The sequence below is a fragment of the Lacticaseibacillus sp. 53-4 genome, from assembly GCF_016861805.1.
Lineage (GTDB): Bacteria > Bacillota > Bacilli > Lactobacillales > Lactobacillaceae > Lacticaseibacillus.
In genome coordinates this window covers 1-55,480 of the sequence record NZ_BOLT01000001.1, presented here as the reverse complement: position 1 = coordinate 55,480, position 55,480 = coordinate 1, and the positions used below count along the sequence as shown (strand labels likewise).

The following is a 55,480-nucleotide window of genomic DNA, read 5'->3' as shown; positions in this document are numbered from 1 at the left end:
CAGTCCTCACCGTCGATGGAGACGTTCTTTGATATTTTGAATGTGCTGGGCCAGACGCCGGCGCAGTTTTTCACCGAGGATCAAAACCAGCAGCTAGTTTACGCCGTGGCGGATCAAACCGAATACGTGGATGAAGAACGCGGCTATCAGCTGCGCTGGCTGGTGCCGGAATCCAACGAGAATGAAATGGAGCCGGTTCACATCACCTTCGAGGCTGGCGGTGAATTTAAGACTTTCGAACCGTCACCGGCGGAGACCTTCATCTATGTCGTGTCAGGGCGCGTGAAGCTGGAGCTCGGCAGTGCCACCTACCTGGCCAAGCGTGGGGAGACGATTTATTTTCACGCGACGCAGCAGCATCGCATTGTGAATGCCGCCCGCGGTAAAAGTGTGATTTTGCTGGTGGCAACGGCGTCTTACTTATAGGGGGAGTGAAAATTGAGCAAAACGATCATCGAATTGAAGCATGTCAGCAAGGTTTATGGGGACACGACCGTACTAAAGGACATCAACATTGAAATCGAGCAGGGCAAGTTTTACACGCTGCTTGGCCCCAGCGGCTCTGGCAAGACGACAATTTTGCGCGCCATTGCGGGCTTTCTTGACCCGACCTCTGGCGACGTGCTCTTTGACGGCAAGCGCATCAACGACATTCCCGCCAATGAGCGCAAGGTCAACACTGTCTTCCAGGACTACGCGTTGTTTCCGCACCTGAACGTTTTTGAAAATGTTGCGTTCGGGCTGCGCATTCAAAAGCACACGAAGGGTGAAATCAAAACCCGAGTGGAGGATGCGCTGAAGATGGTGCGCCTGGAGGGCCTGGCCGACCGTGAAATCGCTGAGCTTTCAGGCGGGCAGCAGCAGCGCGTTGCCATCGCGCGGGCAATTGTGCTGGAGCCTGAGGTGCTGCTCTTGGACGAGCCGCTGTCGGCCCTTGACGCTAAGCTGCGCAAGGACATGCAGTACGAACTGCGCGAACTGCAGCAGCGCCTCGGCATTACCTTCCTGTTTGTCACCCATGATCAGGAAGAGGCGCTGGCCCTGTCCGACGAGATTTTTGTGATGAACGATGGTGAGGTCCAGCAATCCGGTACGCCGGTCGATATCTATGATGAGCCGGTCAACCATTTCGTCGCGGATTTCATCGGCGAATCAAACATTGTGTCGGGCCACATGGTCCAGGATTACCTGGTCGAGTTTAACGGCAAGCAGTTCGAGTGTGCCGATGCGGGGATGCGGGCGAATGAATCGGTTGAGGTCGTGCTGCGGCCTGAGGATCTGGACATCACTGCGGTTGGCGCTGGCAAGGTGACCGTTGACGTCGACACCCAGCTGTTCCGCGGCGACTATTACGAAATTGTGGCTTACGACGACGCGAAGAACGAATGGCTGATTCACTCGACGAACCCGGCCAAGGATGGCGATCGTGTCGATTTGACTTTTGATCCGGAAGACATCCATGTCATGCGGCTGAACGAATCCGAAGAGGACTTTGACGCGCGGCTGGAAAGCTACGAAGGCGAATAGGAGGCCGGCGATGAAAAAATCAACGCAAAACCTGGCCTTTTACGTGCCGTACATCCTCTGGATCGTCCTGTTCGTGATTGCGCCGATGGTGCTGATCGTCTACCAATCCTTCTTCAACATTGAAGGTCAGTTCACCCTGAGCAATTACGCCACCTATTTTCAGTCCGGGACATACATCATGATGACCATCAACTCGGTCTGGTACGCTTTTTTGATCACGGCCGTGACGCTTTTGATCTCGTACCCGGCGGCGTACCTGTTGCATTACGCCAAGCACAAGGAACTGTGGCTGCTGCTGATCATCTTGCCGACCTGGATCAATCTGCTGCTGAAGGCCTACGCCTTTATCGGCATCTTCAGTCAGGACGGCGGGATCAACACGTTCCTGCGGATGATGGGGCTGGGGCCGCACCAGTTCCTGTTCACCGACTTTTCGTTCATTTTCGTGGCCAGCTACATCGAGATTCCGTTTATGATCCTGCCGATTTTCAACGGCATTGAGGAGCTCAACGAGGGGCTGGTCAATGCCAGCCGCGACCTTGGTGCCAAGTGGTGGCAGTCGTTTACCCGCGTGATTTTGCCTTTGACCATGAGCGGGGTCAAGGCTGGTGTGCAGGCGGTGTTCATTCCCAGCTTGAGCCTCTTCATGCTGACACGTCTGATTGGCGGCAACCGGGTCATCACCTTGGGGACGGCAATCGAGGAGCACTTCCTGACGACGATGAATTGGGGGATGGGCTCAACCATCGGCGTTGTGCTCATTGTCGCCATGGTCATCATCATGTTCCTGACCGGTGAGCGGAAGAAGAAGGGAGGACGGCAAGCATGAAAAAGTGGAAATGGTCGAATCTCTACCTGATTTTTGTGTTTATCATGTTGTACGTGCCCATCGCTTACCTGATCATCTACAGCTTCTCCAAAGGGGACACCATGAGCAACTTCCGCGGTTTCACTTGGGCGCATTACAGCGAGCTGTTCGCGGATACCCGCATGATTCAGATCGTGGTCGATACCCTGATGCTGGCGCTGCTGTCCAGCTTGATCGCGACCATCGTGGGAACGCTGGGGGCGCTGGCCATTAGCCGCACCACCAAGCCTGTGTTGAAAAATTCAATCCTGTCTTTGAACAACATCCTGATGGTGTCTCCTGATGTCATTATCGGTGCCAGTTTTCTGATTTTCTTCACGGCGCTTCACGTGCCGCTCGGGTTCTTGTCCGTGCTGCTGAGTCACATCGCGTTTTCAATTCCGATCGTGGTGCTGATGGTGCTGCCGCGGCTGTCTGAAATGAGCCCCTCACTGCTGGACGCGGCGCGGGATCTGGGCTCGACAAACACGCAGACGCTGACGCGGGTCATCATGCCGTTCATCACGCCGGGGATCCTGTCTGGGTTCTTCATGGCCTTCACCTACTCCCTGGACGATTTTGCCGTGACCTTCTTTGTCACCGGCAACGGGTTTGAGACCCTGTCTGTCGAGATATACGCCCGCGCGCGGCAGGGGATCAGCCTGGAGATCAACGCACTGTCCGGCGTGATGTTTATTTTCTCGCTGGTGCTGGTGGTCGGGTACTACTTCATCCAGCGCGGCAGTGCGTCCCACAAGGCCAAGTTGAAAGCAAAGGGGGCGGCGCTCAATGAAACGACTCATTAGTATGGCCGCGGTCATTTTGGCCGCCGTCATCGGGCTTGCCGTCTGGAGCAACTCCCTGCAAAAAGCGCAGGGGGCGACCGGCGACAACACGCTGAATCTGGCCAACTGGGGGGATTACATCGACCCTGCGCTGGTCAAAAAGTTTGAAAAAGAGTCCGGTTACCATGTCAACCTGGAGACTTTTGATTCCAACGAAGCCATGTACACCAAAATTCAGCAGGGCGGGACGTCCTATGATCTGACCGTCCCTTCTGAATACATGGTCGAAAAAATGGCCCGGGCGAAGATGCTGGTGCCGCTGGATAAAAGCAAGCTACACGGGCTGAACAATTACGGCTCGCTGTACATGAATCGCTCGTTTGATCCCGGCAACAAGTACTCACTGCCCTATTTCTGGGGCACGCTGGGGATCATCTACAATGACAAATACGTTTCTGCCGATGAGGTCCAGCATTGGAATGACCTGTGGTCCCCGAAATTTAAGGACAACATCATGCTGATCGATTCAGCGCGTGACATTATGGGCTTTTCGCTGCGGTCGATGGGCAAGTCGATGAACACTACCGACCCCAACACGCTGGCTTTGGCCAAGGCCAAGCTGGATCAAATGTCACCGAATGTGAAGGCCGTGGTCGCCGATGAAATTAAGATGTACATGGCGGCCGATGAATCCGAGCTGGCGGTCGACTGGTCCGGTGAGGCGGCGGATATGATGGCCAACAACTCGCACCTTCACTACATCGTGCCGAGTGAAGGGTCTAACCTCTGGTTTGATAACTTGGTGATTCCTAAGACGGCCAAGCATTACAAGGCAATTTACGCCTTCCTCAACTTCATCACCGACCCGAAGAACGCGGCCCAAAATGCCGAGTACGTCGGTTATTCGACCCCGAATACCGCGGCCTTGAGGCTGCTGCCAAAGTCAGTGCGCAACGACAAGCAGTTCTACCCGGACCCGACCGTGATCAAACGGTCTGAAGTATACAAGGACCTGGATCCTAAGACGGTTGGTCTCTACAACGATTTGTACTTGGAATTTAAGATGTACCGAAAATAGGCGAACAGACTAACAAAACACGAGCAGGAAATCGCATCAAAGCGAACTTCCGGCTCGTGTTTTGTTGTTGTTGGCGGTTGAGAAGTAGCTTACGATTTGCTCACTTAGCGACCTCAAACTGCTTATAATCCGCTGTCTGAGAGTGGGCCACGATGGTTTTATCCCCGTACAGTGCCACGTAAATGCCGCGGTCGCGAATGTGATTGGTGAGGCGCTTTTGCTTAGCCAGTGCGGCCAAGGCCATTTCTTGCGCGTGACCAGCGAGTTCTTTGCGCGATTCTGCGACGAGGGCGGAAACTTTGAAGTTATCCGCCTGGGCAACGATCTCTTGCTCACGGGTCAGAGTCACGCTTTTCAGATACAAGGACCAGTCGTACGAGTGGTCCGGTGTGCCGGTTTGAACCGCGTGACCGCTGGCGTCGAGCGTGCCTCGTGATTGACCCTGGAACAACTTCAACTGTTCGGCGAGGGTCATGTTCACCGCAGCCAGAGTCTTCGCATCCGTGGGTAGGCCGGCTGTGCGGTGGCGCGCCGGATGAGTGCTGGTTGTTTGCTCAGTGTTCTTTGAGGAAGAGGCGCTTTGCTTGGGGTCAGCTCGGCGGTTTGCAAATTGACCCGGCAAGTTGGGCATAATGAGGCCAATCGCGACTAGAAACAACCCAGCCGCTACAGTGAATCGAGAGAGCCACCGGCCCCGGCGCGCAAGAAAAAAGCCAATCGAGACCAAAATGATGATCAAGCCGCTCACGATAAGCGGCAGTCTAATGGCTGACATGGTTTTTCCCCCTTTTCCAGCGCTCAAACGGCACTGGTATCAGTGGTTAATGGCATGCCTTATATTAGCACGTGCTCAATTGATCTGGAAGCTTTTACTCATTCGTCGTTGAAAATTCGGGCAGGCGGTCGTTTTTTGCGGAATGTATGCACAGACCAACGAAAGCGGGTTGGCCATTAACAGAACGGAGGAATGAATCATGCTTAATCACGTGTCTTTGACCGGTCACTTGGTGCGAGAAGTTGAGCTGAAGAAAACTTCCAGTGGCCTGACTTTTGGCTTGTTTACGCTGGCAGTCGCCCGCGGCACAAGAGATGAACAAGGCAATCGGGCCGCCGATTTTATTCGCGCCATCGCCTGGGACAAACGGGCGGAACTCATGGCCAACTATCTGCATAAGGGTGCCTTGCTGGGCATTGAGGGCCGACTGCAGTCCTTCTCGCACGAAAGCGGGGAGGGGCAGCGCCGAACGGAATTGGAAGTGGTCGTCCAAAACCTGATTTTTCTTGAATCTCGCAAGGTCTACGAATTTAGGCAGAGTCAAAAGGCCCAGGCGTCCGGTGCAAGCACCGGGGCCGTGAGCTTCACGCAAGCCGATCCGTTTGATCCAGCCAAACCCGACGTCACAGTTCCGCAGGAGGATCTGCCTTTTTAAAGTGGGACAAGAAAAGCGCCTTTAACAGGCGCTTTTCTGGCGAAAATTACTTCTGATTGTGCAGTGCGGCGTTTTTTCGTTGAACGCCTTTGAGCGCGGTATCGTACAGTAAGGCGACGTCCTCCGGCGATTTATCGCGCAGGTCTTGCTGGCGGAGCCACTCCAATGCAATTGCCTCATCGCGGCAGGTGGGGAAAAACTGGGTCGGGTGTTCTAATGGCATACTCTCATCTCCTGAGGACATTATGCCACAAGCGTCGGTAAAGCGCCCAGGATTAATCGTCTTGCGGGTGTCAGCTGGCTTGTGCAATCCTGGTTTCTCCCTTATACTGAACGCCAAACCGAGTTTAGTGGAGGACGGCGCCGCATCATTAGGTAGGGCGCAGTAAAGGAGACGGTCGCATGTACAAAGCAGCATTGGTTCTTGAAGGCGGGGCGCTGCGGGGGCAGTATACAGCCGGGGTGCTTGACACCTTTTTGACGCATGAGATTCGTTTTGAGCTGGTGGTCGGGGTCTCGGCCGGCGCACTGTGTGGGACGAACTACCTGTCCGAGCAGATTGGCCGGACCAACGCGATCAACACCAAGTATCGCACCGACAAAAACTACATCTCGGTCAGCCGAGCCTTGCACCGCCAGGACATCATCAATCTGGATTACCTTTTTGCTGAGCACGGTGGGGAGTGGGAGGACTTCGACGACCGGACTTACCGCACTTCCCCCAGCGAGTTTGTCGTGGTGGCGACGTCGATCGAGCAGGGCCACGCCGTGTACTTCCGTCATCCGCAAGGGCGAGACATGGTGGCGGATCTCAAAGCCAGCGCCGCAATGCCGTTCATTTCGGCCGCGGCCTTTACCAGCGCTGGTCCGTGTCTAGACGGCGGCATTGCGGATTCGATCCCGTTTGAGTACGCGCAGCAGCGCGGCTACGACAAGGTCGTGGTGATTCGGACCCGGGAGCGTGCCTATCGCAAGTCGCCAACCAGTGCGGTCCTGCGGCGGGCGTATCACCGCAGCTTTGCGGCGCACCCAACGTTTGTGCAAACCGCGATCGGCCGCCCGGAGATGTACAATCGGCAAGCTGAGGCCTTGGAAGCTCAGGAGAAAACCGGGCAAGTATTTGTGATTGCCCCCAAGCAGCCGGTGACAGTGGGTCGGTTGGAGCACGATGTCAACAAGCTGGCCGCGCTTTATCAAACTGGTGTGAGTGAGGCGGCTGCCGCCTTGCCAGCCATGCGGGACTACTTAGAGCTTGCCTGATGGGCGGTTTGAGATGACCGCTTGTGCTAGTCGCACCGCTTTTATATACTGAAGAAAAGCCAAGGAGGGGTGCGCATGCTGGAATACGATGAGATCACCAGCCAGTTTGAGAAAGACCAGAAAATCAACTTTGACAAAATTCTTCAGCAAGTGATTGCAGGCTGGCAGCAGCATAATCGCCGGCCGCGGCTGTTGATGCATTCGTGCTGCGCCCCTTGCTCGACATACACGTTGGAATACTTGACCCAGTATGCAGACGTCACCATCTACTATTACAATCCCAACATTCATCCACGGATGGAGTACGAACGCCGCAAACTGGTGCAGGAGCAGTTTATCGCGGACTTTAACCAGCGGACGGGCAACGCCGTGAATTTCATCAGCGCAGATTATCGGCCCAGCGACTGGCTGGCCCACACCAAAGCACTGAAGGATGAACCGGAAGGCGGCGCCCGCTGCAAAGTTTGCTACAATTTCCGGCTTAATGCCGTGGCGCAAAAGGCCCAGGAGCTTGATTTCGACTATTTTGGCAGTACCTTAACCATCAGTCCAAGCAAGAACGCGCAGTGGATCAATGAGGGCGGCCTTGAGATCCAGCACATTTACAATGTGGCTTATCTGCCCAGTGATTTTAAAAAGCGCGGTGGGTATGCTCGGTCGGTTCAGATGTGTCGAGAGTACAACGTCTATCGTCAGTGCTACTGTGGCTGCTTGTTCGCCGCAAAAGCGCAGGGCGTTGACCTCAAGGCGGTCAACCGCGACGCTACCGCCTACGTGGCTCAGCATGAGAATGATGATTTTGCGCAAATTCAATTTCGGCTTCACCGCCAAGCTGAGTAGCTCGCACTTGTTGCGGGCTTTTTGATTGCGGTCAGTTGTTTTTGACGAGGCACCGGCTTAAACTGAAGCCAGATGGATTCGATTCAGTCTGGAGGAGGCGAGTACCATGGCAAAAGAAGTGACACCGGTAGCAGCCGGCATTGGGGTTGACTACCTGCTGAGCTTTGATCAGCCGCAGCCTGATCGTGAGGTGCGACTGGCGTTGAACCCAGTTGTTGCGTACTTACGCCCTTATCAAGGGGGTTATCGCTTCAGCTCAAATATGGGCCCGACTAGCCTCCGAGTGCGCTTGAAGCATGCGCTAGGCCTCGATCCTAAGGCATTTACGCTTCAATCAACCAGCGCGGCTTTTGACCAGCTGCTGTGATGGGTTCCTGGTCTTCTCATGGGGTACGAAAAAATCAGCCACTTTCTCGAATAGAGAAGGTGGCTTTTTGATGATCGCACAAAAAATCCGCCCAGTTTGATGACTCAAACTGAGCGGATTCATTAGTTAAGCGACTGCTTGGGCGGCTTTCCCGAGCCGGCGCCGGTCGATCCATTTGCGTAGCTGTTCGATCAAGAAGATTGGAATTGGAATGGCGAAGAGGAAGAGCCAGTCGGCACCTTGAAGTACGGTGGTGTTGAAGAGTTCTTGAACCCCTGGCGTCATGGTCAGGAAAGCGAACAGGATGACTTCAAACACGATCCCATACCAGACCCGGCGGTTGGAGAACAGGCCCACTTGCATGACCGAAGCGGTCTTAGTCCGGCAGTTAAGCGCGTTGGCAATCTGGGAGAAGACAATCGCGCCGAGCACCATGGTGGTTGCCCGTGAGTAAACCTGACCGGAGGCTGCTAAGGCAATGCTTGGCCAGCCGTTTTGGACGTTGACGAAGAAGTAAGCAAACGTCGAAACGACTGAACTGATCAGACCATACCAGAGGAACGCTTTCCAGACGACGGATTTGTTCATCAGGTGCGCATTCTTAGCGCGCGGCGGCTGCTGCATGATCCCAGGTTCAGCGCGTTCAGAACCCAGACCCAACGCAGGCAGCATGTCGGTCCCAAGGTCAACGGTCAGAATCTGCATGACGGTCATTGGCAGTGGAATCAAGCCGCCAGAGAACAGGAACAAGGCTGATGGCACCGCTTCTGGCACGTTCGAGGTGAGAATGTAGGTCAGGAACTTTTGCAGGTTGGAGTAAACGGTCCGACCTTCTTCAATCGCCGCAACGATTGAAGCAAAGTTATCATCGGTGAGGATCATGTCTGCGGCATCCTTAGCAACATCCGTGCCAGTGACCCCCATGGCGACGCCGATATCGGCCTTCTTCAGCGCCGGGGCATCGTTGACCCCGTCACCGGTGGAAGCGACGATTTCGCCGTTCTTCTGCAGCGTGGATACAATCTTGTACTTCTGTTCAGGGGCGACCCGGGCGAAGATGATTTCACCCTTCAGGGCATCCTGCAGGTCGGCTTCACTCATGGCTTCAAGCTCGGTACCAGTAACGACCCGGGCCTTGTCTGAGGTCAACCCGATTTTAACCGCGATCGACTTGGCGGTCAGGGAAGAGTCCCCGGTGACCATGATGATCTTGATGTTGGCTTCGTGGCACTTCTTGACCGCGTCGTAAATTTCTGGACGCGGCGGGTCAGCCATCACAGTTAACCCGACGAAGGTCAAGTGGTTTTCAGCTTCTTCAATCGTCATCGCGTCCAGCTGCTTTTCTTGGTCTGCTTCAGCCGGTATTTCCCGGTAGGCAGCCGCCAGGGAGCGCAGGCCCAACTTTGCGTACTTAGTGTTGGCAACGTCGATGGCGCGACGGTCGTCTTCGGTGATTGGCCGGACTTTGCCGTCGACTTGAATCGTGTCGCACTGGTGAACAATGTCAGACAGGGAGCCCTTGACGCAAATGGCCAAGGTCGAGTCATTGATCTGATGCACCGTGCTCATCCGCTTGCGGTCGGAATCAAATGGAAATTCTTTGAGCCGCGGTGTTTCTTTGGTGGCAGCCGCCAGGTCGAAGCCAGCTTTTTGAGCCAAGATGACCAAAGCAGCTTCGGTTGGGGTACCCAAAATTTTGGGCTTCCCGTTTTCCTTGTCCTGCTGGACTTGGGTGTCGTTGTTCAAGGAAGAAACGCGCACCAGCAGGCCAAGCTCTGGTTCCTTCATCGGGTCGACTTTTTGTCCGTCTAATTCGATGTGACCATTGTTCACATAGCCCTGACCCGTAACTTTGTATTCCTTGCTGCGAGTCCAGACGTGATTGACAGTCATTTGGTTTTGCGTCAGCGTCCCGGTCTTATCCGAGCAGATGACGGTGGTCTCGCCAAGGGTCTCAACGGAGTTCAAATCCTTGACCAGCGCGTGTTTCTTGGCCATGCGCGTGACGCCTTGGGCCAGACTCAAGGAGACGGTCGGAAGCAAACCTTCAGGAATGAAGGCGACGATCATGCCCAGCGCAAAGATGAAGGCCTTGGCGACGGGGTAGTGGACGAAGAAAATTGAGGCAACGAAAAATGCGACGCCGATCCCGATGGCAATGATAGAAATCTGTCGGGTCAGGTGATCCAGCTCAATGGCCAACGGGCTCTTGGCCTTTTCCTGCTGCTGGGTCAGTGCCGCGATTTTACCAAATTCGGTGTGCATCCCAGTGGCGATTGCGACCGCTTTACCAGTACCGGCACCAATGGTGGTCCCAGCATAAATCAGGTTACTTTCGGCAAACTGACCTTCGCCTGGGTCGTACTTCACAAACTTGGATTCTGGCACAGATTCGCCAGTCAGGGCGCTTTGGTCGACTTGCATAGAAGTTGCTTCGATCAACCGGGCATCAACTGGAATCGCGTTACCGGCTTGAAGCATAAAGACGTCACCTGGCACCAGCTCGGTCGCGTTTTTCTGCTCCAACTTACCATCGCGGTAAACCTGGGTGAATGTTGGCAGCATGGCCATCAACGAATCAGTGGCCTTTTTCGCCTGAAATTGTTGCCAGTAGCTGAACAGGCCGTTGATGATGTCAACCAACCAGATCGCGATCCCCAGTTCAAGTGTCCCGGAAAAGATCGCCACAAACCCCGAGACCCACAGAAGAATCGCCATCAAACTGGTGAAGTTCTTGATGAATGCTTTGAAGCGTGATTCTCCCTGAGCTTTGGTGATCGTATTATCCCCGTACTGGGTGAGCCGCTTTTTTGCTTCGGCCTCACTAAGCCCAGTGGCGGTGGTGTTGAGGTCCTTCAAGACCTCATCGGGTGAATCAGTCGCGTACTGCGCTTTTTTTTCTGTTGCAGACATAATCTATCTAACCTCCACGTTTCGGCAAGCGCCGAAAAAATGGCCCGGCTGGGCCGGGCACCCCAAACTTTACGGACCATAAAGCCGCATGGTTCATAGGGACATTCTAACGCTTTGCGCGAAATTGAACACCCATTTTTGCGCTTTGTTCAAGCGGGTTAAACGCATGCACGCAAAACGCCAGCCGACTCGCGCTGGCGGGCCAAACTGGCGTACTGACAAAATGAGAAAACGATTAATTTGCATGGATCAAATCGCGGAGTTCACCGATCAGCTCGTTGGGATGGCGAGTAGCGCGCGCCACGGTTTTGATATTCAGCAGGTCCATGGCGGTCAGGTTATGAGAGATAGAATTCTTGCCGTAGGAGCCCGTCCCTAGCGTCAGCGACGGGGTCAAGTGGTTGAACAAACCGCCAATTCCGCCCAAGGACGCAGGCGAGTTGACCAGAATCCGGCACGCTGGCATGCGTTCACCAAACGCGGCGATCACTTTTTCGTCGGTGGTGTGAAGCGCCGCGGTGTGGCCGAGGCCGCCATAGTTAAGCAGGCCTTGGCACAGGTTGAAGGCGCTGGCCTGGTCATTGGCGATGTACAGGCCGAGCACCGGGCACAGCTTCTCCCCAGACAGCGGGAAGTTCTGGCCAATCCCATCAAGTTTGGCAATCAGCAATTTGGTGCCTTTCGGGACTGTAATGCCGGCCAGCCGCGCGATTTTCTCAGCACTTTGACCGGCAATCGGGCCGCGTACAGTGTGTCTTTGCGGATCGATGACGGTCCGGCTGAGCTGCGCGATTTCACTTTCCGGCACAAAGTAGGCACCGCGCTGGCTGAACGCCTTGCGAACAGCCGGGTAAATGGCCCGATCGACAACGATGCTGTTTTCTGAGGCGCAGACCATCGAGTTGTCAAAAGACTTACTTAATAGGATATCGTTGACCGCTGAAGCGATGTCCGCGGTCTTTTCTATATAGGCAGGGGCGTTGCCCGGGCCGACGCCCAGGGCGGGCTTACCAGTCGAATAGGCGGCCTTGACGAGGCTCGGCCCGCCGGTCGCCAGCACCAGCGCGACGCCTTGATGATTCATGAGGGCACTAGACGCCTCGATGCTGGGGTGGTGAGTGCATTGAATGAGGCCGGCTGGGGCCCCGGCCTTGACCGCGGCGGCTTCGAGGATTTTGACCGTGGCAGCGCCGCACTGCTGGGCCTGTGGGTGCAGGCCGAAGATGATGGCATTGCGAGTTTTAAGTGCGAGAATTGCTTTAAAAATAACCGTGGATGTCGGGTTGGTCACAGGGGTGACGCCGGCCAAAATGCCGAGTGGTTCTGCGTATTTAGTCAGTCCGTTGACGCGGTCTTCCTCAATCATGCCGACGGTTTTCACATCTTTGATCGAATTCCAGATGTATTGGCTCGCGTAGATGTTTTTGATGGCCTTGTCTTCGGCATTGCCGCGGCCAGTTTCCTTCCAAGCGAGAAATGCCAAGTCCTTGGCGTGCGCACGGGCGGCGGCTGTCACCGCCTGGGTGATGTTGTCGACTTGTTCCTGGGTGAATCGAGAGTAGGTGTTGAACGCGAGCTGAGCCGTGCTGACCAAGGTGTTGACTTCGGTGCTTGGGTCCGCCTGACGTTCAGCGTGTTTCATTGCAGCAACTTTTGCCATGATGATCGACCTTTCCGTGTCTGATTACCTTCATCCTAACGTCTTGAAAACAAATGTAAACACGCTGAAAACATGGTATAACAGGTGATGAGCGACGTTTCAAACGAGCCTTGGCCAGTGCGCTGATGACGCTCAGGGCACACTGTCTGTTCATGATTTCACTAGAGGTTCCCATTTTTTGCAACCGAATACATATTTTCTGAACTGGTACAGAAAAATATTTTGCCGAAACAGGCGCGCAAAAGGTCTGAAAGAACGATGGGGCCGCCGTGGTATAATAAGTCGATAATAAAGATGGAGGACAGGCTATGCAGGATTTTCTCAGTAATATACTGCGCTGGTCGACGGTGACCAATCTGATCGACATTCTTGTCGTTTGGTATGTGGTCTATCGCCTGATCATGCTGGTTCGTGGGACCAAGGCCGTCCAGCTGCTCAAGGGCGTGTTCGTGATCGTGGCAATCAAGGTCGTGTCCCTGATCCTGCAGCTGCACACCGTCGGCTACATGGTCGACATGATCATCACCTGGTCGGTACCCGCAATGGTCATCATTTTTCAACCAGAAATTCGGCGCGGGCTGGAGCACTTGGGCCGCGGCTCGGTTCTGCCATGGACGCGCACTGACGAGCATCAGCAGGAAGAGCGACTGGTCAAGGAGCTGGACAAGGCCATTCAATACATGAGCAAGCGGCGGATTGGCGCGTTGATCACGATTCAGCAAAACACTGGCCTCGAGGATTACATTGAAACGGGGATTCCCATTGATGCGGATGTATCGGGGGAACTGCTGATCAATATTTTCATTCCCAACACGCCGCTACACGACGGGGCGGTGATCATTCGCGATAACCGCATCGCCGTCGCCGCCGCCTACCTGCCGCTTTCGGAAAGCAGCCTAATCCCCAAGGAATTAGGGACTCGGCACCGGGCCGCAGTCGGGATCAGCGAAGTGACCGACGCGCTGACGGTTGTCATCTCCGAGGAAACAGGCGGGGTGACCGTCACGACCAACAACCATTTGATCCGCGATTTGACGCGGACGGATTACCTGAAGCTGTTCAAGGCTCAGCTGATTCCACAAGACACCGAGAAGCAGAATCGGTTCCAGACGTTCTTCTCTGATTTGAAACGCAAGGGAGGGACCAAGCGATGAAATTTGACTTTAGCAAACTCTGGGACAGCAAGTGGTTCTACCGGGTCCTCGCCTTAGTGCTCGCCATCGCGCTTTTCGGTTACGTCAATGCGGAGCAAATCAATCGGGCGCAGAATAATGGCAACAATGGCGCCGCAGTCACGGCGACGACCAAACGCACGCTGCGAGTGCCCTTGGAGTTGAAGGCGGACACCGACAAGTATTTCATCACCGGTTATCCGCAGCGGGTGACGGTGGATCTGGAAGGCAGCACCAGTTTGGTTACCATGACTGCCAACACGTTGAATTTCCGCGTTGTCGCGGATCTGACCGGCCTTGGCGTGGGCACCCACACCGTCCGGCTCAAGGAGCAGGGGTTAAACAAAGACCTCACTTATGCCATCAAACCGCAGACCATTAAAGTGACGATTCAGGATCGGCGCACGCGCAAGATGCCGATTCAAGTCAAGTACAATGCAGATAGTCTGGCGCCTGGCTACAGTGCGGATACGGCCCAGTTGAGTTCGGAAACGGCTGAGGTCACTGGCGGTAAAGGCGAAATCAACCGGGTATACCAAGTGGTCGCGAACCTTGTGATGACGCGCAACACCAAAGCTGACGTCGATCAAGAAGTCCTGCTTCAGGCGCTGGATGAGGACGGCAACACATTGAACGTGGTCCTTTCTCCAGCGACAGTTCACGTTCACCTGCCAGTCAGTCTGCCGAGCAAGAAGGTCGCGGTGGTCTTGAAGCAAACCGGGACGGTGCCCCATGGCACCAGCTTCACGTTGAATACTGACACCACGACTGCCACGATTTATGGCACACGCGCGGCACTGAAAAAAATTGACACGCTGACCGTGCCGATCGACATCTCAAAAATTAACAAGAGCACCTCACTGACGGTTCGCCTGAGCACGGCGGCCACTGGTATTGTTTCCAGCGCTCCGCGGACCATCAAGGTTCAGGTGACCCTGATGACGGATCCCACTGCCGGCGGTACCGGCGCAAGCGAGTCGAGCAGCAGTAGTGACTCGTCCAGCGTCTCGAGCGCATCGAGCAGTTCTGTGGAAAAATAAATCAACCATAAAAAATTCAGAAATGAGGCATTTGGCATGACGAAGTATTTTGGCACTGACGGGGTTCGAGGTATCGCAAATCAGGAGCTGAGTCCGGAGCTCGCGTTTCGGCTGGGGCGCTGCGGCGGGTACGTACTGACTGAGCACGCGAAGGACACGGCAAAAAAGCCCTTGGTGCTGGTCGCTCGCGATACCCGTGCATCTGGTGAAATGCTGGCCGAATCCTTAATCTCCGGCCTGCTGTCAGTAGGCATTGAGGTGCTGTCACTAGGCGTCATCACGACGCCTGCAGTGGCGTATCTGATCAAGGTGCAAAGCGCCGACGCCGGCATTCAGATTTCCGCCAGTCACAACCCGGCAGAAGACAATGGCATCAAATTCTTCGGCCCGGATGGCTACAAGCTGTCAGATGAAACCGAAGATGAGATCGAAGCCTTGCTGGATGCCCCGGAGGATACCTTGCCGCGCCCGGCGGCCGAGGGTCTAGGCCACGTCAATGACTATCCTGAAGGCGCACTCAAGTATACGCAGTTTCTCGAGCAGACCTTGTCAGATGATTTGACCGGGATTCACGTCATACTGGATGCGGCGAACGGGGCCACGAGCGCTTTGGTGGCGCGTCTGTTTGCTGATCTGGACACGGAGTTTGACACCATGGCGACTCATCCTGACGGCATCAATATCAATAAGGGCGTTGGCTCGACGCATCCGGAAGCACTGGCCAAGTTTGTGGTCGAAAAAGGGGCCCAAGTCGGGCTGGCTTTCGATGGTGATGGTGATCGGTGCATTGCGGTGGATGAAAATGGCCAGATCGTTGACGGCGACAAGATCATGTTCATTTTGGGCAGCTACATGAAGGCCCAGGGTCGGCTTAAGCAGGACACGGTCGTGACCACGGTCATGTCCAACCTGGGGATGTACAAAGCGCTTGAAGCAAACGGCATGAAGTCGGTTCAGACCGCAGTTGGCGACCGGCATGTGTCCGAGGAGATGCGGGCGCACGGGTACAACATTGGCGGCGAGCAAAGCGGCCACGTGATCTTGTTCGATTACCACAACACCGGGGATGGCATGCTCACCGGCATTCAGCTGCTGAATGTGATGAAGAAAACGGGCAAGCCGCTGTCCGAACTGGCTGCGCCGGTGCACACTTACCCGCAAAAGCTGGTCAACGTTAAAGTTTCGGACAAGAATAACTGGCAACAGTACCCTGCGATCCAGGCCGCAATTGATACGGTCGAAAAAGAGATGGCCGGCGACGGCCGCGTGCTGGTTCGGCCAAGTGGGACCGAACCGCTGCTCCGGGTGATGGCAGAAGCTAAAACTACAGACCTGGTCAATCAGTATGTCGATCAGATTGTCGCCGTCGTCAAAAGCGAAATGGGCGGCGAAGCGTAAAGTATTTAATCAGGCCCTTGGCTCAGTGATTACCGAGCCAAGGGTCTTTTTTTGAGGTTATTTGCTATACCAATCTTATTAATAATCCCTATACCACCAGACGTTTTTGTTGACAGTATCCAGACACAGCACTATATTTGGACATAAATCATATGAACCAATATTCAGAAAATGGTTTATACCAATAAAATGAAACGGATGTGGGATTATGTGCGGAATTGTCGGTGTCGTTGGTAAGGAAAATGCCCCGGAGGTCTTGCTCAAGGGCCTGGAAAAGCTGGAGTACCGCGGGTATGACTCGGCCGGTCTCTACGTGAACGACGGTCAAGGCCACGATCACCTCGTCAAGCGGGTGGGGCGGATTAGCCAACTGGTGGCCGCCGTCGGGCCCGAGGTGCAGGGGACCATGGGCATTGGCCATACGCGTTGGGCGACAAACGGCAAGCCGACGATTGAAAACGCGCACCCGCACGTCTCAAACGATGAGCGGTTCTACCTGGTGCACAATGGCGTGATCACGAACGCTGCGGCCTTGCGGGCCAAGTATCTCGGCGACGTGCCCTTCGCCGGTCAGACGGACACCGAGGTGGTGGTCCAGCTGGTGGCCTTTTTTGCCCGCGAAGGACTGAGTGCCAAGGCCGCCTTTGCCAAAACACTGAGCCTGCTTGAAGGCTCCTATGCGTTCTGCCTCGCAGATCGCACGGATGCCGATCACCTGTATGTGGCCAAGAACAAGAGTCCACTGCTGGTTGGCAAGGGGCAAGGCTTCAATGTCGTCGCCTCAGATGCCTTGGCGATGCTTCAGGAAACCGATCAGTTCATCGAGCTCAATGATGGTGAACTCGTCACGCTCACTGCCGATGACATCGCGATTGAAAATGCGGCCGGCGAGCGTCTGGACCGGGCGCCAATCACCGTCAGCATCGACGCGGCTGACGCGGAGAAGGGCACTTTCCCGTTTTACATGCTCAAGGAAGTTTCCGAGCAGCCGGCCGTGATGCGGCGCTTGATTAGCCGGTACGTCGACCAAGCCGGCGCCCCGCAGTTCGATCAGGCGATGCTCAAGGCGCTAGCCTCAGCAGATCGGCTTTACATTGTCGCGGCCGGCACCAGCTATCATGCCGGGCTGGTGGGGCAAAGCCTGTTTGAGCAGCTCGCCAAGGTGCCAACGGAGGCTTACCTTGCCTCTGAGTTTGGCTATCACCAGCCGCTGCTGTCAGCCAAACCGATGTTCATTTTTCTCACGCAAAGCGGCGAGACCGCGGATATTCGGCAGGTGCTGGTGAATGTCAAGCAGGCAGGCTACCCGTCATTGACCTTAACCAATGTGATCACCTCAACTCTGGCGCGTGAGGCAGACTATGCCGTTGAGTTGGCGGCCGGGCCGGAAATCGCCGTTGCCTCGACCAAGGCGTACACGGCACAAGTGGCCGTTGAGGCGCTGCTGGCCAAGGCGTTGGGCATGGTGAAACAGGTCCCAGCAGCGGCCGCGTTCGACGTCGCCCACCAGCTCAGCCTGGCCGCGACCGGCCAGCAGGCGCTGATCGACCAGCAGGAGCAGCTTCATCTGCTAGCCACAGACATGTTCGGTAACACCCGCAACGCCTTTTTCATTGGGCGTGGCACCGATTACTTTGTGAGCCTGGAAGCGGCGCTGAAACTGAAGGAAATCTCTTACGTGCAGGCTGAAGGGTTTGCGGCAGGGGAGCTGAAGCACGGCACGATTGCCTTGATCGAGCAAGAGACGCCGGTGGTCGCCTTCATCACCGATCCGGTGACGGCGGCTCGCACGCGCAGCAACGCCGAGGAGGTTGAAGCGCGCGGCGCCAAGGTGCTACGGATTGCTTCCGCCAGCTTGGCCGAACCGGGCGATCAGGTGATCGTCGATGACCTCGATCCGCTGCTGACACCGCTTCTGACCATCATTCCCGGGCAGCTGCTGGCCTACTTTACCAGCCTGGACCGCGGTTATGACGTCGACCGGCCGCGCAATCTGGCCAAGTCGGTGACCGTCGAATAATCAACCAAAAAGTCCCCATCATCAGCCTGCGCAAGTGCGCAAGCAGGTGATGGGGACCTTTTTTCTGCCATTCATGTGGTGTTAGCCGATGAAGTTGTGGCTCTGCAGGGCGGTTTCGGAGTAGTCATCCGCCGGGCCGTAGCCGTGGCTCAGGAGGTCGTTGATGTACAGCCGATTGTAGATGAATGAGAACACTAGGCCGACCAGCGCCCCACCAAAGCCGAGCGTCGGCACGCCCAAGATGATCGTGATGGCCAGAAGAATGAAGAACCATTTCCAGTCGCCGCGAATCAGCGGGACGAACAGCCCAAAGAAGAACATTGTCCACGAAAAGCCGATTTTGGCCTGCTTGATCTGCCGCGTGGCCGGATTTATCAGATTGATTTTCATATGATTGCCCCACCCCCAAGTTTGATGACATGATGTCTGCGCTAATTATAGCGAACTGTGGCGGCTATAGATAGAAAAGATGGCGGCGTCAATTTTGTTGGTGCTTGGCGGCCGCGAGCACTGGCCGTCAGCCGCGTTTTGATGTGATAAACTGATGGCAGCGGAGGGATGTCGATGGTCAAAAAATACAACTGGCTGTGGCTCGATCTGGTCGTGATGATTGGTTTGTTCATCAGTTCCAGTATGCCGTATCACGCTCAGAGCCTCGTGCCCGAGCTGAACACACTGCTGCCGGCGCATTCAGGCTGGGCGTTTTTGAATCACATCGATTTTTACTGGGCGGCGCAGCACGTTTCGATTCAGGCCATGGGATTGTCTGGACTGGTTGAGTTTTTCCTGCGTAAGCTGGCCCATTTTGGGAGCTTTTTTCTCTTTGGCCTGGCGGCTTTTCTGGGGCTGCGAGACTGGGTCAAGCCGCGGTGGCTGAGACTGGTGTTGACCCTGTTCAGCAGTACTGGGGTCGCGGCCTTTGATGAGTTTCACCAGATGCTGACGGCCGACCGCACGCCGCTGTTTCAGGACGTGATGCTGGATACAGTCGGGGCGCTGCTCGGAATCCTGGTCGCACTGCTGGTTGCCAGTCGGCGCCGTCAGCACAAGAAGCGCGCCGCGACGCGTTGAATAGCCCCTGTTTTTTTGCTATACTCAATAGCGTTTATGTCCATACTAATTTTTCGAAAAGAGGGTTTAAGATGTCAGGACATTCCAAGTGGCACAACATCCAGGGCCGGAAGAACGCTCAGGATGCCAAGCGCGGTAAAATTTTCCAAAAAATCTCCCGTGAGCTTTTCATGGCAGCAAAGCAAGGTGGTTCTGACCCAGACAACAACCCGTCGCTGCGGTTGGTCATGGATAAAGCCCGGGCTGCCAACATGCCCAAGGACAATATCAAGCGCGCGTTAGATAAAGCCGAGGGTGGCGACACCACTCAGTATGATGAAGTCCAATACGAAGGTTACGGCCCGGCTGGCATCGGTGTGTTGGTCGAAGCGCTGACTGATAACAAGAACCGCACCAGCTCCGATGTGCGCGTGGCGATTACCCGTCACGGCGGCACCATGGCTGGCGCCGGCGCGGTTTCATATATGTTTAATCGTAAAGGCTACTTTGTGATCGATCGCGAAGGGCTGGACGTTGATGAGGATCAAATGCTCGAGGCTGTTCTTGAAGCCGGAGCGGAAGATTTGCAGACTTCAGACGACGAGTTTGAAATTTACACCGACCCTAAAGATTTCGCCGCTGTGCGCGATGCGCTTGAGTCCCAAGGCTTCCATTTCACGACTTCCGAGCTGACGATGGTTCCGGAAAACACGGTGCCGATTCCAGAGGACAAGCTTGAGACCTTCCAGAACATGATTGATGCGCTGGAAGATAACGACGACGTGCAAAACGTCTACACCTCGGCCAAGTGGCCCGATGAAGATCCCGCCAACTAAGGCAATTTGAGTCAAATGCGATTCATGCACCCCTCAACTTCTGAGGGGTGTTTTTGTGTCCCTAGCGAAATCTTTTGGCGAGGTGAGAAAGATGGAGGCTGGACTGCTTGAGATATTTGAAAAGGCGCGCGCCGCACTGGCCAGTGATGTTTATTTTCTGCCCAAACCCACTGGCGTGACTGTGCTGATCCGAACGGCAACCGGCTGGGGCGAGGCTACGGTTCGGACGCTTGGGGAAGGGGCCAGCTGGATCAGGGCGTTGAAGTATGACGCCGGGATGAACGTTGCCGAAACCAGAAGACCGCAGCTCGGGGCGCTGCCGTTGGCGCAGCTTGGCATCACGCTGCGACTCAGTACAGTGGGCGACTACACGAATCAGGAGGCACTCGTCGCACGGCTGATCTACGGCGTACCAGGCCTAGACGAATGGACCGCCCCGATTGTCGAAGACTTGGTCGATCGGTTGAATCAGCAGCGGATGCTTGCGCTGTGTGGCCCGACCGGCAGCGGCAAGACGACGCTCCTGTATCAGGTGGCGACGGCGCTGGGGCAGGCGCGCATGGTGATGACGATCGAGGACCCGGTGGAAATCGCCGCCCCGGCGTTTTTGCAGCTGCAGGTGAATCCCGAGGCGGGAATGAGCTACGCCAGTTTACTGAAGGCAGCGCTGCGGAAGCGGCCCGATGTGCTGGTGATCGGCGAGATCCGGGATTTTGAAACGGCGCAGGCGGCGTGTGAGGCCGCAATTTCCGGGCATGTGGTGCTGACGACGGTGCACGCGAAGCAGGCGGCGCAGGTGCCGCTGCGGTTGACTGCGCTTGGGGTGGCCAGGCCGCTGGTGCAGGCGGCGCTGCGCATGAGCGCGGATGTGCACCTGGAAAGCGACCCAGTGGTCCACCCGGTGGTTTCGGTGCTGGTGCACGAGGAGGCAGCAAATGACTAAGCGGCGGTTAGCCTTGGCCACTCAACTGGCCGTTTGTGAACAACTCAGTCAGGAATTGTCCGCTGGGTTTTCACTGCGCCAGGCCCTGACATTGATCACATTGACCTTCAAGGAGCAAGCCGCATTGTGGCGGCTGCTGGACGAGCGACTCGCGGCGGGCAACGGTCTGGGCGAAAGCCTAGCCGAGCTTCACTTTCATCCTCAAATTATCGCGCAGCTAAGGCTGGCGGAGCACCACGGCCACCTGGCAAGCGCGCTTCACGATGCCGCGGCACTGGTGCGGGTGCAGACGACTAGCCGCCACAAACTCAGACAGCTCATGGTGTATCCGGTGCTTTTACTTGGTCTGCTGGGAGTCATCCAGACAGTGTTGTTGGTGGGGGTCTTGCCAATGCTGGGCGGCACTCACGCGAGCTTCGTCCGCACGGAGCTGATTGGCGGCGGTGTGCTGGCCATGCTGTTGGGCGGTGGGTTCGTTGCTCTTCGCCGGCTGACCCCGGTCGGGCGCGCCGGCCTGTTTCAGCGCGTGCCGGTCATTCGAGTGCTGGCAATCGAATACTATCAGTATCAATTTGTCAGCGGTCTGGCGCAGTATCTAGGGGCCGGTCTGCCGTTGGTCAGTTACTTTGAGGCGCTTAGTGAGGACGCGGCCAATCCCTTGGTCCCGGTAGGCTTGATGGTGCAAGCCCGCTTGACTGCAGGGGAGTCGATCGAGTCAGCACTGAATCATCGCCTGATTTTTCCCCCGGCGCGGGAACTGCTGCTGATGGGTCAGCCGCAAGCTCTCGTGGAGGCGGGGATGGCGCTGTTTGCCCAGCAGCTGTTGGCGCGATTTGAAGAGCGCATTGAGCGCTGGCTGGCGATGGTGCAACCGGTGATGTTTATTTTGATCGGACTGCAAATCGTCATGATGTATCGAGAATTATTGCTACCGCTTTACGACAATTTAGGAGGATTGCCATGAAGAAACGCAAGGCGTTTACCTTGATCGAGGTGCTGGCAGCATTGGCGCTGATTATTGTGCTGACGTTGACGTTAGTGGTCACGATCCAAGGACAGGTTGAACAGGCGAAGGTGCGTCAAAGCCGGGCAATGGTCGAAACCGTCAACGCGCAAATCACGATTGCGTACGAGCAGCCTGACAGCGACAAAACCGAGTTTCGGAGTGTTGAAGCTTTGGTGCAGGCCGGAATCATTACTAGGGCTCAAAGCAGTCAGCTGGGAGACGTGGCCAATTACTCGGCGGACTCGCCACCAGGATTTAAGCTCAAATGAGACGCGCATTTACAATGGTTGAGGTGCTGCTGGCACTAAGCATTTTCATCATGATGAGTGCCGGCGTGATGGTGGTCGGTCGCGGCCTGGTGATCCGCGAGCGCGAGGAGCAGTTTTTGGCTCAGGTCGTCGACGGGTGGGACCAACTCCGCCAGCACGTCAGACAGGGCGACGGGCAAGGATGGATGACCATTACGACTCAGCGCGTGAGGTTTCAGGAGCAAGGCGCACTCGGTGCAGGTGATTATTTCATTGCGCTGCCAGATTCGCTGTCGCTGTCCCCCATTGGGGTGTTAACAGCCAGCGGACTCAAGACTTCCAAGGTGCAGTACAAATTTTTTGCGAGTGGGGCCGTCGACAGTGGCACCATCGTATTTCGCCGAGGCAATGGCAAGTATGTGAGGCTGGTGGTCATGATGCAGTGGGGGGTGATGGTACGCAAGAACGAATGAGAAAGGCGAGTGTGTTGGCGGAGCACCTGGGCGCGCTGATCGTCACCGCCATTTTGGTGAGCTGGTTGACCCTGCTGGCCCATCAGTATCAGGTGCAGGTGATGCCAGTGCGGCAGGCAGTGGCGGTTCGCTATGCCGCTCGCACCGCGCTGGCGGCCCATCCCGGTACTGGTGAAACGACGGTGTGGTTTGGAAAAGAGACCTACGCGGTCGCAATCAAGGCCGATGGGGTGGAGGTGCGGCAAACGGATGGACAAAAATTCTGGTTTCCATTCAGCGATGACGCTCGCTGAGGTGCTGGTGGCCTTGGCGCTGATGAGTGGCTTGCTGCTGATCTGGCGGCCGGTACTGGGTGCGGTGCGTCAGCTGCCCAATCTAAATCAAGAGGTGGCCATGCTGCAAATGGCGAACACGCTCACCCCGTACATGGCCAAAAGGGCTGAATTCAAAACTGTCATGCCGACTTCTTTATACTATAACGTGCCGGACCGCGACCCAACTCCCGTGACCGGTGGCGTTCAATATCAGCACCTCAAACTAGAGGTTCGGCGCACCGCTTCTGGATCCTACCTTCAAGGGTCAGGGACCGAGAGTGGCCCCGGCACCACACCGCTGATTTATGGGGTGGCCAAGATTCGGTTGACTGACATTGGTCCGGGCAGCGTGCGTTATGAGTTGTTTATGCTCAGCGGCGCCCGCCTGACAGGAGTGCTCAATGATAAAACGACGCGCTAGTGCACTACTGAGTGCTATCATGCTGCTGCTTTTGGTGACGCTTGTCAGCACTGCCGCGTTGCGGCAGTTTGCCAGCTGGCGAGTCACCTATACCCGGCAGCTGCAGCTCGAAGAGCAAGCGTTCACTGCAGCATACGAAAAATGGAAGCGGACCCAATCCCCGGAATCCGGGGGTGAAGTTGTGCAGCCCTGAACATTATCAGCTTGAATAAGCCCCCCTGCATCGGTAGAATGGTTTTGTACGATTATAAGGGGGCAACAGCGTGGCCAACGAGCACATGGAAACACTGTATCAGGCACTGGATCAAGCAACCAGCCTGCTGCATAAGCAGGTCAAGACTAGTTACTTTGAGGCGGCAACAGAGGCGGGTGAGGACCTGCTTGCCGGCACGATCACCGTTCAAGACGGCGTGCCGGATCAGGGGACCGTCAGCAAGCTGACCGCCATTTTTGATCCTCTGGATCTGACCACTTTTACCGCCGAGGAATGCCGGCAGGCGTTGCAGCTGGTCCTGGTCAAAGCCATTCAAATCGATGCTATCGAACCGAATAAGCAAGTGACGCCGGATGCGATGGCCGAGCTGGCAACCTTTATTGCCAGTGTCTTCCTGCAGCCGGTTCCTGAGGCGCTCACCGTTGCCGATTTGGCGGTGGGGACGGGGAACTTGCTGTTTGCAGTGATGAATCAGCTGAAAACAGCCCTGAATGTTAAGGTCAAAGGCGTGGGTGTCGATAACGACGAGACGCTGCTGGCGTTTGCGGGAATGAGCAGCCAGATGCAACACCAAGATGTTGAGCTGCTGCACGAGGACGCACTGGGGCCGCTTGCGACCCACGATGCGGCGCTTGTCGTGTCCGACCTGCCAGTGGGCTTTTACCCGCTTGATGAGCGAGCTAAGCAATTTGCCACTGCGGCCAAAAGCGGGCACTCGTATGCGCACCACCTGTTGATCGAGCAGAGCCTGCGGGCGCTGAAAGCTGGCGGCCTCGGGCTATTTTTCGTACCGAGCACGGTGTTCCAGTCGAGTGAGGCAGAAGGCTTGACGGCCTGGCTGACGGCCAGTGCCCACTTTCAAGGCTTGCTCAACTTGCCGCAGTCGCTGTTTGCCAAGGCTTCGGCGCAAAAGTCGCTGTTGATCCTGCAAAAGCCAGGAGCCGGAACTAAGCAGGCCAAGCAAGTGCTGATCGGGTCGTTCCCTGAGCTTACCGATCGGGATGCATTCAGTAAATTCATCGACTCAGTGCACAGCTGGGCCGCTCAAAATCTAGCGTAGGAGAGATGTTCAAATGCCAAAAATTTTAGCCATTAATGCCGGTAGCTCAACTCTGAAGTGGAAACTGTTCAACATGCCTGAAGAAAAAGTCATCGCCGAGGGCATGGTCGACCGCATGGGGCTGCCGAATTCCGAATTTAAGGTCAAGTACGGCGACGGCCAGAAGTACGTGGTCAACCAGGACATTCCCACCGCGGACATGGCCGTGGATATGCTGCTCAAGGCGCTGCTGGACCTGAAAATCATCAGCGACTACCAGGAGATCCAGGGCGTCGGCCACCGCATTGTCGCGGGGGGCGAACGCTTCAAGGAGTCGGAGAAGCTCGACGAGAAGTCTTTGAAGGAAGTTGAAGCCCTTTCCGAATACGCGCCGCTCCATAATCCAGCGGAAGCAGAAGGGGTGCGCGCCTTTATGAAGCTGCTGCCCGGCGTGCCGGAAGTTGGCGTGTTTGATACCTCTTTCCACACGACGATGCCAAAGATGAATTACCTGTACTCCATTAAGCCGGAATACTACGAAAAATTCGGCGCCCGCAAGTACGGCGCGCACGGCACCAGTCACCGCTACGTGTCCCACCGCGCTGCTGAACTCTTGGGCAAGCCGCTGGAAGACCTGCGAATGGTCACCATGCACTTGGGCTCCGGCGTGTCGATCACGGCGGAAAAAGACGGCAAGTCCTTTGATACCTCGATGGGCTTCACGCCACTGGCTGGGGTGACCATGAGTACCCGCAGCGGCGACATCGACGCCTCACTGGTGGCGTTTTTGATGCAAAAACTCAACATCACCGATCCCGAAAAGATGATCGATATCTTGAACAAGGAGTCGGGAATCTACGCGCTGTCAGGTCTGTCCCCGGATATGCGTGAGCTTGAAAAGACCCGCGATACCCGCCCGGCTTCGCAGCTGGCCATCGACATCTTTGCTAACCGAATCATCAAGTACGTCGCCGGTTACATCGCCGAAATGGGCGGTGTTGATGCCCTGGTCTTTACCGCTGGCATGGGCGAAGGCGACATCGTGATGCGCAAGCGGATCATCGATGGGCTTGCTGTCTTTGGCGCCAAGATCGACGACGAGCGCAACAACGTCATGGCTAAGGAACGCCTGATTTCCAGTGACGATTCCAAGGTTAAGGTGCTGTTGGTGCCAACCAACGAAGAGCTGATGATTGCCCGCGACGTGGTGCGCCTCGGCAAGTAGACAAAGCGGCCCCTGTGGCCGTTTTTTTGAATGGGGGAGCCCAATGACGATTTTTAGTTATGTCTATCTCGCGGTGTTTGTGATCGCCGCCGCGGTGCTGGTCTACGTGCGGACGCAGCTGGTGTTCACGGCCCGGCCCAACCGCTTTTTCCAGTGGTTTTACTGGGCGGCCGCGGTGATGATCGGTATTTTCACGGTGCTGACTAGTCGCACGCCAGCCGACTACATCAGCGGCTTCTTCATCACCGGGATGTTGGGACTGTTCGGCTTTTGGCGCAATGGCGTGACCGCCGATTCCCTGATCACGCGAATTGGGGCGGTCCGCGGGCTGAATACGCTGACGGCGCTTCATCTCACGGTGCTGCCGACGGGGTTGACCGAGGTGGCGCCAATGGTCGGCAGCGTGACGATTGCCAAGCTGCGTTTGTCGCAGTCCCCGGCAGTCCTCAAGGCATTTTTGGATAAAAGAATGGATCCCGCGCGGGTCATCATTGATGAGTGAGATAATTTCATCAAATAATTAAGAAAATGAATACAGCCGCGGTCTCATCGCGTTGAGGCCGCGGCTTTTGTGTGAAACCGGCATGCTTGACTTTGAATGGCGGTAAATCGGCTATTACAATGGAACTACTATGTCGGAGGGAAGTTCATGCAAGCCAAACCAGAACAAGAGCTATCACGCAGTTTAAAAGGGCGCCACGTTCAGCTGATCGCGATCGGGGGCACCATCGGGACGGGCCTGTTTCTTGGAGCGGGCCAGTCGATTCACGTCGCCGGGCCTTCGATCCTTTTGGCGTATCTGATTGCCGGGCTCGTGTGCTTCCTGATGATGCGTGCGATGGGCGAGCTATTGATGTCCGATCTGTCGCAGCATTCGTTCGTCGACTTCATCAAGCGTTACCTTGGCGCGCGCGCGGGGTTTGTTGTGGGGTGGACTTACTGGATCTGCTGGCTGGCGATCGCGATGGCAGAAGTCACGGCGATTGGGCTGTACATTCGGTTCTGGTTCCCGAGCTTGCCGCAGTGGTTGCCGGGGCTAATCGCGCTGGTAATCTTGCTGCTAATGAACCTGATTTCGGTTGGCGTATTCGGTGAAACCGAGTTTTGGTTTGCCCTGATCAAAGTGGGGGCCATCATCGGGCTGATTATTATCGGCTGCTGGATGATCGCGACCCATTATCCGACTGCCAGCGGGCACGCTGCTGTGTCCAATTTGGTCAATTACGGCGGCTTTTTCCCCAAAGGCGTGCGCGGGTTTTTAGCGTCGTTTCAGATGGTGACGTTTAGTTTTGCGGGCATCGAAATGGTCGGCATGACCGCTGGGGAGACGGCCAACCCGAAAAAGGTGATTCCTGAGGCCATCAATGAGTTGCCGGTGCGGGTGATCCTGTTTTATCTGGGTGCGCTGGCGGTGATCATGTGTATCTATCCGTGGTCTGCGGTGTCACCGGACTCGAGCCCCTTTGTTCAGGTGTTCAGTAATGTGGGCATCAGGGCCGCCGCTGACATCATTAACTTCGTGGTTCTCACGGCCGCGGCGTCGGCCTGCAACTCCAGCCTCTTCACCACCGGGCGGATGCTGTTCTCGCTGACCATTGGCACCAAAAACCGAGTCCTAAAGCCGTTTGGACGGTTGTCCCGGCGGCAGGTGCCGGCCAATGCGATCCTGGGCTCGGCGGCTTTGATCGCCATCGCAGTGCTGCTCAATGTTTTCCTCCCCAGTGCCGTGTTCACGCTGATTTCAAGTGTCGCAACGACCAGTTTCCTGTTCGTGTGGGGGATGATCATCCTGGCGCACATCCGTTATCGCCGGCAAAATCCGCACGCGCAAGGATATGTGGCGCCGTTTTATCCGGTAGGCGATTATTTGGTCTTGCTGTTCTTTATCGCAGTTGCTATTATCATGCTTATGTCTAAAACGACTGCGATTCCGGCGCTGCTTGCCGCGGCCTGGGTGATGCTCGTCACCTTTGGCCGGGTCTGGCACGACCGGCACGAACAGAAAGGATCATTGCATGGCTGACCATAACACTCAAGACGAACTTGCCCGCAACCTCTCCGCTCGGCACATCCAGCTGATGGCCATCGGCGGCACAATCGGCACCGGCCTTTTCCTGGGGGCGGGCCAATCCATTCACGTCGCCGGTCCGGCGCTTATTTTTTCCTACCTGCTGGCCGGCGTGATGTGTTTTTTCCTGCTTCGAGCGCTGGGGGAACTGCTGCTGGCCGATTCCGGTGACCGGTCGTTTCTCGATCTCATTCGGCATCACCTGGGGCCTCGAGCCGCTTTCGTCACCGGCTGGACTTATTGGTTTTGCTGGGTCGCGATCGCGATGGCGCAGGTCACGGCGATTGGGGTCTACATCCGCTTCTGGTGGCCAAGCCTACCGCAGTGGCTGCCGGCGCTGGTTGCACTGGTGCTGCTGCTGGCAGTCAACTTGAGCGCGGTGGGGTCGTTTGGCGAGTTCGAGTTTTGGTTTTCGATGATCAAAGTCGTCGCGATTGGGGCCTTGATTGTCATTGGCGCATTCATGATTTTTGGCCACGCGCCAACCACTGCAGGCGCAGCAAGTCTTGCCAACTTGACCAGCCACGGTGGCCTTTTTCCCAAAGGGCTGTGGGGCTTCATGCTGTCCTTTCAAATGGTGGCTTTCTCCTTCACCAGCATCGAGCAGGTGGGGCTAACGGCCGCCGAGACCCATGATCCGAAGCACACACTGCCGCGGGTGCTCAATTCGCTGCCTGTGTTGGTCATTGTGCTGTACGTCGGTGCGTTGATTGTCCTAATGAGTATATTTCCGTGGTCAAAAGTTGCGGCAAACGGCAGCCCGTTTGTGCAAGTGTTCAATAGTCTGCACATTCCCGCCGCGGCCAGCATTGTCAACTTCGTGGTGCTGACAGCCGCTGGTTCGGCCTGCATGGCGGCAATATACAGTGCCGGGCGTTTGTTGTTTGAACTCAGCATCACCCGACCACGGCTGCATGCACTGGCCAAACTGTCAAGGCGCCAGGTCCCGGTGCGCAGTTTGCTGGTCAGCAGTGGGGTCATCGCCGTCGCAGTGGCACTGAACGCCGTGCTGCCGGCCTCTGTGTTCACCCTTGTCACAAGCGTTGCCACAGTCTGTTTCCTGTTTGTTTGGATGATGATCATTATCGCCCATTTGCGGCATAAGAAACGTCACCCCGAACGCGGGCTGTTCTCGGCGCCGCTGTTCCCACTTGGTGATTGGTATGTCCTGGCCTTTTTAGGCTTTGTCTTCGTGGTGATGTTTTTCAGCCGGGACACTGCCATCGCCACTGCCGCGGCCCTGGCCTTGCTGCTGGCGCTCTCAGTGCTGGCCCAGTTGCAGCATCCAAAGAAGTCGTGAGTAAGTAAGTGAAAACGCACCGTTAGCGCGGGTGATAAGCAAATTTGCTTATCGGCGAGCTTGCCGGTGCGTTTTTGTTCGCGGTCAACTAGTCGTGATTGACTAACTGACACCAAGGCAGTAGAATATTCCTGATTATTCATAACTTATATGCAAAAGTCATTCTCATGGCAGGAGGTAGCAGGCATGAATTATGGTTATGCACGGGTCACATCAGCAGCTCAGACAGTTGGTCAGCAGGTTGCGCAGCTCAAAAAATATGGCGTTGATCAGGTTTTCAAAGAAAAATACACCAACAAGCGCGTGAATCGGCACCGCCTCAATTCATTGCTGAACCAGGTGCGGCAGGGTGACACGATCACGGTGACGAGACTGAGTCGGCTGACTGCCAGCCCGAGCGAGGCACTGAATCTGATTAAGACGTTGCGGGAAAAAGGCGTTGCCCTCAACGTCCTTAATTTAGGTGTGATCGACGACACAATCGTTGGGCGGCTGACTGTTAGAATTTTGGCGGCAGTCGTGGAGATGGAAAACACCGGCATTGTTGAGCGCACCCAGGCGGGCAAGGATTTTGCTAAGGCGCACAACCCCGACTATCGTGAGGGCCGCAAGCCGGCACTCACACCAGAGCAAACGCGCAAGATGCTCCAACTGATCGACGAAGCCGGCAAGTCGCAGGCTGAGGTCGCCAAGCTGCTCGGTGTTTCGCAGTCGACGATCTCGCGAGCCTATCGAACTGAAAAGCTAACGATTCAGGCGTATGCGGAAGATGGCGGTATCAGTGCAGCCAGCGCCTATGACCGCCTGGGTGAAGGCGGTCGGGCAATTGTTGCACAAGCTCAGGCGGATGGTAGTTGGCCTGTTGAAGACCCGATTTATGATCAAAAGCCGGCGGGGGTTGACGACGTGACAGCCGCCGAAAGGGCCAAGATGGCCGCCCAGATTGAAAAGTATTTTGGTGACCCGGCTAAGGGCGGCGAGTCCACTCCCAAATAGTGGCTAAAATACGAAGCTGGAGAATTAGCTTGGGTTTGACAGTTTCCGGCCATTGACTCGGCAGGTTTTTGTTCAGAAACTAGTCGTTGCTATCATAAAATCTTCATAATTTAATAGCGGGTATTTCGTACCCGTGCGAGATACTGTCTGTGTACTGAATGTGCACCTGGAATTCTAAACAATGCAATTCTGACTCAAACAAAAACGCCATAAACCCGTTCTCACGGTATTTATGGCGTTTAATACAAACCAATACTCACTAACAATGGAGACGAGGGGAATCGAACCCCTGTCCATCAGCCTTCCTACCAACAGCTCTACACTCATAGTGCGCCTACTTCGGATTTCGCATTGCGCGAGCGCCGACGCGCAGGGCTAACGGCACAATGCTAACCTGATTATCTCTTGGCCGCGCCTTCAGGTGGGAAGGCGACCCGTAGCACTATTGATTGAGACCCAGATCCGGCGCTAGTGCGACACCGGGAGGATCACGCTAAAGACTGTTGTTAGGCAGCCAGAGCGTAAGATGATTCATTATTGTTTGCAGTTAAAACTGTGTTCCGTTGATGACGGAGCCGAGCCTCCGGAGTGCACCACTGGCGAAACGACCAATGTCGAGACCATTACGTCCCCATAACTCGCAAACTACATCCTATCACGCTGTTAAAACCTTTGTCAAAGAACTGTGCAGCGTGCTACGCTGGAATTATAATGAGATAGTGAACGACTAATTAGAAGAGGCTGTTAAATGAAAATCTTGATGATCGAAGATAATGAAAGTGTTGCCCAGATGATGGACATGTTTTTTAAAAAGGAGCAGTGGGAGGTCGACAATGCCTACGATGGCGAGTCCGGTCTGGCCATGTTTAAGGCGGCGCCGGACTCCTTCGACATCATTACGCTGGACTTAAACCTGCCGAAAATGGACGGCATGGAGGTGGCCCAGGAGATTCGGAAGCTGTCCAAAACCGTACCGCTGATCATGCTGACGGCGCGGGACTCCGAAAGCGATCAGGTGCTTGGCCTGGAGTTGGGCGCGGATGACTACGTGACCAAGCCGTTTTCGCCAATCACGCTGGTGGCGCGCATCAAGGCGCTGCATCGCCGGGCAGAGACCGTCGAGCCGGCCGCGGCAGAGCAGCAAAGCGAAGGCGACTTTGACGTGGTCACGGATCACTTCAAGCTGAGCACGAAAACGCGTGAGGCCTTCCTGGACGGCAAGGAGATTGACGGCCTAACCCCTAAGGAATTTGACCTGCTCCACACCTTGGCGGCGAACCCGAAGCAAGTCTTTTCTCGTGAGCAGCTGCTGCAGCTGGTTTGGGACTATGAGTATTACGGTGACGAGCGGACCGTGGATGCGCACATCAAAAAGCTGCGCCAGAAAATCGAAAAGGCCGGGCCGCAAATCATCCAGACGGTCTGGGGAGTCGGGTATAAGTTTGACGATTCCGGGTTGGACCAGTGAAACTGCTCTATCAACAGATGCTGGCGTTTTTCGGCGTTCTGATCGTCGCAATGGCGATTATTTCGGTGATGTTCATTCGCTCGACCTCAAGCACGGTGTGGCAGAACAGCTTTGATCAGCTGGAGGAATACACCGACGTGCTCAAGGATCACGCGGTGGATCCGAACACCTACTTGATCAACACGGAATTTATCGCCCACTCCGAGGAGATTCTGAAGAAGCAGAATGTCCACTTCATGATCTATGATGCCACTAATACTGTGCGCTATCCGCAAACAGCTGAGGGTCAGGCCACCGCGATCGCGGGTAAGTACTGGAAGCAGCTGGAAAATGGCGACGCCGTGGCGCTGCCGGAGCTCACCACGAACCCGCGCAACGGCAAACAGCAGAGCATGACCATTTACTACAAGCCAGTCTTTTTGTCTGGCAAGCTGCTGTTTGTGATCGCAGCCTTCGCGCCGGTCGATAACATCCAAAGCTCGCTGCGCCGAACTGAGTATAATTTGTTCATCGCCTTTTTGCTGTCGCTTTTGGTCGCCATTGTCCTCAGCTATGTGTTGGCGCGGTACCAGGTCAACCGGATCAACCGGTTGCGGCAGGTCACGCACCAAGTCGCGGAAGGCAATTACGATGTCGATGTCAAGATCAACAGTCGCACGCATGATGAGGTTGCCGGTCTAGCCGACGACTTTCAAGACATGGTCGGCTCGCTTCGTGACAGTCAGGCGGAGATCCACCGCCAAGAGGAGCGCCGCCGCCAGTTCATGGCTGATGCCGCGCATGAGATGCGCACCCCGCTGACGACCATCAACGGCCTGCTGGAAGGGCTGGCCTACGATGCGATTCCTGAGGAAAGTAAGGGCGAGTCCATTCAGCTGATGCGCAATGAAACCAACCGGCTGATTCGCCTGGTCAACGAAAATCTGGACTACGAGAAGATCCGGACTAACCAGATTTTGCTGAAGAAACAGACGTTTAACGCGACCGAAGCGTTGGGCGAGATCAAGGTCCAGCTCAAGCAGAAGGCGGAAGACGCCAAGGATAAACTCGTGCTCAAGGCCAGTCCGGACGTTCAGGTCTACGCGGACCGTGACCGGTTTGTTCAGGTGATGGTCAACATCATCCAAAATGCGATTCAGTTCACTCAAAACGGGACGATCACGGTCACGGCCAAAACAGGGTACCATCAAACCGAATTGAGCGTTGCCGATACCGGCATCGGGATGACTGAAGACCAGGTTAAAAACATCTGGGAACGTTACTACAAAGCCGACCCATCCCGGAAGAACACAAAGTACGGCGAATCCGGGTTGGGGCTCGCCATCGTGCACCAACTGGTCACGCTGCACGGCGGCACAATCGATGTGCAGTCCAAGCAGGGTGAGGGGACGACCTTCACCGTTGCTTTCCCGGACCAGGAGACTGCGCCGAAGCAGGCGCCCATTACGCATACGAAATAAACAGACACCCAAGCGCACTTCAGTTGGCTTGGGTGTTTTCGTGGTTTAGGCCGGACTTTCTGTGCGCAACTGTTCACCACACGTGATACAATAGGGCTATTTGATAGGGAATCGAGGATTTACTGTGGAAAAATACTATATCGTCGATAGTTCAATTTTGCCTGACGTGGTTGAGAAGGTCATCGCGGCCCGGACGATGATTGAAAACGGTCAGGTCCGCCAGGTTTCAGAAGCGGTCAAGCAGGTGGGCATCTCCCGGGGGACTTATTACAAGTACAAGGATTATGTGTTCCTGCCTGACGCCGGTCTGGCTCAGCGCAAGGCCGTGATTTCGCTGATGCTTCACCATGATCGCGGGATCCTGTCTGAGGTCTTGACGACGCTGTCCAACGCCGATGCGTCGATTATCACCATTAACCAGAACATTCCGATTCACGACTGGGCCAGCGTCGTGATTTCTTTCGATATCAGTAACCTGACCGGCACGGTTGACAGTCTGCTCGCCGCCTTGAAAAAGTCGCGCGGAGTGACCGATGTGACTCTGATCTCAGTGGAGTAGCGCCAAATCGTTAGATTAAACTTGCAAGTGAATTTAATGAGGTATATTCTAATTTGCAAGTACAAACGTGGGTTATGGGAGTGACCTGCGTTGTCTGAGACGATTATTGTCGTTGGGGGGCTTTTCTGAATGAGCCGGATTGTGAAGCTGTTTTGTGGTGTTTTATTCGCACTGGTCGCGGTACTGCCGGCGCTTTTGCTGGTGGCAATGATTCTACTGATCTCGGTGGTTTTTGCGGGGGTCAGCGCCCCGATTGCCTTGGGGCTGGTACCGCCGCTGCTTGTTCTGGGACTGATTGGTGTCCCGCTGCTTTCGGCGCTTCTGTTGGTGGGCCTCTGGTTTGCCCATTTTCATCAGGCGACGCTGCATGTGCTGGATAACGGGGTCAAGCGTGAGCTGACAATCAAAATCAACTTGACCGGTCGTCAAATCTTGCGCCAGCTGCAAAATGAGACCGTCATCGCACATCACCACGGGGGCAGCTGGTTTTCCGCCTTCGACCACGCCCTTGAAGGATTCTTTCACGACGAGCTGCGCGACTACCTGCTGCATCAGGTCAGCGAGCAGTACGGGCTGGACGTTGAGGAAGTCATGCGCCTGGCGGATGACCAGGATTACCATTTCTCACTTTAACTGAAAACGCGGCTGAGCCATAAAGCGGTTTTAGCCCAAAACACAAGGGCCTCTGAGCCGCGGTTCGTTCTTAGAATCGCGATGCAGAGGCCCTTGTGTACTTGGACGTTGATTTATTATGTCTGGCGCCGATTTTGGGTTCTCATTCGTAGCTGTTGCCGCCGTTGTGGCCGCCGACCAGGCTGGCCCGCTGAATCGCGGTGCCGCCGCGCAGTTTACTTTTGGCGTAGACGACTGCCGTGAAACCAAATTTCGTGCGCAGTGTGTCCACTGTGCGGGCCAAATCGGTCGTGCGGACCTGCTCGGCCACCGGTTGCAAAAGACTGAGCTGCTCGCCGGTGTCTGGACCCAGCCGGCCCGTGTACACGGCGATGTTGCGGATCACCTCGCCATGCCAGTAGCGGCGAAACAGCATGATCAGGGCTTCGTTCAGCTCATCGTTGCGATTGGTGGGGAAAATGCGCAGTGCGTGGCTGAAGCCGCTTTTGCCTGAAGCCTCTGCGGCCGCATAGGAAAAGCCAATGCCGAGGCTGATGCTGCCGGCCTTCTTGTGATGATGGCGGAGCCGGGCGGCCACCTGCTCACCGATTTCCTTGATCACCAGCTCGATTTCGCTTTGAATCGCGTAGTCGCGTGGCAGCACTTGTGAGTTGCCGATGCTTGGTGCTCTAGTCACCACGCGCTTGGCGATGGTGGTGCGATCGATGCCCCAGGCCAGGGCAAACAGCTGCTGGCCGATGATACCCATTTCCTGTTCCAGTAGGTAAGGGTTAGCGTGCGCCAGCTCGTAAATCGTGGTAATGCCCAGCCGCCTAAGATGCGCGGCGGTGCGGTCGGCGATGCTCCACACGGCAGTCATGTCGTCGATCGACCACAGCTTTTCCGGTACCGTGGCGTAGGAGATCTCGCCAATGAGATCCGGCTGATGTTTGGCGTACACATCCAAGGCAATCTTGGCCTGGACCGGATTTTCGCCAATGCCGACGGTGGTGTAAAGGCCCAGCGCATGGTACACCGCCTTCTGGATGCGCTTGGCGACTTCCCGTGGCGTCTTGCCAAAAAGGCGCCAGGAGTGCGTGAGGTCCAGCACCGACTCATCGATCGAATACGGCCACAGGTCCGAATCGGCGACGAAGCGGCGAAAGATGTCGTTGATCTGCAGATTGCGCTGGATGTAGAGGTTCATGCGCGGCGGGACCACCATCAGGTTCGGGTCATCGGGCAGGTCGCGCTGGCGGCTGACGTTTGCCTGCAAGCCGTACTCTTTCTTCGCGATCGGCGAGGTGGCCAGAATCAGGCCGCCGTTGGTATTTTCCTGCTCAGACATGACGACTAAGGCGACCTTCAGCGGGTCCCAGCCGCGGGCGACCGCCTCAACGGAAGCGTAGAAGGATTTATTATCGATTAAAAAAACGACCCGGTGCGGCTCGTTTGCATAAATAGACGGTTCACTCATCGCCAATCACCTCGAGGTTCATTATACGAACAAACGTTCTATTTTGGCAAGCAATTTGATTCGCAGTGAGTGCTATAATTTTAATGTTCAGATTAAAAAATGAGGTGAAAGAATGTCAGTATTAACAGATTCATACACCCTGCCAAATGGGGTCAAGATCCCGCAGGTCGGCTTTGGGACCTGGCAGATTCCTAATGGAGACAAGGCTTATCAGGCGGTGACTGAGGCGTTGCGCCAGGGTTATCGGCACATTGATACGGCCCATGGCTACGGCAACGAGGAAAGCGTGGGCAAGGCGATCCGCGATTCTGGGATCCCTCGCGATCAGATTTTCGTGACCTCGAAGCTTCCGGCAGGTGCGAAGACGGCGGAGGCAGCACAACAAGCCTTTGCGGAGTCCATGGCGCGGCTGGACCTCGGCTACATCGACATGTACCTGATCCACGCCCCGTGGCCGTGGGAGGAGTTTGGGGCCGACTACCGGGTGCAGAACCGGACGGTGTGGGCCCAGATGGAATCCTTCTACACCAGTAAAAAAGTGCGTGCGATTGGGATTTCTAACTTCAACGTGCGCGACCAGGAGGACCTGTACGCGCACTGCAAGATCAAGCCAATGGCGCTGCAGCTGCAGTATTACATCGGTTTTACCGAAGATGACAACGTCCAGTGTGCTAAGGAGAACGGCCTGTTGGTCGAGGCCTTTTCACCGCTGGCAACCGGCTTCTTGCTCAACAATGATGCGGTCAAAACCGTGGCTGCGCATTACGGCACCGGGGTGGCTCAGGTGGCGATCCGCTACGTCCTGCAAAAAGGGCTCCTGCCGCTGCCAAAGGCGACCAGCCCGGCGCACATTAAAGCTAACACCGAGTTGGACTTTACGCTCAGTGCTGAAGACATGAAGACGCTGGACAGCCTGAAGGACACCGCACCAGGTGAGGACAATAACCGGTACTGAGACAATAAAAAACACGCCTGATTTTTAGGCGTGTTTTTTGGTGCCATCTGACGCGGCTGCCAAGCTGGGGGCGCGGGTGAAGCTGTGGTCTGGATGGGCGTCGATCAAGCTTTGATCGGCCGTGAGAATCACAAACCGTGAGTGGGTGCCTGCCAGCGCCTGGTTGGCGAATCTCAGAAAGGCACGCGTCTCGGTCGGCACCATTACGGCGGGCAACCCTTTGGCCAAAATCACGGACCGTTTGCCCATGAGGCCGCGGAAGAATTGGACATAAAGACTTTCCGCTGGGGTCAGCTGGCTTGCGGGCTGATCTAAGAACAGGGTGTCTTGGCGCAGCGCTTCGGGCAGCTGGTTCAGGGCCGGGCCGCGACTGTTGATGAGCAGGTTGGCGCGGACCGACAGATAGGGCACGATGCCGGTGTCGGTTTCATCGACCAGGGCCAGCGCCTTGGTGCAGCCGCCGCTGACAAAAGCCTGGGTGTAGGCGGCGAACGTCTGACTCAGCGAGTCAGCGGAAACAAAGACAAAACTGGTGGTTCCCGGCGCGAAGAGGGTCTGAACATGATCGCGGAAACTTTGTGCCATTTGGGGATGAAAAAGCGTCATAGACAAGGCTCCTTAAGAATTGACTTGATCGGTTGAAGACGCGGTGTGCAGCAGCTGCCGCCTGAGTAAACTCAATTCGGCAAGCGCGGCAGTACCTTGCCCTAAAATAATCGTGCCACACCCGGTCAGCAGGGTCGGGACAAAGCCATAAAGTTGGTGCGACGGCTGTGGGGCATTCGGCGGCGGGCCAGGAAAGAAGAGCCCGGGGCCGGTAAACTCAGTCAGTTTGTGCTCAAACAGTGCCTTGAGGCTTTGGGTCGCCGTGCTGCTGGACACCGTGCGGCTGAACTCGGCGGTCAGTGCGTTGCGGCTTTGCGTCATCAGCAGGTGATTGAGCGAGTCGCTCAGCAAGAATGTGACCAATCCGACGAACAGGAAGGCCCCGACAAACACCAATAGGCTTTCCACCACGTATTGGGCAGCGACGTCAAACGGACTTTTGCCCAAGATCAGGTAGGTTTCCGACTCTGCCCGCCGGTTGTGTGCGGACCACCAGCCGAAGCCAAAACTCAGCAGCAAGGTGATCGCAACTGCCAGCCACCACGTAGCCACATACCGGCCATCAAGGGAGGCATAGCCGGCCTTGACGGCTTGCACGACTCGGCTGGAGGTCGTCTGCCCATTGGTCGTCAGCATCTCCAGGCGGTTGAGAAAGCCTTGGCGCATGTTGGCATTGGCGTGGCGAAGCGTCCATAACGCCAGACTGGTGAGACAAAACAGGGCGGCAAGCAGCAATTCGCCGAAGTAAATGCGTTTACGATATCGAATGGCACTGGTTACGCGCTCCATGAACCGCATGCTTGTCACCACCTTTTGACTCAAAGTATAACGGGCAGTTTTGAACAAAGTGTGAAGCCGACGCGAAAAAGTGGGTGTCAAAAAAGGCCCTGATTCACATCAGAGCCAAACAAGGTTATTTGCCGGTTTGCTTGGATGGCCGGACCTCGCCATTGGCTTGGTCGGCAACCTTGGCAGGGTAGCTGCTGAGCACGCTCGAATCATTTGCGACCTCGGGGGCGTCAGTGCTGAAGTCAGACATAGTTGACTGGTCATTGTTTTGGCTGAACACCGAGGTCGACTTTTTCCCGGCCTGTTGCTCCACGTGCATCATTTGCGCCAAGCTCTGCGAAAAGTCGGCCTGGGCCGGGTTGACCGGGGTGTAGCCTTTTGGCACGTAAAAGCGGAGCAGATTTTTGTTGGCGAGGGTGTCCGAAAGCGCCAGCTCCTGATCGACGTGCTTTTGTTTTGCGTCAATTTTGGCCTGCTCAGCGGCTGGCAGGCTAACCAGTTGGCCGGTTTTATTGTCATAGACACTGCCGCTGAGCACGGTGTAGCGCGGGGTGACAAAGTCATGGTCGCGAAAGGCGACGGTGGTGTCATGCTGCGGGGAAAGCAGATCGGTGCCGAATTGGACAAAATGCTGCGTGTTCACACCAAGCAGGTGGAGCAGTGTCGGCAAGACGTCGATCTCGCCGCCGTAGGTGTGGTTGATGCCGCCCTTGAGCCCCGGCATGTGGAAAATCAAAGGCACGCGCTGGAGCTGAGCGTTGTCGAAGGCGTCCCAGTCGTCTGCAGTGGCGTCGTTGGTGAGCTTGGCGGCCGTGGGATTGGCGTCCGGCGTCAGCATGGCGGCGAGGTTCTTGTTGCGGTCGTCCGACAGGCCGTAGTGGTCACCGTACAGCATGACCAGCGAGTTTTTCTCCAGCCCAGACGTTTTCAGGTAGGTGAAAAACTCTGCCAGCGCTTGGTCGAGGTAGTGGGCGGTTCGGAAGTAACCTTTGATATAGGCGTCATCGGTGTTGGCCTCGGGAAAATCGGAATCCTGATCGGTGATGAAAAACGGGTAGTGATTCGTCGTCGTGATGACCTTGGCGTAAAACGGCTGCTGCAGGTGTTCCAAGTACTTGACCGTCTCGCCGAATAGCAGCTTGTCCTTGATGCCATAGGCGGTCCGGGTGTTGGCGTCATGATTATAGAAATTGCCATCAAAAAAGTAGTTATACCCAAGGCTCTTGTACACGTTGTTGCGGTTCCAGAAGGTGCCCACGCCGCCGTGGAACACGGCACTGGTGTAGCCGGCGTACTGCTGCAGCAGGCTGGGCGCACCCTGGAAGGTGTTATCCGTCCCGAGCGCGGAAAATAGCGAGCCAGAGGCCAGCCCAAACGTACTGGTTTCGAGCATGTTCTCGGCGTCGGAGGTCTTGCCGGGCCCGACCTGATGGTAGAAGTTATCAAAGCTCAGCGTGTCCTTCTGCTTGATCAGCGAGTTTAAAAACGGGGTGACCTCTTGGCCGTCCACCTTTTGGCCGATCAGGAATTGCTGGAACGACTCCAGGTGGATGATGATGACATTTTTGCCTTTCGCCGTGCCTTCGTAGCTGACGTTAGGGGCGGCGTAATGGCTTTGGGTGTACTGCAAAATTTTGTCCATGTCGGCGCTGTCGGCGCTGGCGCGCACCTGATTGTTGCGCGCGGTTTGGAAGCCATCGTAAGCCGTGAACGGCACCAACCCCAGGTACTTGACGGTGTAATTATGATCGAAGTTGCGGGTCAGCAGCTGGGGCCGGTTCAATTCGCTGACTGCCATGGTGACGCCAAAAAAAGCGACGGCGACCAGTGACACGGCCTGGGCGAGGTGATAAGCGACTGGACGGGGGTCCAAAGTGAGGCCAAAGTGAGGCCACTGCGGGGATTCGTGGTGAATGTAGCGCCAGAGGTTGCGCAAGCCGTAAATCAGGTAGGCCAAGACCACCAGCACGACGTCGAGCCAGTAAACTAAGTCGCGTGGGGTCAGCATGTTTAAGGTGCTGGTGCCAAGCCCCTGACTCACCTTGGAGACGCCCAGCATCGTCTGCACCGTCATGAAATCGCTGAATTCTCGGTAGTACAGGACATTGGCAAAGACCAAGATGGTCAGCAGCACGTAGACCACGATTGCCAAGGCGTAAGCGCGACGTGGTTTTTTAAGGTAAAGGGCCAGGCCCAGCAGGAAAGCGGCGATGCCCAGCGGATTGATCAGTTGCAGCACTTGCTGCAGCAGCCCTTCGGCGCCGAGCGTGAAGTCGACGTAATAAGCGAACTCCGTCTTTACCCAGAGCAAGGTCAATAAGATGATCAAAAACCCTACTCGGGTCGTTCTAAGCCGGTTGCTCAGGTCTTTCACGGCGCGCCTCCTTACAGAATAGTCGCTGTCATTGTACCTGTATGAGCGAAACGGGGCAAACAAGCAGCCGCCAAAGTGATTTTTTGTAAGAATGATTTAAACCCTTGAGGCTGATCAAGAGGGGCTGGCCCGCATTGCTACAATCAAGTTAAAGAAACAAAAACGGAGGCAGCCATGCTATTTCTGGGCCCATTATATCAATATGCCCAATCACGGCTGGCAGGGCACATCAATCATTGGCCACTGGTGAAGCTGGCGATTTATAGCTTGGACAAGACCCTGTTCTACTTGCTGATTGCCTTGGTCCTGCGGTGGGGTTACTTGCGGCTGCGGCACCAAAAGCCGCGGCTGCGCGGGGAGCTGCGGTGGTTCTTTTTCACCGGCTATCTACTGCTGCTCCTGATGCTGACGGTGTTTCGGAATCACTACTTTCCTTGGCAGTGGCCGGTTTATCTGCATCGCCCCCTCAGCGACATTAATTTTGTGCCGTTGGTCAACACGCTTAAATTGCGGTTCGGCAGTCCTGTCGATTTGTGGTATCAGTCGCTGGGCAATGTGGTTTGGTTTTTACCCTTCGGCTTTGGTCTGCCAGCGATGACCAAGCACCGCCTGCGGCCATTTGGGGTCGTTTGGCGCGCGGCTTTGCTGTCTGTTGTCATTGAGGCACTGCAGTTCGTGCTGTACACCGGGGTCGCCGACATCGATGATGTGATTTTTAATACCCTCGGCGGGCTGCTGGGTTATGGCATCTATCGGTTCCTGTTTGGCCGGGGTAAACGGCAATGACGGTCTGAGAAGACCGTTTTTTTTATGAGATTTTCTGAAAGCAGGTACGGCTTTTTACATTTGGTGAAAAAATCGATTGTGCAAGCGCTGATTTGAAAAAAAGTTTGGTTCCGGGGGTATACTGTTTGCAGACACGGATTAACCTCACGCTTTGCGGCGGGTCACCGCCGTCCCCAGCTTGTCTGCAACCGGCTTCAGAAACCGTTTGCGGCCATGCCTGCAAGGACGTGTAGGGTTGTGCTGAAAACGAAATCACGATAGACTGAATACTTGTGTCTTTAACTATTTGCCCAATATTCAATTCATTAATAAGGAGACGACTCATGGGAATTATTATCGCGCTGATCCCCGCGATTGCCTGGGGATCAATTGGTTTGGTCAGCGGCAAACTCGGTGGAAACGCCTATCAACAAACGCTGGGGATGACCTTTGGGGCCCTGGTTTTCGGTATTGGCACCTTCATCGTGGCGCAGCCAACGCTCGATGCCCGGGTCTGGCTGTTCGGTATTCTGTCCGGCCTGTTCTGGAGTCTTGGTCAGAGCCAGCAGTTCCAAGCCATGAAGTATATCGGGGTGTCGCTGACCGTCCCAATGTCCACCGGCATGCAGCTGGTCGCTAATACCTTGGCCGGGGCCTTGCTGTTTGCAGAGTGGCAGACGACCAAAATGGTCGTGCTGGGGCTGCTTGCCCTGTTTGCCCTGATCGCCGGTGCGGTATTGACGTCGCGCACGGAAAAAACGGGTGAGGCAGGCATCACCAATTACAGCGCCGGGATCCGCACGCTGATCATCTCCACTGTCGGCTACGCGGGGTACACGATTGTCGTCAAAGCGGCCGCGCTTGGCGCCAGTGCCGTGGTGCTGCCGCAGGCGGTCGGCATGGTCATTGGCGCCTTGCTCTTTTCGATCGGCCATCACGCCTTTTCCAAAGCAACCGCAAAAAATGTGGTCACGGGGTTGCTTTGGGGCACCGGGAACGTCTTCATGCTGATGGCGATGGCCGATGTTGGCCTGGCTGTCGCATACTCCTTATCGCAAATGGGCATCGTGATTTCCACGTTTGGCTCGATCTTCCTGCTTGGGGAGAAGAAGACCCACAAGGAAATGATTTGGATTGCCTGGGGGTCAGTGCTGATTATTGCAGGCGGCGTTCTTTTAGGTATCATGAAGTAGTCTTAACTGTTCTGCGCGGGCTTGTTACCTGCGTAGGACTTTTTACTTTTGCTAGCCGCTTTCTTGCTTTTTAGCAGGGCGATGCTTAAAGTTGGAGATGTCAAAGACAATAGGAGGAACTCATTAAAATGGCTCACATTTCATTTGATTCATCGAAGCTTTCAAAGTTTGTTCACGAGAACGAACTGGGCGAAATGCAGGCAATGGTGACTGCTGCAGACAAAGAACTGCGCGAAGGCACTGGCGCCGGTAACGATTTCCGCGGGTTCTTGGACCTGCCAGTGAACTACGACAAGGACGAATTTGCCCGGATCAAGGCTGCGGCCAAGAAGATCCAAGGGGACTCAGAAGTCTTCGTTGCGATCGGCATTGGCGGCTCATACCTGGGCGCTCGCATGGCCGTTGATTTTCTTTCCCACACGTTCCGCAACTACGAACCAGGCCGTAAGCTGCCAGAAGTCTACTTCGCCGGCAACTCGATTTCCGGTTCGTACCTGTCCGATCTGATTGACATGATCGGCGACCGCGACTTTTCGCTGAACGTCATCAGCAAGTCCGGGACCACCACCGAACCTTCCATCGCGTTCCGCGTGCTGAAGGCCAAGCTGATTGAAAAGTATGGCAAGGACGGGGCCAAGGGCCGCATTTACGCCACGACCGATCGCGCTAAGGGTGCGCTGAAGTCTGAATCAGACGCTGAAGGCTACGAAGAATTCGTTGTGCCTGATGACTTGGGCGGTCGTTACTCCGTGCTGTCCGCTGTGGGTCTGTTGCCGATCGCCGTTGCCGGCGGTGACATCGACCAGCTGATGAAAGGTGCCGCTGATGGCCGCGAAGCCTATTCCGACGCCGACCTCAGCAAGAACGAGGCTTATCAGTACGCGGCATTGCGCAACATTTTGTACCGCAAGGGCTACACCACTGAACTGCTTGAAAACTACGAGCCAACGCTGCAGTACTTCAGCGAATGGTGGAAGCAGCTCATGGGCGAATCTGAAGGCAAGGACCAAAAGGGCATTTACCCATCAAGCGCAAACTTCACCACTGACCTGCACTCTCTGGGTCAGTACATCCAGGAAGGCCGGCGCAACCTCATGGAAACCGTCGTTTGGGTCGACAAGCCGAACCACGACGTCGAGATCCCGGCAGAGCCAGGTTCCCTTGACGGTCTGGAATACCTCGAAGGCAAGAAGATGTCCTTTGTTAACCGCAAGGCTTACGAAGGCGTTGTTTTGGCCCACACCGATGGCGGTGTGCCAGTGATGACTGTCACCATTCCGCAGCAGGATGCCTATACGCTCGGCTACCTGATCTACTTCTTTGAAGCAGCCGTTGCCGTTTCCGGCTACCTGAACGGGATCAACCCGTTCAACCAGCCAGGCGTTGAAGCGTACAAAAAGAACATGTTTGCCCTGCTTGGCCGCCCCGGCTTTGAGGACATGACCAAGGAACTGAACGCACGCCTGTAAGCGATAGGCGCGTCTAGTCCACAGATGAATAAAAAGCGCTCAAGTCAAAAGCAAGGCTCACCATTTATGATGAGGCGATGCGCAAGGCTTGAGCGCTTTTTTGGCGGCGGCAAATCAGGTACGCTAAAGGTCAGGAGGGGCAGCGATGAGTGCTGAAACGAAACAGGCAAAAATGCCTAAAACGGCAGTGTCGACCAGCCGTGCCGACCGCAAACCGGCAGTGGGCGTTGTGACTTTGGCGGCGCTGGCGGGTCTTTACTGGTGGCTAGCGCGGGCAAACAAGTAACTCAGACCAATCAAAACGCCTCGTCTTTTAAGTAAAAGGCGAGGCGTTCTTGTTAGGGTATTTAGCGCAGCGCCTTGCGATACCCCGCGGCTTGCGCTTGTTGCTCGGTGGCGAAGTAGACCGCGTTGCTGGAACTCATCCGGTAGCCGGACTGGCCCGGTACGTGGTAGATGTGGGAGTTGCGATTGCCCACGATTTTGCCAGTGCTGGCGGTGTTCATGTCGCCGCTTGCGCCAGCTGCCGAGGCTTGGGCGGTTGGTGCCGCGCTCGCATTCGTACTTCCACCTTGAGGCTGCGGCGCCGTTGAGGTCTCGGCGGCGCTCACCACGCTTGTACCATCGGCGTAATTAATCGTGACGCCGGCTTCGACGTTGAATATGTAAACGTTAAAGCTCAAGCCGCTAGCCCCGATGCCTTCCGCCATCATGTGGACGCCCGAGGCGAGGAGGTTGTTGCCTTTGTATACTGGCCGCACCGAGTACCGCACATAGGCGTTCGGATTGGTTTTCATGAAGTAGGCGATGTCGTCTTCAAACCGCAACATTTCCGGTGAGTTCAGCGAGCGCGTGCCGGTCATCAGGTTCTTGGGGTTGTTGTTCTGGCCGGTGAGCTGATAGCCGATGAGGTGACTGCGGTTGTAGAGGTAGCCGCTCTTCAACTTCTTGTTGTGCCAGCCGGTGGGATCCCAGGTGAGGGGCTCCCGCTCGGCAGTTGGCATCATGGCCTTGTTCATCAAGGCTTCTGCATCAGTCGCGCGGTTGAGCCCGTCGAGGTCGGCGAATCGCTGCCAAGTGCCTTGCTGAGTGCTGAGGTCCGCGGCGGAAAAAGTCGGCCTGCCGCCGTTGACGTCGATGGTTTGCGTGCCACTGTAGGTGAGGTTGGCCAGGTCTTGATCCGCGGCGGCCTTGGCCTTTTCCGCAGCTGCCTTAGCCAGCGCCGCTTTTTTGGCCGCGGCGGCCTTGGCGGCTTTGGCTTTCGCCTTGGCCGCTGCCCGTTTCTTACGTGCCGCGGCCTGTTTGCGTGCTTTTTCCCGCTTGGCCGCTTGTTTGGCGGCATCGGCCTTGGTAGTTTGCTGCTGGCTTGTGTTGTCGGTGCTGGTACTGCTGCAGGCGGTAAGGCTGGTGGTGCCCAGCCCTAACACGACGGTCAAGGTCGTGGCGATCCTCAGCAGCCGGCGCCAGCTGCGATGCGATGATTCGGTCTTCCCCAACATGATTCCCCCTAATTAACTTCTTCTTCCATTATGCCCTTACGCCGCCGGGCTGGTCGAGTCAAACTGGGGATTTGCTGAATTAATAAAATTTTGGTCCAGGCTTTGACCGGCGCGGGCCCCCTGTGCTAGCGTTAACGTATCAATGATGAAAAGGTGATTGCATGCTTAATGTTGGCGTGATCGGACTTGGCAATATCGCGCAAAAAGCGTATTTGCCAACTTATGCAACGATGCAGGACACAGTTCAGTGGTATTTGGACACGCGTGATTTGGGGAAGTTGACCAAGTTGGCCAATCAGTTTCGGCTGACGGCGGCCGGCACGGATCTTCAGGCTTTGGACAGCCTCAAACTGGATGCGGTGATGATCCATGCGGCCACTCCGGCCCACTACACGCTGGTCAAGCATTTTCTCGAGCGCGACGTTAATGTGTACGTGGACAAGCCGCTGGCGACGACTAAGGAAGCCGTACAGGAGCTGTACATGATCGCCGCCGCACATCGCAAGCTGCTGACGGTGGGCTTTAATCGGCGGTTTGCACCGATGATCCAGGAGCTTGCCGCGCTGCCGAATAAGAATGTGATCCAAGTCGTCAAAAATCGTGTGGCCAGTCCGCAGCCCGCAGCGGAAGCCATTTTCGATCTGCTCATCCACCCGCTCGACACCGCGCTCATGCTCGCCGGTTTTCCTTCTGACCCCAAAGCGCGGTACAGTATGCACGCCGATAAAGATGGCAATCTTGAGCAGGCGACGATCACGTTTGCTGCGCAGGGGATACGGGTCGAGGCCGGGATCAACATGGTGGCCGGCGCGAATTTAGAAGAGGCCACGGTCAGCACCACTGATGGCGTGTACCGGGTGCAGGACCTCAGCCGATTGCAGGCCTACACCAAGGCTGGTGAGACCACTAAGCTGGCCCCGGACTGGCAGCCAACGCTTGAGACTCGCGGCTTTGCCCCAGCGGTTCGGGCCTTTCTGACCGCGATTCAAAATCAAACGGATAATCCGGTCGCCCCGGAAAGCAGCCGAATCACGCATCAGCTGCTTGCCGACATGGTTGCTCAGCTCCACTAAAAAACGCCCGCGGGCGTTTTTTTAGTCCGTTTTCGAAACGGCGGCTTTGATGGTCAAGATGCCGGCACTCAGCGCTAAGGCGCCAGAGACCAAGGTCAGGCCGCCCGCGACTGTGGCCAAAATGCCAAGTGGCAGGATGTGAGTTTTGCGCATGACTGAATCCCCCTTATCTGTCTTTAGTTTACCTGATTGGTTAGAAGAACGCGCGAGAATTTATCCCCGTTTCCTGGCTTGCCGAATGTGAGGCGGCACGGGCAACGGTTTTTTTTTGCGGCTTTTTCTTTGGGCAACAGACGTTATCCGTGCAATTAGGGAAACCACCATGCTAGATTTAAGTTAAACATAGTAAACAATTTATGGTAAAGATAAGGGGGAACCAATATGGAAAAGCCAATCAGCGTCCCCAAGACGCAGGCGCCGGCCAAACCCAAGAGCCGCGTCGGCTCCACCATCGTACTCGGCGTGGGCATTTTGCTCGCGCTGCTTTTCGCCGCGTCGACGGCCTATTCGGGGATGAAGGCGGGGCTCACTGTGGCGGCTGGGATTCCAGGGGCCATTATCGGCTCGGCGGTGGTCCGCGCCTTTGCCCGCAGGCAGGGGTTTGCCGGCACCAACGAAATGCAAGGAATGGCCAGCGGGGGTGAAACCGTCGCCTCCGGGATGATTTTTGTGTTACCCGCAGTCCTGTTGATCGGCGCGCAGATCAACTTCTTCGAGGCGGTATTGGTCGGCACGCTGGGCGTGCTGTTCGGGATCGGCACGGCCTCCATCGTTGAGAATCACTTGATTGTCGGCAGCAAGGATACCCTGCTGTATCCGGAAGCGATGGCGATCTCCGAGACAATCCGGGCCAGCGCGGCAGGCGGCCAGGGCATGAAAATGATGGCCTCAGGCTTTGGCATCGGGGGGCTGTTGACCATGGCGACCGGCTCGATGTTCGGCTGGATCAACAATCATTTTGTAATGTACGGTCCTAAGGATTTTAAGTGGAAGTTTGAGCTGGAGGTTAATCCGCTGCTGGCAGGGATCGGATTTATTGTCGGCATGCAAGTGGCCCTGCAGATGTTTGCTGGGTCACTGCTGGCCAACTTCGCGATTGCGCCATTGATCGGTTACTTTACTGACATGGCGGGCGGCGGCCACGAGGTCTGGAACGCGGCGGGTACCGCAGTGAGTTCGCTGGGGTTTGACGGCATTTCCGGCAGCTACAACCGATACTTGGGCGCCGGCATGATGCTGTGCGGTGGCCTGATCGGCGCAGTCAAGCTGGTGCCGGTGATCGGGCGCTCACTGAAAGTCGCGTTTGGCGGCAAGGAAAAGAGATCCATGTTTGGCATCATGCTGCTGGGCTTTGCCATTTTGTCAGTCTTTGTGCTCAGCAGTATTTTCTCCGGCAACATCATGATCGGCCTGCTTGGTGGGGGTCTGGCGATGTTGTTGGCCTTCGTCTTTGTGGTCGTGGCCGCGAACCTGACCGGCACGATCGGGACATCAAACTTACCAGTTTCCGGGATGACGATTGCCTCGCTGGTTCTGCTCACGGTGCTCTTCGTGGCCATGGGCTGGACCTCTGACTTTGATCTGCGCTCGCTGCTGCTTCTAGCCACCTTTGCGGTCACCGCAATCAGTATCGGCGGCGGTTACTCGCAAACCCAAAAAGCCACCGAGCTGGTTGGCGCGGCGCGGCCAAAGATGCAGCGGCGGTTCCTGCTGGCTGCGGTGATTGGGGTGGTGACGGTGGTCGGCGTAATCGTGGTCTTAGCGCCACAGCTGGCTGATACCAGTGCCGATGCTGCGTTTGGCCTGCCTCAGGCCAACCTGATTGCGGCTTTGACCTCGGGCATCATCACCGGGCAGCTGCCCTTCACCATCATCTTCATCGGGGTGGCAATGGGGCTGGTGATGCACTTCCTTAAGCTGCCGATCATGACAGTTGCGATTGGTTTCTACCTGCCGATGGCTACCACTGCAATCATCTTGGTCGGTGCGATTGTTCGCATGATTGTGGAAGGCAAGGGCAAACCGGCCAATCAGGAACGCGTGCAGCACGGCGTTTCGCTGTCCTCGGGCCTGATCGCAGGCGGGTCGATCATCGGCCTGACCGGGATTCTGCTGTCAATCAGCGGGGTGCTGACTCACGGCACGCCGACTGGCATACTAGCCGGAAACGGCGCGGCAGTCGCACTGCTCGCTGTGCTGGTGATTGCGATGCTGTTCTTCCTTCGTAAATCTTCTGTAACGGCGAAAACAAATAAATAATGGTGCCGGCCCGAGTCGAACCAGGCGTGTCTGACCGCTAAACGCACGCTACGAGCGGCCTTACCGGGGCTTTGCGGAATGTGACAAAATAGTTACAAATGCGCCGTGAATTTGCACCAATGTAAAAGTTGTGTATAATGGGCAACATACAAAGAAAAGAATTAGAATCTTCACGGAGCGTTTGAGGACCGGCAAGGCCACTTAAACGGCGATGTAATCGGCCCGCGAGGAATCCGAATTTTGATATAAAAGGAGGATGACGCAGATGGTCACAGTATTAGTCGGTGCAGCCGCACTCTCGGTTAACGGGTTGTGGGTCTACGCGATGTTTGATCGAGCAGGGCGGACCTGCCGTCACCAAGAAACCCCAAACATGATGGTCGCTAAGAAAAAATAGCGCATGCGAGAGGAAAAAGTACGCCGTTGCAACTTACACTGTTGCAGCGGCGTCTTTTTGTGCGGTGAAAACTATCAGCCAGTTAGTCAGGGCTTGATGTAGGCATACCCCTCGTGTTGTCTTTTGGCCAATTCGAACACGCCGGCCGGCACCACGGTCAAGCCTGGCTGCAGATCCGCTTCCGCAACGTGGTGGCTAGCCATTGCGTTGTGGCAAACTGCGACAGTGACGCCCGCGGCCACCAATGGCTTGAGGTCGATGGTACTGCCGATGGTGGCGTCGACCACCGGCGCGCCGTTGATTAGCAGCTCGACTTGGCCGCTGACGCCCGCTTCTTTGGCCGCGGCCAAGTAGTTGGGAATATTGCTCAAGACAGTCGGCCACTTGGTCGCCTCGTCAAGGTGAAAAATCGTGTCCATGTGTGTCATCTCCTTGCCGAGATTATACCGCGAATGGCCCGCGGCCGTTAGAAATTGTCGGCTTGGTGGTTGACATCCGCGCTGAATCCTGTAAACTTATAAACGTGCTTTAAAGACATTGCCCGTTAGTCAAGGGGTTAAGACGCCTGGTTCTCAGCCAGGAAACACGGGTTCGAATCCCGTACGGGTGATCAGATGCCGCAAAACGTTGTTACATCAGCGTTTGGCGGCTTTTTGTTTGGCGGCGCCAGTTTTTAACTGGGCGCACGTCACAAGGCCGCAAAAAAATCCTGCGCGGTCCGCGCAGGATTTTTTTGTTAAGCTTTCTCATTGGGCACAAACACGATTGGCCGCTGGCCATGTCTGCCTTTGATAATGTCCACGTCAAAGAAGGAAAGGGTCATGGTGGTGCCACCCGGTTCAACAATGTACTCATCGCGCAGCAGGTAGAGGCCAGCAAACACGAACATGAACAGCACCGGCACGACCTCGAGTGAGGCGTAGAAGATGTGCATCAGGATCAACGCGACTGTCGCGATGATCAGCAGCGTTAAATATTTTCCTTGCTTGCGCTCGATGTGCGGCTGGCCGCTGTATTGGGCCATCAGTTGATTTAACTTGGGCTCCCGGTACCGCCGCCCGTCGGCGCTGTGAAAGTTTTCCGTCACCACAATTTCTCCATTTCACCAAAATCAGCGTTTCGCCGCCTCATTTATAGGTGCTCAACAGGCTGGATGCCTGCGCCTTCGCGGTTGCGCTCAACGCCTGATATTCCTGGTAGGCTTTGACGTAGTTGCCTTCCGCCACGGCTTCGCGCAGCGGGGTCAGCTCACTCGTGGAAAACACGGCGGCCGCCGCAGTATTCGCCTGAGCCGCCGGCACGCCGGTGGTCGATTGAAGCAGGTGCGAAAACTTATCCTGATTGCCCGCCGCCTGGACGATGGTGCTCATTTTCGTGTTGTCCAGTGTGGTTGCGGCTTGGTCGAGTACCGCGTCAGTCGTAGGGTCGCCAGTTTTGCGCTTTTCGATCTGCTTGACCAGCTGGGCTTTCACCGCGCTGTCGGCCGGGGTGTCGTTTCCGGTAACATTCCGGTAGGTGTTGTTCAGCGGCGTAAAGAAGACCACCGCCAGCACGCCTAACACGACAATGAGGCCTAACAGGATCGCGATGACCCGTGGCCAGCGGCGTTTGCGCCTGACCCGCGGTTTTTTCTGACTCCGTCGTCTTGCTTCTCGCATCAAATCACTCCTTATATACCCACTATTATAGAACGTTCAGACGGGGCTATTTGGTAAGATTGTTTGTTTTTTCATTGGTCGCGATGTGAACGACGCGGGAAAAACGAAGATAGGCGATAAAGTGGAAGACCACGCCGGCGATCAGCAGGATGCCGGCCACCAGGTTCGAGAAGCTGGTGGCAATCATGGACAGCAGGTAAATGCTGACGCTGCGCGCGGGATCGAGCCGGATGCGCTCGTAGTGGCTGGTGATGCCGCTGCGCTCAACGGTTTGCAGCTCGGGATGATGCTCCAAGTAACGGTACAGGAGCAAAAATGAGAGTGAAATCAGCAAGGCCACTAAATCATACACGATGAACGCCAGCCGGATGTCGCTGGTATTGCCGTCGGACAGCGCCTCGATCAGCAGTACCATCGCGTAGTTGACCAGCGTCACGGTGAAGAGCACGAACAGGTTGAGGACGTTCAAGGTTCGATTGGTACGTTTGACGTACTGAAAATAGTCATGGTGAAAAAGCCAGCTGGTGCCCACGTAGAAGTATGACAACAGATACATCAAAAACAGGGGCGCCTGGTGCAGCACGACCTGGTTCAACGATCCAGGTTTAATCGTTTCCGGCTGGAATTCCAGAATCAGGATCGTCAACAGGATCGCAAAAACACCATCGCTTAGTGCGTCGATTCGCGACTTACTCATGTGTCATCACCTCGTGATAAATTTGTTCGGCTAGGTCAGAGGTCGAGTGACCACCTAGGACCTCGTCGCCAGCCAGCTGGTCCTGATCCCGCCACCAGCGGCGGAGGGTCGCTTCGCCGAAGGGAACCGCTTTGGCCCGGTCCCGCCGGGCGGCTTCTTCAAACGGCAGGTCGAGATAATATTGCCAAACGCTGGGCGCGAATGTGGCCGCCACGTCCTTGAGCATTGGGCCGTACACATCGCGGCGCAGGATACCTTCAATGATTGTGTACTGGTAATGTTGGCGACCGAACTCAGCCAGTGTTTTGATCAAAGGGACTGCTAGGGTGCCTTCGTGGTCGCTGGCGTGCAGGAGGTCACGTCGCAGCATGTCCTGATGAAGGACCAGGGTTTGGCTTTCTGGCAGTTTTGCGGCGAGCTTGTTCGCCAGGGTCGTCTTGCCGCTTGCAGAATTGCCGCGGAGAATAATCAGTTTTGCCGTCACGTTCCCACTTCCTTTTTGACTAGTATGCCGCAATTTGGGGTAAAAAAACACTCGCCGGTGATTGGCGAGTGACTGTATTGATTACAGGTTTTTGTCCATGTTGAACGTCAGCTTGGAAAGTTCCATGCCTTGCATCAGCATGCTGGCGATCTGCTTCTTGGCTTCAGCCTTGACGGCAGCGACCAGTTTGTAATTGGCCTGAGTCAGCGCGTCGGTCAGCGCCTGGCCGGTCAGGTCTTTGGTGGCCGCGTCAGTTTCTGCGATGTGAACGCGATACAGCCGGTACTGCTCGGTCAGATAGTCGCGGTTTTGCTGGATGAACTTGCTGTAGTGGCTTTCTACCAGCATGCCCAGGCTGCGGTGCAGCCAGTAGGCGGAGTCTTGATCGACATCCAATGTCATCGGTGTCTGGGAGTACGACGGGTCGGTGTCATCGGCGTTGCAGTAAAACGGCACGTATGGACTGAAGGTCGGGATGCCGATGTTCAACCACATGATGGCGGCGTGGCCAAAGTCAACGTCGTTTCTCAGTTGCAGAATATGCGAGTTCTGGGTGCGATTGAGGCCAATCGGCCGGTAGCGGAGACGGTCCGCGTCGGTCGAATCCTTGGCAAAGGGATCGTACGGGGTCTCGTTGTAGTGCGAGCCAAGGATTTGGGCAATGTCTTCGCGGGTGATCTTGTGATCAGTGTGCATGATGAAGGGCAGCTCGCCAGATTCCGGCTCCTCTGCGACTTCTGGGTTCAGGATGTGATGCGCGTACCACACACGCGGTGTGTTGTAGTGGCGGTCCTTTTCGTTGAACGTGCCAAAAATGTGGCGGAAGTTCCAGCCCTTTTGGTCCGGGTTCAGGTGATGCTGGTCGACGAAGTCCTGAATGCCATCGCTCCAGATGAAATTGTCGCTGTCGGTGAAGTCGACTTGCTGAATTGCGACCTCGTTAGCGGCGACGGCGTAGGCATCGTCGGGGATGCGCTGGGCGACCCAGTGGTGGCCAGTGACGATTTCCATGTACCAGACGTTATCCTTATCGGAAAACAAGACCGAGTTACCGGCAGGAGAGCCGTATTGTTTGATCAGCTGGCCGAGGTATTCGACTGCGTGCCGGGCGCTTTCGACGAAAGGCAGCGTCATGTTGACGATCAGGTCCTCGTCCAGACCATCTTTGACCAGGGGATCAAAGGCCAAGGCCCGCTCGTTGCCGTACGTGGATTCGGTCGCCGACATCGCGACGTTCTTTTCGTTGATCCCGGATTCTTCGTAGTCGCCGCCGTGTTCGGTGTCGACGTTTGGTACGGCGTTGTAGCGATAGCCGTTTTCCGGCAGGTCGGCTTCAAACCCGTTGAGCGGGGACTTGACGTGCAGCCCCTTTTCGCCGTGCCAGGCCGGGTGCATGTAGAAGCGGTGCGGTGCCAGCACGTGGAAGGTGTCGTCATTGCGCGAGATCATGGTGCTGCCGTCAATGCTGGCTTTTTTCCCCACCAGGATTGACGTGCAAGCAGATTCGATTTTCATTCTTACCCCTCATTTCTAATGACTGTACACCTAGTGTACGCCAAACATTCGGGCTTTGCAGTAGTGGCGAACAGGCCCGGTCACCTTCAAGTTAGCCGGCGAGAAAATTTTTCCCGGATTTAATTGACAGGGGCCGGCATTTTTCGTAAGATATTACTCGTTGCTAAGTTATTGGGTAGTAGCGAAGTGGTAACGCAATGGACTCTGAATCCATAATCATAGGTTCGATCCCTATCTACCCAATTTATAACATTCATTGGCTGTCACTGGTTATCAAAATGCCGGTTTGACAGCTTTTTTATTTCTCGAAATTGTCATTGAATATCATTGGTTTTCAACTTTATAGAGTGGCGATAGAGTGGCGAGGATTTTTGCTAGGCAGGCGGTGGCCGTCTCATTTCGGGACGGTTCTTTTTTTGGCCAAGGCGAGACTATTTTTCTCTAACAGTGATTGACAACCTTAGCCGATTTTCATATACTACTTCTTGTGCTTTGAGATATTGGGTAGTAGCGAAGTGGTAACGCAGTGGACTCTGAATCCATAATCCTAGGTTCGACCCCTAGCTACCCAAGAAAGTCGTCCATCATGGACGGCTATTTTTGTGCTTTCAGAAAATTTTATCGTCTGCTATACTATACTGCAACACATACATTAGGAAGTCTGATGACTTTCTTAGGGGGAAATAGGTAATGCTAATTGTGAAGGACCTTTTTGTTCTACTAGTAGCCATTGAGGCGTTGTTCATAATGTTTCTTGAGATGTTTGGCACCCAAACAGAAATTGCTCGCAAGGCTTTTGACTTGTCAAGAGAATATCTTACCACCAAAGAAGCAAAATCATCTATGGCAAACCAAGGACTCTACAATGGCTTCATCGGTGTAGGCTTGTTATATGCTCGATATGGGCTTAACGGTGGGGCCTCCTATCATGTTCAGATTTTATTCGTGGGTTTTGTTGTGCTTGCTGCCATTTTTGGATCACTAACAGCAAACAAAAAGATTATATTGACCCAAGGCAGCCCTGCAATTTTAGCGCTTTTGCTACTTCTATTCGTGCACTGATGGGGTCCTAGCTGGCCTTGAAATGCGGGGTTAATTGACTAAGTGACTATTGTTCCCCTGATTCTCAAAAGCAGGTCAAAAATATTGACTTGGCTAACCGAGTAAATACTTATAACCTCGTTCTGATAAGTAAGTATCAATTTGATACTTGGTCAACAAGGCTCGAAATTCGGACTCTGTTAGCTGTTTCGATATTATCAAAGCAGTCATTAAATTCCTGAGGGGGTGGCGAATCACCACCCCCTATTTATATTGCCCAGAACGACCCGTACCTCAAGGTACACTAGTTCAGCGTGCACCAGAATGCGTCTCTCAGCACACAAAAAAACGGGCATCTCTGCCCGCTAGATGAAAACGGCAAGTCACGTAGTCAGCTTCCAAAGCAGAACGATCTGCCGGTGAAGTTGTCTATTTTTGTGGCTACGGAGTACAAACGCTTCGCGATGATGAGCCACGGTCTGTAAAATGCGCCACCGGTTAGCTATGCCGTGCGTCGGTTAAAACGGATCTACCCGCTTATCGCCTAGGACTGTCTTAATTATATCATAATCTATTGGTTATCGATACTATACGTCTGCTGCGAACAAGCCACGTAGCTGCTGGATCATGCTGACCACTGAATACGGTGGTTCTTGACTC

General features: G+C 55.4%; 58 protein-coding genes, 3 tRNA genes, 1 other RNA gene and 1 pseudogene (1 of these 63 cut by a window edge). 44 read left to right on the top strand and 19 right to left on the bottom strand.

Going from position 1 to position 55,480, the window contains the following annotated elements:
- The 5 genes in view from JUF21_RS00305 to JUF21_RS00285 are tightly spaced (at most 12 nt apart) and all read left to right on the top strand, a layout consistent with a single transcriptional unit that may run on beyond the window.
- Positions 1-426, top strand: the 3' portion of a protein-coding gene (locus JUF21_RS00305) for a helix-turn-helix domain-containing protein (protein ID WP_203662463.1). Its footprint begins 114 nt before the window's first position; only the last 426 of its 540 coding nucleotides appear in the window; its start codon lies beyond the left edge, outside the window; the stop codon is at positions 424-426.
- A gap of 12 nt (positions 427-438) precedes the next feature.
- Positions 439-1,527 (top strand): ABC transporter ATP-binding protein, encoded by a 1,089-nt coding sequence (locus JUF21_RS00300; protein WP_125756491.1) that lies wholly within the window; start codon positions 439-441, stop codon positions 1,525-1,527.
- Between the two features lie 10 nt (positions 1,528-1,537).
- The gene (locus tag JUF21_RS00295; protein ID WP_203623196.1) at positions 1,538-2,356 is read left to right on the top strand and encodes an ABC transporter permease; all 819 of its coding nucleotides are present in this window, start codon (positions 1,538-1,540) and stop codon (positions 2,354-2,356) included.
- On the top strand, positions 2,353-3,180 hold the full coding sequence (locus tag JUF21_RS00290) for an ABC transporter permease (protein WP_125756495.1): 828 nt from the start codon (positions 2,353-2,355) through the stop codon (positions 3,178-3,180). The genes JUF21_RS00295 and JUF21_RS00290 overlap by 4 nt, the downstream gene beginning before the upstream one ends.
- Positions 3,164-4,237, top strand: a complete 1,074-nt coding sequence (locus JUF21_RS00285) for a PotD/PotF family extracellular solute-binding protein (protein WP_203662459.1) — start codon at positions 3,164-3,166, stop codon at positions 4,235-4,237. Before JUF21_RS00290 ends, JUF21_RS00285 begins: the two co-directional genes overlap by 17 nt.
- 100 nt (positions 4,238-4,337) lie before the next feature.
- On the opposite strand, the gene JUF21_RS00280 is transcribed toward JUF21_RS00285, so the two are convergent.
- A complete protein-coding gene (locus JUF21_RS00280; RefSeq protein WP_203623194.1) occupies positions 4,338-5,012 on the bottom strand; it encodes a hypothetical protein in 675 nt (224 codons plus the stop codon).
- 199 nt (positions 5,013-5,211) lie between these two features.
- Here JUF21_RS00280 and JUF21_RS00275 point away from each other — a divergent pair, with 199 nt between their 5' ends.
- Complete coding sequence (locus tag JUF21_RS00275) at positions 5,212-5,667, top strand: single-stranded DNA-binding protein (protein WP_203662458.1); 456 nt, start codon at positions 5,212-5,214, stop codon at positions 5,665-5,667.
- A gap of 46 nt (positions 5,668-5,713) precedes the next feature.
- On the opposite strand, the gene JUF21_RS00270 is transcribed toward JUF21_RS00275, so the two are convergent.
- Entirely contained in the window at positions 5,714-5,890 is a 177-nt protein-coding gene (locus tag JUF21_RS00270) for a hypothetical protein (RefSeq protein ID WP_203623192.1), read from the bottom strand.
- Positions 5,891-6,069: 179 nt separating this feature from the next.
- Between JUF21_RS00270 and JUF21_RS00265 the strand changes: the two genes are divergently transcribed.
- From JUF21_RS00265 to JUF21_RS00255, 3 genes are all read left to right on the top strand, one after another.
- Complete coding sequence (locus JUF21_RS00265; RefSeq protein WP_203623191.1) at positions 6,070-6,927, top strand: patatin family protein; 858 nt, start codon at positions 6,070-6,072, stop codon at positions 6,925-6,927.
- Positions 6,928-7,002: 75 nt separating this feature from the next.
- Entirely contained in the window at positions 7,003-7,767 is a 765-nt protein-coding gene (locus JUF21_RS00260) for an epoxyqueuosine reductase QueH (protein WP_203662457.1), read from the top strand.
- Between the two features lie 106 nt (positions 7,768-7,873).
- On the top strand, positions 7,874-8,134 hold the full coding sequence (locus JUF21_RS00255; protein WP_203623189.1) for a hypothetical protein: 261 nt from the start codon (positions 7,874-7,876) through the stop codon (positions 8,132-8,134).
- Positions 8,135-8,260: 126 nt separating this feature from the next.
- Here the strand turns inward: JUF21_RS00255 and JUF21_RS00250 are convergent, their stop codons facing one another.
- Positions 8,261-11,050 (bottom strand): cation-transporting P-type ATPase, encoded by a 2,790-nt coding sequence (locus JUF21_RS00250; RefSeq protein WP_203623263.1) that lies wholly within the window; start codon positions 11,048-11,050, stop codon positions 8,261-8,263.
- A 232-nt stretch (positions 11,051-11,282) separates the two neighbouring features.
- Complete coding sequence (locus JUF21_RS00245) at positions 11,283-12,707, bottom strand: aldehyde dehydrogenase family protein (RefSeq protein ID WP_203662451.1); 1,425 nt, start codon at positions 12,705-12,707, stop codon at positions 11,283-11,285.
- A gap of 308 nt (positions 12,708-13,015) precedes the next feature.
- Between JUF21_RS00245 and cdaA the strand changes: the two genes are divergently transcribed.
- From cdaA to glmS, 4 genes are all read left to right on the top strand, one after another.
- A complete protein-coding gene (gene cdaA / locus JUF21_RS00240; RefSeq protein WP_125756518.1) occupies positions 13,016-13,861 on the top strand; it encodes a diadenylate cyclase CdaA in 846 nt (281 codons plus the stop codon).
- Complete coding sequence (locus JUF21_RS00235; protein ID WP_203623186.1) at positions 13,858-14,919, top strand: YbbR-like domain-containing protein; 1,062 nt, start codon at positions 13,858-13,860, stop codon at positions 14,917-14,919. The genes cdaA and JUF21_RS00235 overlap by 4 nt, the downstream gene beginning before the upstream one ends.
- A 36-nt stretch (positions 14,920-14,955) precedes the next feature.
- Positions 14,956-16,317, top strand: a complete 1,362-nt coding sequence (gene glmM / locus JUF21_RS00230) for a phosphoglucosamine mutase (protein WP_203662449.1) — start codon at positions 14,956-14,958, stop codon at positions 16,315-16,317.
- Positions 16,318-16,525: 208 nt separating this feature from the next.
- Complete coding sequence (glmS, locus tag JUF21_RS00225; protein ID WP_203623185.1) at positions 16,526-18,337, top strand: glutamine--fructose-6-phosphate transaminase (isomerizing); 1,812 nt, start codon at positions 16,526-16,528, stop codon at positions 18,335-18,337.
- Positions 18,338-18,418: 81 nt separating this feature from the next.
- On the opposite strand, the gene JUF21_RS00220 is transcribed toward glmS, so the two are convergent.
- The gene (locus JUF21_RS00220) at positions 18,419-18,727 is read right to left on the bottom strand and encodes a DUF2628 domain-containing protein (RefSeq protein WP_203623184.1); all 309 of its coding nucleotides are present in this window, start codon (positions 18,725-18,727) and stop codon (positions 18,419-18,421) included.
- A 174-nt stretch (positions 18,728-18,901) separates the two neighbouring features.
- Between JUF21_RS00220 and JUF21_RS00215 the strand changes: the two genes are divergently transcribed.
- From JUF21_RS00215 to JUF21_RS00145, 15 genes are all read left to right on the top strand, one after another.
- Positions 18,902-19,408 carry a VanZ family protein gene (locus JUF21_RS00215; RefSeq protein WP_239061414.1) on the top strand — a complete coding sequence of 169 codons (507 nt, stop codon included), beginning with the start codon at positions 18,902-18,904 and terminating at the stop codon, positions 19,406-19,408.
- Positions 19,409-19,479: 71 nt separating this feature from the next.
- Positions 19,480-20,223 carry a YebC/PmpR family DNA-binding transcriptional regulator gene (locus JUF21_RS00210; RefSeq protein ID WP_125756533.1) on the top strand — a complete coding sequence of 248 codons (744 nt, stop codon included), beginning with the start codon at positions 19,480-19,482 and terminating at the stop codon, positions 20,221-20,223.
- A 91-nt stretch (positions 20,224-20,314) separates the two neighbouring features.
- A complete protein-coding gene (locus tag JUF21_RS00205) occupies positions 20,315-21,166 on the top strand; it encodes an ATPase, T2SS/T4P/T4SS family (protein ID WP_203623181.1) in 852 nt (283 codons plus the stop codon).
- Positions 21,159-22,130: a type II secretion system F family protein gene (locus JUF21_RS00200; protein ID WP_203623180.1), complete on the top strand. Its 972-nt coding sequence runs from the start codon at positions 21,159-21,161 to the stop codon at positions 22,128-22,130. The genes JUF21_RS00205 and JUF21_RS00200 overlap by 8 nt, the downstream gene beginning before the upstream one ends.
- Positions 22,127-22,441, top strand: coding sequence for a type II secretion system protein (locus JUF21_RS00195; protein ID WP_203623179.1), 315 nt, complete (start codon positions 22,127-22,129; stop codon positions 22,439-22,441). The genes JUF21_RS00200 and JUF21_RS00195 overlap by 4 nt, the downstream gene beginning before the upstream one ends.
- A complete protein-coding gene (locus tag JUF21_RS00190) occupies positions 22,438-22,893 on the top strand; it encodes a type II secretion system protein (protein WP_125756540.1) in 456 nt (151 codons plus the stop codon). Before JUF21_RS00195 ends, JUF21_RS00190 begins: the two co-directional genes overlap by 4 nt.
- A complete protein-coding gene (locus tag JUF21_RS00185; RefSeq protein WP_125756542.1) occupies positions 22,890-23,186 on the top strand; it encodes a hypothetical protein in 297 nt (98 codons plus the stop codon). The genes JUF21_RS00190 and JUF21_RS00185 overlap by 4 nt, the downstream gene beginning before the upstream one ends.
- On the top strand, positions 23,143-23,628 hold the full coding sequence (locus JUF21_RS00180; RefSeq protein WP_203623178.1) for a hypothetical protein: 486 nt from the start codon (positions 23,143-23,145) through the stop codon (positions 23,626-23,628). The genes JUF21_RS00185 and JUF21_RS00180 overlap by 44 nt, the downstream gene beginning before the upstream one ends.
- Complete coding sequence (locus tag JUF21_RS00175) at positions 23,609-23,821, top strand: hypothetical protein (RefSeq protein WP_125756546.1); 213 nt, start codon at positions 23,609-23,611, stop codon at positions 23,819-23,821. The genes JUF21_RS00180 and JUF21_RS00175 overlap by 20 nt, the downstream gene beginning before the upstream one ends.
- A gap of 70 nt (positions 23,822-23,891) precedes the next feature.
- Positions 23,892-24,902, top strand: coding sequence for a class I SAM-dependent methyltransferase (locus tag JUF21_RS00170; RefSeq protein WP_203623177.1), 1,011 nt, complete (start codon positions 23,892-23,894; stop codon positions 24,900-24,902).
- A 13-nt stretch (positions 24,903-24,915) separates the two neighbouring features.
- Entirely contained in the window at positions 24,916-26,106 is a 1,191-nt protein-coding gene (locus tag JUF21_RS00165) for an acetate/propionate family kinase (protein WP_125756550.1), read from the top strand.
- A 43-nt stretch (positions 26,107-26,149) separates the two neighbouring features.
- Positions 26,150-26,608, top strand: coding sequence for a hypothetical protein (locus JUF21_RS00160; protein ID WP_203623176.1), 459 nt, complete (start codon positions 26,150-26,152; stop codon positions 26,606-26,608).
- Between the two features lie 147 nt (positions 26,609-26,755).
- A complete protein-coding gene (locus JUF21_RS00155) occupies positions 26,756-28,129 on the top strand; it encodes an amino acid permease (protein WP_203662446.1) in 1,374 nt (457 codons plus the stop codon).
- Entirely contained in the window at positions 28,122-29,474 is a 1,353-nt protein-coding gene (locus tag JUF21_RS00150) for an amino acid permease (RefSeq protein ID WP_203662444.1), read from the top strand. Before JUF21_RS00155 ends, JUF21_RS00150 begins: the two co-directional genes overlap by 8 nt.
- A gap of 186 nt (positions 29,475-29,660) precedes the next feature.
- A complete protein-coding gene (locus tag JUF21_RS00145; protein WP_203623173.1) occupies positions 29,661-30,470 on the top strand; it encodes a recombinase family protein in 810 nt (269 codons plus the stop codon).
- A 263-nt stretch (positions 30,471-30,733) separates the two neighbouring features.
- On the opposite strand, the gene ssrA is transcribed toward JUF21_RS00145, so the two are convergent.
- Positions 30,734-31,103: a transfer-messenger RNA gene (gene ssrA, locus JUF21_RS00140) on the bottom strand.
- Positions 31,104-31,218: 115 nt separating this feature from the next.
- Between ssrA and JUF21_RS00135 the strand changes: the two genes are divergently transcribed.
- From JUF21_RS00135 to JUF21_RS00120, 4 genes are all read left to right on the top strand, one after another.
- Positions 31,219-31,938: a response regulator transcription factor gene (locus tag JUF21_RS00135; RefSeq protein ID WP_203623172.1), complete on the top strand. Its 720-nt coding sequence runs from the start codon at positions 31,219-31,221 to the stop codon at positions 31,936-31,938.
- Positions 31,935-33,398, top strand: coding sequence for a cell wall metabolism sensor histidine kinase WalK (locus JUF21_RS00130; RefSeq protein WP_203623171.1), 1,464 nt, complete (start codon positions 31,935-31,937; stop codon positions 33,396-33,398). Before JUF21_RS00135 ends, JUF21_RS00130 begins: the two co-directional genes overlap by 4 nt.
- Positions 33,399-33,522: 124 nt before the next feature.
- Positions 33,523-33,957, top strand: coding sequence for an ACT domain-containing protein (locus JUF21_RS00125; protein WP_125756565.1), 435 nt, complete (start codon positions 33,523-33,525; stop codon positions 33,955-33,957).
- A 129-nt stretch (positions 33,958-34,086) separates the two neighbouring features.
- A complete protein-coding gene (locus JUF21_RS00120) occupies positions 34,087-34,590 on the top strand; it encodes a hypothetical protein (protein WP_203623170.1) in 504 nt (167 codons plus the stop codon).
- Positions 34,591-34,732: 142 nt separating this feature from the next.
- Here JUF21_RS00120 and JUF21_RS00115 read toward each other — a convergent pair whose 3' ends face one another.
- Positions 34,733-36,046, bottom strand: coding sequence for a Y-family DNA polymerase (locus JUF21_RS00115; protein ID WP_125756569.1), 1,314 nt, complete (start codon positions 36,044-36,046; stop codon positions 34,733-34,735).
- A 112-nt stretch (positions 36,047-36,158) separates the two neighbouring features.
- On the opposite strand from JUF21_RS00115, the gene JUF21_RS00110 reads away from it, so the two are divergent.
- Positions 36,159-37,001 carry an aldo/keto reductase gene (locus JUF21_RS00110; RefSeq protein WP_203623169.1) on the top strand — a complete coding sequence of 281 codons (843 nt, stop codon included), beginning with the start codon at positions 36,159-36,161 and terminating at the stop codon, positions 36,999-37,001.
- Positions 37,002-37,025: 24 nt separating this feature from the next.
- Here the strand turns inward: JUF21_RS00110 and JUF21_RS00105 are convergent, their stop codons facing one another.
- The 3 genes from JUF21_RS00105 to JUF21_RS00095 form a co-directional block, all read right to left on the bottom strand.
- Positions 37,026-37,607: a branched-chain amino acid ABC transporter ATP-binding protein gene (locus JUF21_RS00105; RefSeq protein WP_203662443.1), complete on the bottom strand. Its 582-nt coding sequence runs from the start codon at positions 37,605-37,607 to the stop codon at positions 37,026-37,028.
- A gap of 12 nt (positions 37,608-37,619) precedes the next feature.
- Positions 37,620-38,405 carry a hypothetical protein gene (locus tag JUF21_RS00100; protein ID WP_203623167.1) on the bottom strand — a complete coding sequence of 262 codons (786 nt, stop codon included), beginning with the start codon at positions 38,403-38,405 and terminating at the stop codon, positions 37,620-37,622.
- 115 nt (positions 38,406-38,520) lie between these two features.
- Entirely contained in the window at positions 38,521-40,761 is a 2,241-nt protein-coding gene (locus tag JUF21_RS00095) for an LTA synthase family protein (RefSeq protein ID WP_239061417.1), read from the bottom strand.
- Between the two features lie 183 nt (positions 40,762-40,944).
- Between JUF21_RS00095 and JUF21_RS00090 the strand changes: the two genes are divergently transcribed.
- The 4 genes from JUF21_RS00090 to JUF21_RS00075 all read left to right on the top strand — a co-directional run bounded on the left by JUF21_RS00090 (position 40,945) and on the right by JUF21_RS00075 (position 44,483).
- A complete protein-coding gene (locus JUF21_RS00090) occupies positions 40,945-41,556 on the top strand; it encodes a VanZ family protein (protein ID WP_125756577.1) in 612 nt (203 codons plus the stop codon).
- Positions 41,557-41,879: 323 nt separating this feature from the next.
- Positions 41,880-42,728, top strand: coding sequence for a GRP family sugar transporter (locus JUF21_RS00085; protein ID WP_203623166.1), 849 nt, complete (start codon positions 41,880-41,882; stop codon positions 42,726-42,728).
- A gap of 128 nt (positions 42,729-42,856) precedes the next feature.
- A complete protein-coding gene (locus JUF21_RS00080; protein ID WP_203623165.1) occupies positions 42,857-44,197 on the top strand; it encodes a glucose-6-phosphate isomerase in 1,341 nt (446 codons plus the stop codon).
- A gap of 145 nt (positions 44,198-44,342) precedes the next feature.
- Positions 44,343-44,483 carry a hypothetical protein gene (locus JUF21_RS00075; RefSeq protein ID WP_203623164.1) on the top strand — a complete coding sequence of 47 codons (141 nt, stop codon included), beginning with the start codon at positions 44,343-44,345 and terminating at the stop codon, positions 44,481-44,483.
- 61 nt (positions 44,484-44,544) lie between these two features.
- Here the strand turns inward: JUF21_RS00075 and JUF21_RS00070 are convergent, their stop codons facing one another.
- Positions 44,545-45,696 carry a DNA/RNA non-specific endonuclease gene (locus tag JUF21_RS00070; protein ID WP_203662441.1) on the bottom strand — a complete coding sequence of 384 codons (1,152 nt, stop codon included), beginning with the start codon at positions 45,694-45,696 and terminating at the stop codon, positions 44,545-44,547.
- Positions 45,697-45,857: 161 nt separating this feature from the next.
- Here JUF21_RS00070 and JUF21_RS00065 point away from each other — a divergent pair, with 161 nt between their 5' ends.
- Entirely contained in the window at positions 45,858-46,769 is a 912-nt protein-coding gene (locus JUF21_RS00065; RefSeq protein WP_203623162.1) for a Gfo/Idh/MocA family protein, read from the top strand.
- A gap of 21 nt (positions 46,770-46,790) precedes the next feature.
- On the opposite strand, the gene JUF21_RS12010 is transcribed toward JUF21_RS00065, so the two are convergent.
- Complete coding sequence (locus tag JUF21_RS12010; RefSeq protein WP_255533252.1) at positions 46,791-46,922, bottom strand: hypothetical protein; 132 nt, start codon at positions 46,920-46,922, stop codon at positions 46,791-46,793.
- 228 nt (positions 46,923-47,150) lie between these two features.
- On the opposite strand from JUF21_RS12010, the gene JUF21_RS00060 reads away from it, so the two are divergent.
- Together JUF21_RS00060 and JUF21_RS12005 are read left to right on the top strand one after the other, a co-directional pair.
- Positions 47,151-49,028 (top strand): OPT/YSL family transporter, encoded by a 1,878-nt coding sequence (locus tag JUF21_RS00060; RefSeq protein ID WP_203662439.1) that lies wholly within the window; start codon positions 47,151-47,153, stop codon positions 49,026-49,028.
- 265 nt (positions 49,029-49,293) lie between these two features.
- On the top strand, positions 49,294-49,425 hold the full coding sequence (locus JUF21_RS12005; protein WP_255533251.1) for a hypothetical protein: 132 nt from the start codon (positions 49,294-49,296) through the stop codon (positions 49,423-49,425).
- 86 nt (positions 49,426-49,511) lie between these two features.
- Here the strand turns inward: JUF21_RS12005 and JUF21_RS00055 are convergent, their stop codons facing one another.
- Entirely contained in the window at positions 49,512-49,844 is a 333-nt protein-coding gene (locus JUF21_RS00055) for a DsrE family protein (RefSeq protein WP_203623160.1), read from the bottom strand.
- A 119-nt stretch (positions 49,845-49,963) separates the two neighbouring features.
- Between JUF21_RS00055 and JUF21_RS00050 the strand changes: the two genes are divergently transcribed.
- Positions 49,964-50,035, top strand: a tRNA-Glu gene (locus JUF21_RS00050).
- Between the two features lie 126 nt (positions 50,036-50,161).
- On the opposite strand, the gene JUF21_RS00045 is transcribed toward JUF21_RS00050, so the two are convergent.
- The 5 genes from JUF21_RS00045 to JUF21_RS00025 form a co-directional block, all read right to left on the bottom strand.
- Positions 50,162-50,512 (bottom strand): hypothetical protein, encoded by a 351-nt coding sequence (locus JUF21_RS00045; RefSeq protein WP_203623159.1) that lies wholly within the window; start codon positions 50,510-50,512, stop codon positions 50,162-50,164.
- Positions 50,513-50,552: 40 nt separating this feature from the next.
- On the bottom strand, positions 50,553-51,083 hold the full coding sequence (locus JUF21_RS00040) for a hypothetical protein (RefSeq protein ID WP_239061413.1): 531 nt from the start codon (positions 51,081-51,083) through the stop codon (positions 50,553-50,555).
- Between the two features lie 46 nt (positions 51,084-51,129).
- A complete protein-coding gene (locus JUF21_RS00035) occupies positions 51,130-51,780 on the bottom strand; it encodes a TMEM175 family protein (protein ID WP_125756687.1) in 651 nt (216 codons plus the stop codon).
- Entirely contained in the window at positions 51,773-52,264 is a 492-nt protein-coding gene (locus JUF21_RS00030; RefSeq protein ID WP_203662438.1) for an AAA family ATPase, read from the bottom strand. The genes JUF21_RS00035 and JUF21_RS00030 overlap by 8 nt, the downstream gene beginning before the upstream one ends.
- Positions 52,265-52,345: 81 nt before the next feature.
- Positions 52,346-53,779, bottom strand: coding sequence for a C69 family dipeptidase (locus tag JUF21_RS00025; RefSeq protein ID WP_203623157.1), 1,434 nt, complete (start codon positions 53,777-53,779; stop codon positions 52,346-52,348).
- A gap of 172 nt (positions 53,780-53,951) precedes the next feature.
- Here JUF21_RS00025 and JUF21_RS00020 point away from each other — a divergent pair.
- The 3 genes from JUF21_RS00020 (at position 53,952) to JUF21_RS00010 (ending at position 54,841) form a co-directional block, all read left to right on the top strand.
- Positions 53,952-54,022, top strand: a tRNA-Gln gene (locus JUF21_RS00020).
- Between the two features lie 258 nt (positions 54,023-54,280).
- Positions 54,281-54,351, top strand: a tRNA-Gln gene (locus JUF21_RS00015).
- A gap of 118 nt (positions 54,352-54,469) precedes the next feature.
- Entirely contained in the window at positions 54,470-54,841 is a 372-nt protein-coding gene (locus JUF21_RS00010) for a DUF1304 domain-containing protein (protein ID WP_203662437.1), read from the top strand.
- Positions 54,842-55,407: 566 nt separating this feature from the next.
- Here the strand turns inward: JUF21_RS00010 and JUF21_RS00005 are convergent.
- A pseudogene (locus JUF21_RS00005) lies at positions 55,408-55,480 on the bottom strand (phage gp6-like head-tail connector protein); the annotation flags it as partial.

Bases quoted from the DNA above. Each gene is read 5' to 3' on its own strand.
- JUF21_RS00070 (WP_203662441.1), bottom strand. From the start codon at position 45,696: ATGTTGGGGAAGACCGAATCATCGCATCGCAGCTGGCGCCGGCTGCTG.
- JUF21_RS00035 (WP_125756687.1), bottom strand. From the start codon at position 51,780: ATGAGTAAGTCGCGAATCGACGCACTAAGCGATGGTGTTTTTGCGATC.
- JUF21_RS00080 (WP_203623165.1), top strand. From the start codon at position 42,857: ATGGCTCACATTTCATTTGATTCATCGAAGCTTTCAAAGTTTGTTCAC.
- JUF21_RS00110 (WP_203623169.1), top strand. From the start codon at position 36,159: ATGTCAGTATTAACAGATTCATACACCCTGCCAAATGGGGTCAAGATC.
- JUF21_RS00100 (WP_203623167.1), bottom strand. From the start codon at position 38,405: ATGCGGTTCATGGAGCGCGTAACCAGTGCCATTCGATATCGTAAACGC.
- JUF21_RS00255 (WP_203623189.1), top strand. From the start codon at position 7,874: ATGGCAAAAGAAGTGACACCGGTAGCAGCCGGCATTGGGGTTGACTAC.
- JUF21_RS00285 (WP_203662459.1), top strand. From the start codon at position 3,164: ATGAAACGACTCATTAGTATGGCCGCGGTCATTTTGGCCGCCGTCATC.
- JUF21_RS00105 (WP_203662443.1), bottom strand. From the start codon at position 37,607: ATGACGCTTTTTCATCCCCAAATGGCACAAAGTTTCCGCGATCATGTT.
- JUF21_RS00295 (WP_203623196.1), top strand. From the start codon at position 1,538: ATGAAAAAATCAACGCAAAACCTGGCCTTTTACGTGCCGTACATCCTC.
- JUF21_RS00175 (WP_125756546.1), top strand. From the start codon at position 23,609: ATGATAAAACGACGCGCTAGTGCACTACTGAGTGCTATCATGCTGCTG.
- JUF21_RS00280 (WP_203623194.1), bottom strand. From the start codon at position 5,012: ATGTCAGCCATTAGACTGCCGCTTATCGTGAGCGGCTTGATCATCATT.
- JUF21_RS00155 (WP_203662446.1), top strand. From the start codon at position 26,756: ATGCAAGCCAAACCAGAACAAGAGCTATCACGCAGTTTAAAAGGGCGC.
- cdaA (WP_125756518.1), top strand. From the start codon at position 13,016: ATGCAGGATTTTCTCAGTAATATACTGCGCTGGTCGACGGTGACCAAT.
- JUF21_RS00270 (WP_203623192.1), bottom strand. From the start codon at position 5,890: ATGCCATTAGAACACCCGACCCAGTTTTTCCCCACCTGCCGCGATGAG.
- JUF21_RS00085 (WP_203623166.1), top strand. From the start codon at position 41,880: ATGGGAATTATTATCGCGCTGATCCCCGCGATTGCCTGGGGATCAATT.
- JUF21_RS00090 (WP_125756577.1), top strand. From the start codon at position 40,945: ATGCTATTTCTGGGCCCATTATATCAATATGCCCAATCACGGCTGGCA.
- JUF21_RS00010 (WP_203662437.1), top strand. From the start codon at position 54,470: ATGCTAATTGTGAAGGACCTTTTTGTTCTACTAGTAGCCATTGAGGCG.
- JUF21_RS00150 (WP_203662444.1), top strand. From the start codon at position 28,122: ATGGCTGACCATAACACTCAAGACGAACTTGCCCGCAACCTCTCCGCT.
- JUF21_RS00145 (WP_203623173.1), top strand. From the start codon at position 29,661: ATGAATTATGGTTATGCACGGGTCACATCAGCAGCTCAGACAGTTGGT.
- JUF21_RS00190 (WP_125756540.1), top strand. From the start codon at position 22,438: ATGAGACGCGCATTTACAATGGTTGAGGTGCTGCTGGCACTAAGCATT.
- JUF21_RS00160 (WP_203623176.1), top strand. From the start codon at position 26,150: ATGACGATTTTTAGTTATGTCTATCTCGCGGTGTTTGTGATCGCCGCC.
- JUF21_RS00120 (WP_203623170.1), top strand. From the start codon at position 34,087: ATGAGCCGGATTGTGAAGCTGTTTTGTGGTGTTTTATTCGCACTGGTC.
- JUF21_RS00210 (WP_125756533.1), top strand. From the start codon at position 19,480: ATGTCAGGACATTCCAAGTGGCACAACATCCAGGGCCGGAAGAACGCT.
- JUF21_RS12010 (WP_255533252.1), bottom strand. From the start codon at position 46,922: ATGCGCAAAACTCACATCCTGCCACTTGGCATTTTGGCCACAGTCGCG.
- JUF21_RS12005 (WP_255533251.1), top strand. From the start codon at position 49,294: ATGGTCACAGTATTAGTCGGTGCAGCCGCACTCTCGGTTAACGGGTTG.
- JUF21_RS00075 (WP_203623164.1), top strand. From the start codon at position 44,343: ATGAGTGCTGAAACGAAACAGGCAAAAATGCCTAAAACGGCAGTGTCG.
- JUF21_RS00220 (WP_203623184.1), bottom strand. From the start codon at position 18,727: ATGAAAATCAATCTGATAAATCCGGCCACGCGGCAGATCAAGCAGGCC.
- JUF21_RS00185 (WP_125756542.1), top strand. From the start codon at position 22,890: ATGAGAAAGGCGAGTGTGTTGGCGGAGCACCTGGGCGCGCTGATCGTC.
- JUF21_RS00165 (WP_125756550.1), top strand. From the start codon at position 24,916: ATGCCAAAAATTTTAGCCATTAATGCCGGTAGCTCAACTCTGAAGTGG.
- JUF21_RS00245 (WP_203662451.1), bottom strand. From the start codon at position 12,707: ATGGCAAAAGTTGCTGCAATGAAACACGCTGAACGTCAGGCGGACCCA.
- JUF21_RS00195 (WP_203623179.1), top strand. From the start codon at position 22,127: ATGAAGAAACGCAAGGCGTTTACCTTGATCGAGGTGCTGGCAGCATTG.
- JUF21_RS00025 (WP_203623157.1), bottom strand. From the start codon at position 53,779: ATGAAAATCGAATCTGCTTGCACGTCAATCCTGGTGGGGAAAAAAGCC.
- JUF21_RS00235 (WP_203623186.1), top strand. From the start codon at position 13,858: ATGAAATTTGACTTTAGCAAACTCTGGGACAGCAAGTGGTTCTACCGG.
- glmM (WP_203662449.1), top strand. From the start codon at position 14,956: ATGACGAAGTATTTTGGCACTGACGGGGTTCGAGGTATCGCAAATCAG.
- JUF21_RS00115 (WP_125756569.1), bottom strand. From the start codon at position 36,046: ATGAGTGAACCGTCTATTTATGCAAACGAGCCGCACCGGGTCGTTTTT.
- JUF21_RS00200 (WP_203623180.1), top strand. From the start codon at position 21,159: ATGACTAAGCGGCGGTTAGCCTTGGCCACTCAACTGGCCGTTTGTGAA.
- JUF21_RS00290 (WP_125756495.1), top strand. From the start codon at position 2,353: ATGAAAAAGTGGAAATGGTCGAATCTCTACCTGATTTTTGTGTTTATC.
- JUF21_RS00055 (WP_203623160.1), bottom strand. From the start codon at position 49,844: ATGGACACGATTTTTCACCTTGACGAGGCGACCAAGTGGCCGACTGTC.
- glmS (WP_203623185.1), top strand. From the start codon at position 16,526: ATGTGCGGAATTGTCGGTGTCGTTGGTAAGGAAAATGCCCCGGAGGTC.
- JUF21_RS00180 (WP_203623178.1), top strand. From the start codon at position 23,143: ATGGACAAAAATTCTGGTTTCCATTCAGCGATGACGCTCGCTGAGGTG.
- JUF21_RS00135 (WP_203623172.1), top strand. From the start codon at position 31,219: ATGAAAATCTTGATGATCGAAGATAATGAAAGTGTTGCCCAGATGATG.
- JUF21_RS00265 (WP_203623191.1), top strand. From the start codon at position 6,070: ATGTACAAAGCAGCATTGGTTCTTGAAGGCGGGGCGCTGCGGGGGCAG.
- JUF21_RS00065 (WP_203623162.1), top strand. From the start codon at position 45,858: ATGCTTAATGTTGGCGTGATCGGACTTGGCAATATCGCGCAAAAAGCG.
- JUF21_RS00040 (WP_239061413.1), bottom strand. From the start codon at position 51,083: ATGCGAGAAGCAAGACGACGGAGTCAGAAAAAACCGCGGGTCAGGCGC.
- JUF21_RS00205 (WP_203623181.1), top strand. From the start codon at position 20,315: ATGGAGGCTGGACTGCTTGAGATATTTGAAAAGGCGCGCGCCGCACTG.
- JUF21_RS00215 (WP_239061414.1), top strand. From the start codon at position 18,902: ATGGTCAAAAAATACAACTGGCTGTGGCTCGATCTGGTCGTGATGATT.
- JUF21_RS00260 (WP_203662457.1), top strand. From the start codon at position 7,003: ATGCTGGAATACGATGAGATCACCAGCCAGTTTGAGAAAGACCAGAAA.
- JUF21_RS00275 (WP_203662458.1), top strand. From the start codon at position 5,212: ATGCTTAATCACGTGTCTTTGACCGGTCACTTGGTGCGAGAAGTTGAG.
- JUF21_RS00060 (WP_203662439.1), top strand. From the start codon at position 47,151: ATGGAAAAGCCAATCAGCGTCCCCAAGACGCAGGCGCCGGCCAAACCC.